54 protein-coding genes and 1 riboswitch (2 of these 55 only partly in view) are annotated in these 57,671 nt (G+C 42.2%); of the genes, 34 read left to right on the top strand and 20 right to left on the bottom strand.

The features are described 5' to 3' along the window. The 5 genes in view from addB to IEE86_RS08840 are tightly spaced (at most 26 nt apart) and all read left to right on the top strand, a layout consistent with a single transcriptional unit that may run on beyond the window. Window positions 1–2,060: the 3' portion of a helicase-exonuclease AddAB subunit AddB gene (gene addB / locus IEE86_RS08860; RefSeq protein WP_191096872.1), read on the top strand. 1,450 nt of this gene lie to the left of the window's left edge; the window shows 2,060 of its 3,510 coding nt (coding positions 1,451–3,510); its start codon lies beyond the left edge, outside the window; the stop codon is at window positions 2,058–2,060. After that, window positions 2,038–5,742 (top strand): helicase-exonuclease AddAB subunit AddA, encoded by a 3,705-nt coding sequence (gene addA, locus IEE86_RS08855; protein ID WP_191096871.1) that lies wholly within the window; start codon window positions 2,038–2,040, stop codon window positions 5,740–5,742. The genes addB and addA overlap by 23 nt, the downstream gene beginning before the upstream one ends. A gap of 26 nt (window positions 5,743–5,768) precedes the next feature. Continuing rightward, window positions 5,769–6,944: an exonuclease subunit SbcD gene (sbcD, locus tag IEE86_RS08850; protein WP_191096870.1), complete on the top strand. Its 1,176-nt coding sequence runs from the start codon at window positions 5,769–5,771 to the stop codon at window positions 6,942–6,944. Continuing rightward, entirely contained in the window at window positions 6,941–10,336 is a 3,396-nt protein-coding gene (gene sbcC / locus IEE86_RS08845; protein ID WP_191096869.1) for an exonuclease subunit SbcC, read from the top strand. The genes sbcD and sbcC overlap by 4 nt, the downstream gene beginning before the upstream one ends. Before the next feature lie 19 nt (window positions 10,337–10,355). Beyond that, window positions 10,356–10,655 (top strand): HNH endonuclease, encoded by a 300-nt coding sequence (locus tag IEE86_RS08840; RefSeq protein ID WP_191096868.1) that lies wholly within the window; start codon window positions 10,356–10,358, stop codon window positions 10,653–10,655. Window positions 10,656–10,702: 47 nt separating this feature from the next. Here the strand turns inward: IEE86_RS08840 and IEE86_RS08835 are convergent, their stop codons facing one another. The 8 genes from IEE86_RS08835 to IEE86_RS08800 form a co-directional block, all read right to left on the bottom strand. After that, window positions 10,703–10,921: a spore germination protein gene (locus IEE86_RS08835; RefSeq protein ID WP_003211468.1), complete on the bottom strand. Its 219-nt coding sequence runs from the start codon at window positions 10,919–10,921 to the stop codon at window positions 10,703–10,705. 22 nt (window positions 10,922–10,943) lie between these two features. Further along, entirely contained in the window at window positions 10,944–11,375 is a 432-nt protein-coding gene (locus IEE86_RS08830; RefSeq protein ID WP_191096867.1) for a spore germination protein GerPE, read from the bottom strand. Continuing rightward, window positions 11,375–11,551, bottom strand: coding sequence for a germination protein GerPD (locus tag IEE86_RS08825; RefSeq protein ID WP_003210893.1), 177 nt, complete (start codon window positions 11,549–11,551; stop codon window positions 11,375–11,377). The genes IEE86_RS08830 and IEE86_RS08825 overlap by 1 nt, the downstream gene beginning before the upstream one ends. After that, window positions 11,548–12,162: a spore germination protein GerPC gene (gene gerPC, locus IEE86_RS08820; RefSeq protein ID WP_191096866.1), complete on the bottom strand. Its 615-nt coding sequence runs from the start codon at window positions 12,160–12,162 to the stop codon at window positions 11,548–11,550. The genes IEE86_RS08825 and gerPC overlap by 4 nt, the downstream gene beginning before the upstream one ends. Before the next feature lie 30 nt (window positions 12,163–12,192). Continuing rightward, window positions 12,193–12,426 carry a spore germination protein GerPB gene (locus IEE86_RS08815; protein ID WP_191096865.1) on the bottom strand — a complete coding sequence of 78 codons (234 nt, stop codon included), beginning with the start codon at window positions 12,424–12,426 and terminating at the stop codon, window positions 12,193–12,195. 14 nt (window positions 12,427–12,440) lie between these two features. Next, on the bottom strand, window positions 12,441–12,662 hold the full coding sequence (locus IEE86_RS08810; RefSeq protein WP_003211745.1) for a spore germination protein: 222 nt from the start codon (window positions 12,660–12,662) through the stop codon (window positions 12,441–12,443). A 127-nt stretch (window positions 12,663–12,789) separates the two neighbouring features. Further along, the gene (locus tag IEE86_RS08805; protein WP_191096864.1) at window positions 12,790–12,951 is read right to left on the bottom strand and encodes an aspartyl-phosphate phosphatase Spo0E family protein; all 162 of its coding nucleotides are present in this window, start codon (window positions 12,949–12,951) and stop codon (window positions 12,790–12,792) included. A gap of 122 nt (window positions 12,952–13,073) precedes the next feature. Continuing rightward, a complete protein-coding gene (locus IEE86_RS08800; protein WP_191096863.1) occupies window positions 13,074–14,168 on the bottom strand; it encodes a CotH kinase family protein in 1,095 nt (364 codons plus the stop codon). A gap of 204 nt (window positions 14,169–14,372) precedes the next feature. On the opposite strand from IEE86_RS08800, the gene IEE86_RS19660 reads away from it, so the two are divergent. The 3 genes from IEE86_RS19660 to IEE86_RS08790 all read left to right on the top strand — a co-directional run bounded on the left by IEE86_RS19660 (window position 14,373) and on the right by IEE86_RS08790 (window position 16,431). Then, window positions 14,373–14,939, top strand: a complete 567-nt coding sequence (locus tag IEE86_RS19660; RefSeq protein ID WP_411955687.1) for a CotG/ExsB N-terminal domain-containing protein — start codon at window positions 14,373–14,375, stop codon at window positions 14,937–14,939. A gap of 125 nt (window positions 14,940–15,064) precedes the next feature. Continuing rightward, a complete protein-coding gene (locus tag IEE86_RS08795) occupies window positions 15,065–15,970 on the top strand; it encodes a fumarylacetoacetate hydrolase family protein (protein ID WP_191096862.1) in 906 nt (301 codons plus the stop codon). A 92-nt stretch (window positions 15,971–16,062) separates the two neighbouring features. Continuing rightward, on the top strand, window positions 16,063–16,431 hold the full coding sequence (locus tag IEE86_RS08790; RefSeq protein WP_191096861.1) for a YisL family protein: 369 nt from the start codon (window positions 16,063–16,065) through the stop codon (window positions 16,429–16,431). Between the two features lie 39 nt (window positions 16,432–16,470). On the opposite strand, the gene IEE86_RS08785 is transcribed toward IEE86_RS08790, so the two are convergent. Then, the gene (locus tag IEE86_RS08785) at window positions 16,471–16,998 is read right to left on the bottom strand and encodes a DUF2777 family protein (RefSeq protein WP_191096860.1); all 528 of its coding nucleotides are present in this window, start codon (window positions 16,996–16,998) and stop codon (window positions 16,471–16,473) included. Window positions 16,999–17,152: 154 nt separating this feature from the next. Here IEE86_RS08785 and asnB point away from each other — a divergent pair, with 154 nt between their 5' ends. The 4 genes from asnB (at window position 17,153) to IEE86_RS08765 (ending at window position 22,966) form a co-directional block, all read left to right on the top strand. After that, window positions 17,153–18,994: an asparagine synthase (glutamine-hydrolyzing) gene (asnB, locus tag IEE86_RS08780; RefSeq protein WP_191096928.1), complete on the top strand. Its 1,842-nt coding sequence runs from the start codon at window positions 17,153–17,155 to the stop codon at window positions 18,992–18,994. A 147-nt stretch (window positions 18,995–19,141) separates the two neighbouring features. After that, complete coding sequence (locus tag IEE86_RS08775) at window positions 19,142–20,659, top strand: phytoene desaturase family protein (RefSeq protein ID WP_191096859.1); 1,518 nt, start codon at window positions 19,142–19,144, stop codon at window positions 20,657–20,659. Continuing rightward, window positions 20,656–22,131, top strand: coding sequence for a phytoene desaturase family protein (locus tag IEE86_RS08770; protein WP_191096858.1), 1,476 nt, complete (start codon window positions 20,656–20,658; stop codon window positions 22,129–22,131). The genes IEE86_RS08775 and IEE86_RS08770 overlap by 4 nt, the downstream gene beginning before the upstream one ends. Then, the gene (locus IEE86_RS08765) at window positions 22,124–22,966 is read left to right on the top strand and encodes a phytoene/squalene synthase family protein (RefSeq protein WP_191096857.1); all 843 of its coding nucleotides are present in this window, start codon (window positions 22,124–22,126) and stop codon (window positions 22,964–22,966) included. The genes IEE86_RS08770 and IEE86_RS08765 overlap by 8 nt, the downstream gene beginning before the upstream one ends. 76 nt (window positions 22,967–23,042) lie before the next feature. On the opposite strand, the gene IEE86_RS08760 is transcribed toward IEE86_RS08765, so the two are convergent. Then, window positions 23,043–24,419, bottom strand: a complete 1,377-nt coding sequence (locus tag IEE86_RS08760; protein WP_191096856.1) for an MATE family efflux transporter — start codon at window positions 24,417–24,419, stop codon at window positions 23,043–23,045. Window positions 24,420–24,534: 115 nt separating this feature from the next. Here IEE86_RS08760 and IEE86_RS08755 point away from each other — a divergent pair, with 115 nt between their 5' ends. The 4 genes from IEE86_RS08755 (at window position 24,535) to IEE86_RS08740 (ending at window position 26,604) form a co-directional block, all read left to right on the top strand. Further along, window positions 24,535–25,401, top strand: a complete 867-nt coding sequence (locus tag IEE86_RS08755; RefSeq protein WP_191096855.1) for an AraC family transcriptional regulator — start codon at window positions 24,535–24,537, stop codon at window positions 25,399–25,401. Between the two features lie 14 nt (window positions 25,402–25,415). Beyond that, a complete protein-coding gene (locus IEE86_RS08750) occupies window positions 25,416–25,973 on the top strand; it encodes a GNAT family N-acetyltransferase (protein WP_191096854.1) in 558 nt (185 codons plus the stop codon). A 63-nt stretch (window positions 25,974–26,036) separates the two neighbouring features. Then, a complete protein-coding gene (locus tag IEE86_RS08745) occupies window positions 26,037–26,312 on the top strand; it encodes a hypothetical protein (protein WP_191096853.1) in 276 nt (91 codons plus the stop codon). 31 nt (window positions 26,313–26,343) lie between these two features. Next, a complete protein-coding gene (locus IEE86_RS08740) occupies window positions 26,344–26,604 on the top strand; it encodes a hypothetical protein (protein ID WP_411955686.1) in 261 nt (86 codons plus the stop codon). Here the strand turns inward: IEE86_RS08740 and IEE86_RS08735 are convergent. Further along, window positions 26,599–27,135, bottom strand: a complete 537-nt coding sequence (locus tag IEE86_RS08735) for a serine O-acetyltransferase (protein WP_191096852.1) — start codon at window positions 27,133–27,135, stop codon at window positions 26,599–26,601. The genes IEE86_RS08740 and IEE86_RS08735 overlap by 6 nt on opposite strands. A gap of 376 nt (window positions 27,136–27,511) precedes the next feature. Here IEE86_RS08735 and IEE86_RS08730 point away from each other — a divergent pair, with 376 nt between their 5' ends. From IEE86_RS08730 to IEE86_RS08705, 6 genes are read left to right on the top strand one after another with little or no spacing between them, the layout of a single operon-like run. Next, window positions 27,512–28,858, top strand: a complete 1,347-nt coding sequence (locus tag IEE86_RS08730; protein ID WP_191096851.1) for an aspartate aminotransferase family protein — start codon at window positions 27,512–27,514, stop codon at window positions 28,856–28,858. Continuing rightward, on the top strand, window positions 28,845–30,341 hold the full coding sequence (locus IEE86_RS08725; protein WP_191096850.1) for a pyridoxal phosphate-dependent decarboxylase family protein: 1,497 nt from the start codon (window positions 28,845–28,847) through the stop codon (window positions 30,339–30,341). The genes IEE86_RS08730 and IEE86_RS08725 overlap by 14 nt, the downstream gene beginning before the upstream one ends. Continuing rightward, a complete protein-coding gene (locus tag IEE86_RS08720; protein ID WP_191096849.1) occupies window positions 30,338–32,119 on the top strand; it encodes an IucA/IucC family protein in 1,782 nt (593 codons plus the stop codon). The genes IEE86_RS08725 and IEE86_RS08720 overlap by 4 nt, the downstream gene beginning before the upstream one ends. Then, window positions 32,116–32,670 (top strand): GNAT family N-acetyltransferase, encoded by a 555-nt coding sequence (locus tag IEE86_RS08715; protein WP_191096848.1) that lies wholly within the window; start codon window positions 32,116–32,118, stop codon window positions 32,668–32,670. The genes IEE86_RS08720 and IEE86_RS08715 overlap by 4 nt, the downstream gene beginning before the upstream one ends. Then, the gene (locus IEE86_RS08710; RefSeq protein WP_191096847.1) at window positions 32,645–33,994 is read left to right on the top strand and encodes a lysine N(6)-hydroxylase/L-ornithine N(5)-oxygenase family protein; all 1,350 of its coding nucleotides are present in this window, start codon (window positions 32,645–32,647) and stop codon (window positions 33,992–33,994) included. Before IEE86_RS08715 ends, IEE86_RS08710 begins: the two co-directional genes overlap by 26 nt. A gap of 13 nt (window positions 33,995–34,007) precedes the next feature. Then, window positions 34,008–35,822, top strand: a complete 1,815-nt coding sequence (locus tag IEE86_RS08705) for an IucA/IucC family protein (protein WP_191096846.1) — start codon at window positions 34,008–34,010, stop codon at window positions 35,820–35,822. Between the two features lie 43 nt (window positions 35,823–35,865). On the opposite strand, the gene IEE86_RS08700 is transcribed toward IEE86_RS08705, so the two are convergent. The 5 genes from IEE86_RS08700 to IEE86_RS08680 all read right to left on the bottom strand — a co-directional run bounded on the left by IEE86_RS08700 (window position 35,866) and on the right by IEE86_RS08680 (window position 43,897). Further along, a complete protein-coding gene (locus tag IEE86_RS08700; protein WP_191096845.1) occupies window positions 35,866–36,723 on the bottom strand; it encodes a GNAT family N-acetyltransferase in 858 nt (285 codons plus the stop codon). A 97-nt stretch (window positions 36,724–36,820) separates the two neighbouring features. Beyond that, the gene (locus tag IEE86_RS08695; protein WP_191096844.1) at window positions 36,821–37,756 is read right to left on the bottom strand and encodes an anti protein; all 936 of its coding nucleotides are present in this window, start codon (window positions 37,754–37,756) and stop codon (window positions 36,821–36,823) included. Between the two features lie 118 nt (window positions 37,757–37,874). Continuing rightward, window positions 37,875–41,303 carry a methionine synthase gene (gene metH / locus IEE86_RS08690; RefSeq protein ID WP_191096843.1) on the bottom strand — a complete coding sequence of 1,143 codons (3,429 nt, stop codon included), beginning with the start codon at window positions 41,301–41,303 and terminating at the stop codon, window positions 37,875–37,877. Next, a complete protein-coding gene (locus IEE86_RS08685) occupies window positions 41,287–43,128 on the bottom strand; it encodes a bifunctional homocysteine S-methyltransferase/methylenetetrahydrofolate reductase (RefSeq protein WP_191096842.1) in 1,842 nt (613 codons plus the stop codon). Before IEE86_RS08685 ends, metH begins: the two co-directional genes overlap by 17 nt. 77 nt (window positions 43,129–43,205) lie before the next feature. Next, window positions 43,206–43,324: riboswitch (SAM riboswitch) on the bottom strand. Between the two features lie 81 nt (window positions 43,325–43,405). Next, on the bottom strand, window positions 43,406–43,897 hold the full coding sequence (locus tag IEE86_RS08680) for a YajQ family cyclic di-GMP-binding protein (protein WP_012009527.1): 492 nt from the start codon (window positions 43,895–43,897) through the stop codon (window positions 43,406–43,408). Between the two features lie 236 nt (window positions 43,898–44,133). Here IEE86_RS08680 and IEE86_RS08675 point away from each other — a divergent pair, with 236 nt between their 5' ends. From IEE86_RS08675 to IEE86_RS08665, 3 genes are all read left to right on the top strand, one after another. After that, window positions 44,134–44,982 (top strand): CvfB family protein, encoded by an 849-nt coding sequence (locus IEE86_RS08675; RefSeq protein ID WP_191096841.1) that lies wholly within the window; start codon window positions 44,134–44,136, stop codon window positions 44,980–44,982. 155 nt (window positions 44,983–45,137) lie between these two features. After that, the gene (locus tag IEE86_RS08670; RefSeq protein WP_191096840.1) at window positions 45,138–46,115 is read left to right on the top strand and encodes a BMP family lipoprotein; all 978 of its coding nucleotides are present in this window, start codon (window positions 45,138–45,140) and stop codon (window positions 46,113–46,115) included. After that, window positions 46,112–47,761, top strand: coding sequence for a methyl-accepting chemotaxis protein (locus IEE86_RS08665; protein ID WP_191096839.1), 1,650 nt, complete (start codon window positions 46,112–46,114; stop codon window positions 47,759–47,761). The genes IEE86_RS08670 and IEE86_RS08665 overlap by 4 nt, the downstream gene beginning before the upstream one ends. A gap of 41 nt (window positions 47,762–47,802) precedes the next feature. Here IEE86_RS08665 and IEE86_RS08660 read toward each other — a convergent pair whose 3' ends face one another. Further along, on the bottom strand, window positions 47,803–48,660 hold the full coding sequence (locus IEE86_RS08660) for a DegV family protein (RefSeq protein WP_191096838.1): 858 nt from the start codon (window positions 48,658–48,660) through the stop codon (window positions 47,803–47,805). A gap of 140 nt (window positions 48,661–48,800) precedes the next feature. On the opposite strand from IEE86_RS08660, the gene IEE86_RS08655 reads away from it, so the two are divergent. Then, window positions 48,801–49,643, top strand: coding sequence for a YitT family protein (locus IEE86_RS08655; RefSeq protein ID WP_191096837.1), 843 nt, complete (start codon window positions 48,801–48,803; stop codon window positions 49,641–49,643). 14 nt (window positions 49,644–49,657) lie between these two features. After that, complete coding sequence (locus IEE86_RS08650) at window positions 49,658–50,113, top strand: BsuPI-related putative proteinase inhibitor (RefSeq protein ID WP_224740874.1); 456 nt, start codon at window positions 49,658–49,660, stop codon at window positions 50,111–50,113. 239 nt (window positions 50,114–50,352) lie between these two features. Here the strand turns inward: IEE86_RS08650 and IEE86_RS08645 are convergent, their stop codons facing one another. From IEE86_RS08645 to IEE86_RS08635, 3 genes are all read right to left on the bottom strand, one after another. Continuing rightward, window positions 50,353–50,544 carry a DUF3813 domain-containing protein gene (locus IEE86_RS08645; protein WP_024425070.1) on the bottom strand — a complete coding sequence of 64 codons (192 nt, stop codon included), beginning with the start codon at window positions 50,542–50,544 and terminating at the stop codon, window positions 50,353–50,355. Further along, window positions 50,541–50,693, bottom strand: coding sequence for a hypothetical protein (locus IEE86_RS08640; protein ID WP_008348539.1), 153 nt, complete (start codon window positions 50,691–50,693; stop codon window positions 50,541–50,543). Before IEE86_RS08640 ends, IEE86_RS08645 begins: the two co-directional genes overlap by 4 nt. An 88-nt stretch (window positions 50,694–50,781) precedes the next feature. Continuing rightward, on the bottom strand, window positions 50,782–51,594 hold the full coding sequence (locus IEE86_RS08635; protein WP_191096836.1) for a Cof-type HAD-IIB family hydrolase: 813 nt from the start codon (window positions 51,592–51,594) through the stop codon (window positions 50,782–50,784). 136 nt (window positions 51,595–51,730) lie between these two features. Between IEE86_RS08635 and IEE86_RS08630 the strand changes: the two genes are divergently transcribed. From IEE86_RS08630 to argB, 7 genes are all read left to right on the top strand, one after another. Then, entirely contained in the window at window positions 51,731–52,516 is a 786-nt protein-coding gene (locus IEE86_RS08630) for an alpha/beta fold hydrolase (protein ID WP_191096835.1), read from the top strand. A gap of 46 nt (window positions 52,517–52,562) precedes the next feature. Then, window positions 52,563–52,871: a metal-sulfur cluster assembly factor gene (locus tag IEE86_RS08625; RefSeq protein ID WP_024425066.1), complete on the top strand. Its 309-nt coding sequence runs from the start codon at window positions 52,563–52,565 to the stop codon at window positions 52,869–52,871. Window positions 52,872–52,993: 122 nt separating this feature from the next. Then, window positions 52,994–54,439, top strand: coding sequence for an FAD-binding oxidoreductase (locus IEE86_RS08620; RefSeq protein ID WP_191096834.1), 1,446 nt, complete (start codon window positions 52,994–52,996; stop codon window positions 54,437–54,439). Next, the gene (locus tag IEE86_RS08615; protein ID WP_191096833.1) at window positions 54,436–54,984 is read left to right on the top strand and encodes an MFS transporter; all 549 of its coding nucleotides are present in this window, start codon (window positions 54,436–54,438) and stop codon (window positions 54,982–54,984) included. Before IEE86_RS08620 ends, IEE86_RS08615 begins: the two co-directional genes overlap by 4 nt. Window positions 54,985–55,121: 137 nt before the next feature. Further along, window positions 55,122–56,159, top strand: coding sequence for an N-acetyl-gamma-glutamyl-phosphate reductase (argC, locus tag IEE86_RS08610; protein WP_191096832.1), 1,038 nt, complete (start codon window positions 55,122–55,124; stop codon window positions 56,157–56,159). 21 nt (window positions 56,160–56,180) lie between these two features. Next, window positions 56,181–57,401 (top strand): bifunctional ornithine acetyltransferase/N-acetylglutamate synthase, encoded by a 1,221-nt coding sequence (gene argJ / locus IEE86_RS08605; RefSeq protein ID WP_191096831.1) that lies wholly within the window; start codon window positions 56,181–56,183, stop codon window positions 57,399–57,401. Window positions 57,402–57,415: 14 nt separating this feature from the next. Further along, window positions 57,416–57,671, top strand: the beginning of a protein-coding gene (gene argB / locus IEE86_RS08600) for an acetylglutamate kinase (RefSeq protein ID WP_191096830.1). Its footprint extends 521 nt past the window's final position; 256 of the gene's 777 nt are visible here — the first part of the coding sequence; its start codon is at window positions 57,416–57,418; its stop codon lies beyond the right edge, outside the window.

Genomic DNA, 57,671 nt, shown 5'->3' with positions numbered 1-57,671 from the left:
CTCTTTTTCAATTACAAAAAAGATTGAAAAAAGCACAAAAAGTGAGGGACATGGTGGAGGCTGTCTATCTCTTCCTAGAGGAAATACAAGTGCCGGATAAGCTTGAAAAGGCAAGGATTGAGGCTGAAGAAGCAGGTAGATTAACTGAAGCGATGCAGCATGGACAAGTATGGGATGCTGTTATTCAATTAATGGATGAATTTGTTGAAATGCTAGGTGAAGAAGAGCTTTCATTTCCTTTATTCCAACAGATGATGGATACAGGTCTAGCCTCTCTAAAGTTCGCTTTGATTCCACCTTCACTGGATCAAGTATTTATCGGAAGTATGGATTTATCCAGAATGTATCAAGTGAAGTGCATGTTTATCATTGGTGTAAATGATGGCGTTATTCCTGCACGCCCCTCTGATGAAAGTGTATTGTCTGAGGATGACCGGGAGTGGTTAAAACGAGCAGGAGCAGAGCTGGCAGAGACAGGAAAGGAACGGCTGCTAGATGAGCAATTTTTAATTTACCAAGCGTTATCAAGTCCATCGCGCCATTTGTATTTATCTTATTCGATTTCAGATGCAGAAGGCCGTTCTTTATTGCCTTCGACACTTATCAAGTATTGTCAGGAGCTTATGCCAAATCATCAGCATGCTCTTTATGTGTTAGACCCGGAACAGCTGGATAACGAGGAGCAATTAAAATTTGTAGCGAATGAGCATGTCGCATTATCGTATACCGTCTCGCAGCTGCAACAATGGCTCAACCAATATCCCATCAGCGGTGTATGGTGGAGTGTCTATAACTATTTAATGACATCCCCTAATCGGGATGTATCCAAAAATATCATGTCGAGCTTGTTTTTTACAAATAGAGCGAGACGTTTAAATCCAAATGTTACAAAAGAGCTTTACGGTGATCATATTCAAGGTAGCGTTTCAAGAATGGAGAAATTCAATGCGTGTGCATTTTCTCATTTTGCTTCCCACGGGCTAAAGCTAAAGGATCGACAATTTTACAAATTGGAAGCACCCGATATCGGTCAGTTGTTTCATTCAGCTTTAAAACATATTTCAGATACGCTCATTGAACAAAAAAAGGATTGGAAAAACTTAACGAAGGAAGATTGTGTCACTTACTCAAGGCATGCAATTGAACAGCTTGCCCCGCGTTTGCAAAAGGAAATTTTATTAAGCTCTAATCGGCATGCTTATATCAAAGAAAAGCTTCAGAAGATCCTGATTCGCGTCTCTTCTATATTAAGTGAACATGCCAAAGTGAGTGGATTTTCTCCAGTTGGGCTTGAGTTAGGCTTTGGAGGTCAAGGGCCTCTGCCGCCGTTTACTTTTCAATTGAAAAATGGCTGTACGATGGAGCTTGTCGGAAGAATTGACCGTGTGGATAAAGCAGAAGGTTCAAAAGGGCTGCTTTTAAGAATTGTTGACTACAAGTCCAGTGAGAAAGGGCTTGATTTAGCAGAGGTATACTATGGCTTGGCCTTGCAAATGCTCACTTACTTAGACCTGACCATTACTTATTCTAAAGAGTGGCTAGGCATGGAGGCGACTCCTGCTGGAATTTTATATTTCCATATTCACGATCCTCTCATTCAAGCGCCTATTCCGCTAGCAGAGGATGAAATTGAGCAGGAAATATTCAAGAGATTTAAAATGAAGGGTCTATTGCTTGAAGATGTAGAAGCAGTGAAACTAATGGATCAAACACTTGAATCAGGAAAATCTCAAGTCATTCAAGCTGGCTTGAAAAAGGATGGGTCTTTCCGTTCCGATTCTGCTGTTTTAAGTGAAGATCACTTCCACATACTCACACAACACGTTCGGCGCACATTTGAAGAGGCAGGCGAAAGAATTACGAACGGTGAGGTAGAGATTAATCCATATAAATTAAAGGATCAAACACCTTGCCGCTTTTGTTCATTCAAGTCTATTTGCCAATTTGATGAATCGATAGAGGATAACGAATTTAGGGTGCTCACATCAGAGAAAGATGATGTCGTGATAGACCGGATCAAAAAAGAAGGGGATCAGTATGCAAATACCAAAACCGAATAACAGTACTTGGACGGATGACCAATGGGAAGCCATCGTTTCAGAAGGACAAGATATCCTTGTGGCGGCGGCGGCGGGGTCTGGTAAAACAGCTGTTTTGGTTGAACGGCTGATTCGCAAAATGACCCGACCTGAGAATCCAGTTGACGTAGACCGTCTGCTCGTTGTGACTTTTACAAATGCATCCGCAGCAGAAATGAAGCATCGGATCACTGAAGCACTTGAAAAGGAACTAGCCAAAAACCCAGGGTCACTTCATATGAGAAGACAGCTGTCACTCATGAACCGTGCTAACATCTCTACCTTGCACTCATTTTGTTTGCAGGTTCTGCGCACCTTTTATTATGAAATTGACCTTGATCCAGGCTTTCGTTTGGCTGATCAAACAGAAGGAGAATTATTAGGAGATGAAGTGTTAGATGAACTGTTTGAGGATGAATATAAGGCTGGAAAGCCGTCATTCTTTGAACTGGTTGATCGGTACACATCAGACCGTCATGATTTAGATTTGCAATGGCTTGTGAAAAGAATCTATGATTTTTCTAGGTCTCATCCTTCTCCGGAGCAATGGATGCGGGCATTTCTTTCTCTTTATGATGTGGATGCTCAAACAAAAGTAGAAGACTTACCGTTTTATCCATATATCAAAGAGGATCTTTCTCTCGTTTTACGGAGCTGCCAGGAGCTACTTGAACAAGCACTCGCTCTATCAAAAGAGCCGGGGGGCCCAGCACCGAGAGCAGAGAATTTTATAGATGATGTAGAGCAAATCAATGAATTAATCAGGCATCAAGATGATTTTGAGAAGCTTTACGAGCTCTTACCGAGCATCAATTTTAAAAGGCTAAAGACGTGCAAAGGGGACGAATACGATCCTGTTCTGTTAGAAAAAGCCACAGATGCACGCAATCAGGCAAAAAAACAAGTAGAAAAGCTAAAAGATGAATACTTTATGCGCAGTCCTCGTCAGCATTTAAAGAGCTTGGCTGAAATGAAGCCAGTTGTGGAGACCCTTGTGGAGCTTGTCATCCAATTTGGAGAACGTTTCGAGCGAGCAAAGCAAGAAAAGTCGATCGTAGACTTTTCAGATTTAGAGCATTATTGCTTACGTATTTTAGCGAAGCAGGATGAGGAAGGACATTTGATCGAAACAGAAGCAGCTAAATACTATCAACAGCAATTTGAAGAAGTGCTCGTTGATGAATACCAGGATACAAACCTTGTGCAAGAAACGATTTTAAAGCTTGTGTCTAAAGGAAAACATCCTGCAGAAGGCAACCGCTTTATGGTTGGTGATGTAAAGCAGTCCATCTACCGGTTTAGACTGGCTGAGCCAATGCTCTTTTTAAATAAATATAAACAATTTAAAACAGACGGCAACGAAACAGGTAAAAGAATTGATTTAAATAAAAATTTCCGCAGCCGTTCTGATGTTTTAGACAGTACGAACTTTTTGTTCAAACAGCTGATGGGGGAAACAGTTGGAGAAATTGAATATGATGAACAAGCTGAATTAAAGCTTGGAGCGAGTTATCCGCAAAGCGATGATACAACGACAGAAATGCTCCTTGTCCATCTAGATCAACATGAAGCAGACAGCGACGAAGAAAGAGTAGAGCTAGAGACCGTACAATTTGAGGCGAGGGTCATTGCAAAGAAAATAAAGGAATTGGTTGAACAGCCTTTTCAAGTGTACGATGCAAAACAGCAAATGACCCGCAACCTGCAATATCGAGATATCGTGATTTTGCTTCGGTCCATGCCGTGGGCTCCGCAAATGATGGAGGAATTGAAGAAGCAGGGAATCCCTGTTTATGCGAATCTTTCCTCGGGTTATTTCGAAGCTACAGAGGTATCTGTCGTTCTTTCTCTGTTAAAAGTCATTGATAATCCGTATCAGGATATCCCACTTGCAGCTGTTTTAAGATCACCAATTGTTCATTTAGATGAAAATGAGATGGCACTGATTAGAACGAGTGATAAAAAAGGCACTTATTATGATGCTGTAAAAGCGTTCATGAGTGTAACCCATTCTGATCACCCTACATGCAAAAAACTAGAGAGATTCTTTCAATTGCTACGTAAGTGGCGTGATTTCTCTATGAATCATTCGGTAGCAGAATTGATTTGGGAAGTGTACCGTGATACCCAGTATGTGGATTATGTTGGCGGGATGCCTGGCGGGAAGCAGAGACAGGCGAATCTCCGTGCGCTTTATGATCGAGCAAAGCAGTATGAGAAGGCTGCCTTTAGAGGACTGTTTCGATTCCTTCGTTTTATTGAAAGAATGCAAGAGCGTGGAGATGATCTTGGAGCAGCGAAAACGTTCAGTGAAACAGAGGACGTTGTCCGCATGATGACAATACACAGCAGTAAAGGCTTAGAATTTCCAGTTGTCTTTACCGCAGGACTCGGCAGGAACTTTAATATGATGGATTTAAACCAGTCCTACTTGCTCGATAAAGAACTAGGTTTTGGAAGCAAATATATTCATCCAGAGCTAAGAATTAGTTACGCGACATTACCACTTGTGGCGATGAAAAAAAAGATGAGAAAAGAGTTATTATCTGAAGAGCTGAGGGTGTTATACGTGGCACTTACAAGGGCCAAGGAAAAATTATTTCTTGTCGGCTCCGTCAAAAATCAGGTGAAAGCATTAAGTAAATGGCAAAGTGTTGCAAATGGAGAAGAGTGGCTCCTTCCTGATTTTGAACGATACCAAGCCAAAACGTACTTAGATTTTATTGGACCTGCTCTTATCCGTCATCAAGCGATGTCATCCATTTTAGAAGAAGCAGGCGATATTGTACTCTCGCACCCATCATCATTTACCATCTCATTTACTCAAGCCTCCGATCTTTTAAAAGAAGATGTGTCACTTGAAAAGAAACAGCACGACGAAGTGATGCAAGCATTAATGGAAGGTCTTCCTGTGAAAGGATATGGTGATTGTGAAGAGGAGATTGCAAAGAGACTCTCATGGAAATACCCATATGTAGCAGCCTCGAAGGTCGGTACAAAGCAGTCTGTTTCAGAGATAAAAAGGATGAAAGAAATACAGGATGAGTACAGCATTCCTTCTTCTATTCGAAAAGCACGTGCAACATTGTATGATCGGCCGGCTTTTATGAAGAAAAAAACACTTACTGCCGCAGAACAAGGTACTGCGATGCATACAGTCATGCAGCACATCCCGCTTCCTTCAGAGGAGCCCTATGATGAATCTCGTATAGAGCAGCTTCTCGATTCCTTACAGCAGCGAGACTTACTATCAGATGAGCAAATCCAGTCTATTGATCGAGAAGGGATTATGGCCTTCTTTTCTACTTCTATTGGTCAAAAGCTCCGGAAAGCGGACTGGGTGAAACGAGAAGTGTCATTTAGTATGATTGTCCCTGTCAAAGAGGTGTACAGCCATATTGATGCAGAGGATGAACCTGTGCTTATTCAAGGAATGATTGATTGTTTGTTTGAAGCAGATGGAAAGCTTTATTTACTGGATTATAAAACAGATAGAGTGCAAGGCAGATATTCAGGTGGACTAGAGGCTGCTGAACCCATTTTGAAAAAGCGCTATGAAACCCAAATCGCGTTATATGCGGCGGCAGTCGAACGTTTAACAAACAGATCATTAGAGGGGAAGATTCTCTATTTCTTTGATGGAAATGTAGAAATTTCTTTATAAATGTATCGGAATGAGAGGTGAATCCTATGAGGATTCTGCATACAGCGGATTGGCATTTAGGGAAAACCCTTGAAGGCCGAAGCCGTCTTGACGAACAAGCTCAGTTTTTAGATGAACTGTATCAAATCGTCAAAGACGAACAAATTGATGTCATTGTGATGGCTGGTGATGCCTTTGATACAGTGAACCCGCCTGCTAGAGCAGAACAGCTTTTTTATGAAAGTTTGTCTGCTTTATCTGATAAAGGAAAGCGTCAGGTTGTGGTCATCTCAGGTAACCATGATAATCCAGATCGCTTATCAGCCGCATCACCTTTAACAAATGATCAGGGGATTCATTTAATTGGCTATCCGACAAATGACATAATCCGCGTTGATGTTCCTTCTGCAAGTGAACGTCTATCGATTGCAGCACTTGCTTATCCGTCCGAAGCGAGGCTAAACGAAGTGCTGTCTGAAACATTTGAAGAGAAACTGCTTCGTGATCATTACAATTTAAAAATACAACAAGCGTTTCAACATTTAAGTGCTCAATTCCAAGCTGATACGGTCAATATCGCAACAAGTCATATTTATGTGGCTGGAGGAAGTCAAACAGATTCAGAAAGACCGATTGAAGTGGGAGGTGCATATACCGTTGCGGCTGAAAGCCTGCCAGAAGCCGCTTGTTATGTCGCGCTTGGTCATTTGCATCGTCCGCAAACAATCAAACGTGCCAAAACGATTGCCCGCTATTCTGGATCACCGCTTGCTTATAGCTTTTCAGAATCAGGCTATGCCAAATCAGTCACGATTGTAGATGCAAAGCCTAATGAAAAAGCCAGCTGGAAAGAAGTGCTTTTATCAAGCGGCAAACCACTTGTAAAGTGGAAGGCGACTGAGGGACTGAGTCAAGTACACGAGTGGCTAGATGAGAAACGTGATCTTCATGCCTGGATTGATTTAGAGATTCATTTAACAGATCAGCTATCCATTGAAGAGATTCATCAGCTCCGAAAGCAGCATAGTGGTTTTGTCCATATTAGACCAAAATTTAAAGAATTGCAGAAAATAGAAGAACAAAAACAAGTGCAAAAGCTCTCAATCGAAGAGCGGTTCGTTAAATTTTATGAACGCCAGACAGGTGGCGGTCTTCCTGATGAAAAAACAGTCAAGCTGTTTTTAGAGCTTGCCAATGAAATGCAAGAGGAGGAAGCGACTTGAAGCCGATCACGCTAACCATTAAAGGACTTCATAGCTTCAGAGAAGAACAAACCATTGACTTTAGCTCTTTATGTGATGCAGGGGTGTTTGGTATTTTTGGACCGACAGGAAGCGGAAAGTCATCCATATTAGATGCCATGACTCTTGCACTCTACGGCAAAGTCGAACGTGCGTTAAATAATACACACGGTATTTTGAACCAAGCTGAAGAAAAATTGTCAGTTTCCTTTACGTTCGCTTTGCAAAAGGAGCATCACATTTCTTATAAAGTCGAACGTGCTTTCAAACGGGCAGATGAAATGAAAGTCAGAACGACATTATGTCGACTGATTGAAATCAGTGATACGCAGACAGTTCTTGCAGATAAAGCGAGTGAGGTCAATCGTAAAATAGAAGAATTACTTGGATTAACAATTGATGATTTTACGAGAGCGGTTGTCTTACCACAAGGGAAGTTTGCAGAGTTCCTTTCCTTGAAAGGAGCCGACAGACGCCAAATGCTTCAGCGTTTGTTTAACCTAGAAAAATATGGTGATCAGCTCGTCAAGCGTTTGCGGGCGACCGCTCAGAACCAGTATGGCCAGAAAAATGAACTGCTGGCTGAACTGAATGGTTTAGGAGAAGCTGGCCCAGAGGCATTAGCACAAGCGAAGAAAACCGCTGAGCAGGCAAAGGCTATTTTTCATGAAAAAAAACAGATGCGGGACGAAGCGTTAACTGCTTTTACAAAGGCGCAAACGATTTGGCAGTATCAAAAAGAACAAGAGGCATATGAAACGGAAAAAAACAAGCTCAACCTGTTGCTTCCAGCCATGGAAGAGAAAAAAACTCAACTCAACATCGCGGAGCAAGCAGAGACATTAAAACCCTATGCAGATGCATTAACAAAGGCTGAAAAGCAGCTTTCTCAAGCGTCAAAAGAGAAGCAGGAAGCAGAAAAACAGCTAATTCATCAACGAACGATCTATGATCAAAGGACGCAGGAGTATGAACGGGCCCGGCAGAAAAAAATAGAGACTGAGCCAGCGCTGCTTCAAAAGAAAGAACAGCTGATTCAATTAAAGGAAATTGAACGAAAAAAAGAAGCGGTCCTTCATGAAAAGACGACACTCGAGCAGCAAAAAAATGAAAAAGCGCAGCAATTGATACACAAAAAAGCAGAAGCAGAGAATCTTCAATCACTATTAGAGCGTGCACTGACGAAACAAACACAGCTAAAGCGCGAGCTGGAGTCATTACAAGTCTCTGTAAAAGAGCGAAAAAGTGTACAAGAGGCTTTGCGTTTAAGTGAAAATGTTCAAAGAATCAAGCAGAGCATTCAAAAGGAAGAACAAAAGATTGGGGAGCTGAAAAAGCGATCCTCACAGGCTGCAGAAGCATATGAAAAGCTTCAAAAACAGCAAAAAGACCATCATGAAAAAATAGACCAGTCGTTTCAAGCAATTGAACAACTCTATTTTTATGTATGTGAATTTGAACGAGCTCTTACTGAATGGAGTAAGAGAGAACAAAATCACAAGCGCGAAAAATTAAAACAGCGTGATGCTGTAAGGGCAGCAGAATTGAGAAAAGAATTAGCGGCAGAGCTAGTAGATGGTGAGCCATGTCCAGTTTGTGGATCAATTCATCATGATCCAAAGGCAGCGGTAACCAATGACCATGATGAAACCGTTGCTCAAATCGATGAAGTCATTCAAAGAATAGACAAAGAGCTCAAGCAAGCAGAGGAATATGCAAGAGATATGTATGCAGCAAAGCAGCTGCTAGAAACGCATGCCAATCAATTAGTGAAGCAGTTCGCCTTTTTATCTCAAAAAGCCCCCGGTGCGGAAGTAGCTGCAGCAGTAGAGTCAGTGCAACACCCGCAGTCCTTGCATCATCTGATTCAAGAATGGAAAGGCATGAAACAAGATATTCAAGAAGTTGAACGTAAACGTGCTCGTTTAATGGATGAAACCCATGATCAAGCAGCAGAGATGAGCAAAATGGAAGATCAATTGACATTTGAACAGCAGCGTACCCAAGATTTAGAAGTGCTGATCAAGGAGCTTCAATCTGATCTTTCAGAGCAAATAACTCAATTTGAGCAGTCCTTCCCGCACTTTACATTGAGCCAGGTGCAAGAGATGCAAAAGCAAATCGATGAAAAGGACCAACAAGCAGAAGGCTATAAAGAGCGTATTGAGAAAAGTATTTCGTTTTTGGAAGAAAAACAGCAAGCGAAAGAGCAGCTGCAAACAACCATATACGACCTAGAGAGGGAGCTTGATAAACTAGCACATCAGCTAGAAAGTCAGCAGCAACTCATTCATCAATATGAAACAGATATAGGGAGATATCCATTAAACGCTGCCTCTATTTCTGATGAACTCATTGAGGTTGAACAGTCTCTTGCGCATCTAAATAAGACAGAACAGCAATCGTACCAGCAATTTAAGCACGCGCAGGAGCTGTTTAGTGAGGCGCAAAGCCATTTTTCAAGCAGTGAGCGTCAACTCCTAGAGGTTAAACGGCGAAAACAAGAAGCTGAAGCAGCATGGCAAAAAGAAACAGAGTCCTCTCCTTTTCATCAGCCGCAGGAGATTGAGGCTGCTTTTATGGATCAAGCAGAACGTCAGACCGTCAAACAGAAAATTGAGGAATTTGAGGATAAAAGAAAACAATGTGCAGCAAACTTAAAGCGAATTTCTGAACTGCTGAAAGATGAGTCGCTAGATGAAGAGCAGTGGGCAGATATTCAATTAAGAAAAGAAGCGGCAGAAAAAGCACTGGAAGAAGCGACAGTGATGAGCGGGTCTGCACATGAACACCTACGAGTGATTGAAGAAAATCATCAGCGTTTTGCAAGTATTCATGAACGCTTGGCAGAACTGCAGCAAGAAATTGATCGGCTTGATAAGCTACAAACCGTTTTTAAAGGGAATACGTTTGTTGAGTTCTTAGCAGAAGAACAGTTAGAAAGTGTCAGCCGTGATGCATCAGCCCGTCTTGGCATTTTGACAAGACAAAGGTATGCGATTGAAGTCGATTCAGAAGGCGGCTTTGTGATGCGTGATGATGCCAATGGAGGCGTCAGACGCCCGGTGTCTAGCTTATCCGGCGGAGAAACCTTCCTGACGTCACTTGCGCTTGCGCTTGCTCTTTCAGCACAAATTCAGCTGAGAGGTGAGTTCCCGCTGCAATTCTTTTTCCTTGATGAAGGATTCGGTACACTTGATCAAGATTTACTTGACACGGTGATTACTGCCCTGGAGAAGCTACAGTCTCAAAATTTAGCAGTTGGTGTGATCAGCCATGTGGAAGAATTGAAGATGAGACTGCCGAAGAAATTGATAGTCCACCCAGCAGACCCAAGCGGGAAAGGGACAACGGTATCAATGGAATTAATGTAAATGTTGAGGTGATGACAGGGTGGCAAAGCAAACGATTGGATTATGTGAGCTATGCGGAAGACAAGATGTCCTGCTCACGGAACATTATTTAACGCCAAGAGAAGAAGGTGGGGCATTTTTACCGACTGCCTTCCTTTGCATCCCTTGCCATAAACAAGTACATGCTCTTTATACAAACCAGGAGCTTGCCGCACGTTTGAACACCCTTGATGCGCTAAGACAAGACGAAAAGCTTGTTCCATACATCAAATGGATTCGAAAACAGCCGGCAAGCAAGCTGGTCAAAACAAAAAAATCAAGACAACGCAGAAAGAAATAAGCATAAAAAAGCGCTCCTCTAAATGAAATGGGTGTAGAGGAGCCGTTTTATGCATTGCCTACCATATTCTGATCATTTAAGTCAGGATCCACATAGTTGGTGGCGCTAATGCCATTATTTAATATCAAGAAATCTCCGGTATTCCCCGCTCCAGAGCCTAAAGCAGATTTTGACGAACTTTTAGGCGAAAGGTAAAATGAGTCACCGACGTTTACGACGCCTCCAGAAATCGAGTTAATGTAAATGGGTCCGACAATTGCTGGCATAATCGACATCCTTTATTCGAAGTCATATCACCATCATATGCGCAGGTAGGTCCACTTGTGAGTTTGGCGGACTTTCGTCGTTGCTAAATAACTCCCTGATATGCTTCACTCGCGCAACGGCATCCATTCTACACGTAGAGCCGATTTGCAAAACAGAGGAGGATGACACCCCTTCTACATGTATCGAAGAAACTTTAATGACAGGCTTTTCATGGTAAAATGCCGTTCTAACTTTTCGTTCTGGCAGCATTAATGGAATTGGCTCATAATACACTTCAAATTCTTTTGCTTCTAAATTTTCTGCTTCATTGCCATAAAACAAACTAACCGTCCGTTGAACTGCTAACACCTTGACCTTCGGGCATAGCTCCTGTGTATCACCAATTTGAACCACACTCGAAATCCCGACAGAATTCACCTTCGCGAACTTCACTTGAGATGTGCGCTTTATCATTATCGAGGGGCTAGAGGAACAAACGGGCCAATAATAAGAGATTCTGGCGGTGTATCGAAAATCGAGGATAACTGTACATGGTCTGTGTCCCCGATGATAAATAGGGAAGAGGACGATACCCCAACTACTTTAATGCTTCCGGTCTCGATGTTGCGGTTGACAACTGTGAAATTCATCCGTTTTCCTCTCCTTTCGTTTCATTTGGAATATGGGCTAAAAAATGCTCAATTGCCCGTTTTACATCATGTTTCACATATTCAGCGATTTGTTCTGAACGCTGAAGCGGGGTCATATCTTCCCGTTGGGGCAGCTGTCCCGCATAGTATTTAATTCTGCTGTCAATTTGTTTTCGAATGTCCTCAATGATATGGTGTTTATTGCTTTCATCAAGAGAGCCTTCATATCGCTGCTCTAGTTCTTCAAGAAGTTCTGGTGCTTCTTCATTTAAGAATGCATCGACAAGCTGGCGTGTTTGATTAAAAAATTGATCAGCCATTTCTTGCTGCATCATTCCAATTCCCGGGGTTGTTGTTTGGCCCACTTCAAAATTTTGAACACTGTTTGGATCAGATGGATTGAGGCCGATATTCAATGTACCTTCCAGCCGCTCGATTTTCAGTTGATCAAATTGATAATCAATCCGTTCAATATTCGTCGTCGGTTTATCTTTGATCATTTGTATTTCCTGCTGAAGCTCGTTAAGCCTTTTTTCAAGCATCATGATTTGTTGTGTTTGCTTTTGAATGATGCCATACATTTGCGAAGCGTTGCCTTGATAGTCATACATGTCATACACCTCCGGGGATTGCAGATGAACTTAAGATGTTGGTGACTGAAGCGGTACAAAAGGTGCTGTGCTTGCGCCTTGAGATTCTTCAATTCCTTGTGAGCCTGCTGCGGCAGGTGCTGATTCTACGTAGCTGCCTGTGTTATACAGGTTGGAAAGCGCCTTGATTGAACCAGCACTCCCAATTTGCAGAACAGATGAGTTACTCACAGACTCTACACGTAAATAATTAATTTGTATCGCTTGATTAATATAGAAGTTCAACGGATTCTCACTCCTTACAAGTTACCAACAAGCGGTTGATCAATGACATCACTGTCGTACGTATTTGTCACACTTTTATAGTTGCTAATGCGTAATTGATCACCAGTGTTAAAACTGCCTGCGCCAGCAAACGTTTTAACCTGACTATTTGGAGAAATGGTGATGCAGTCTCCAACATGAACGACTCCGCTCGTTCCGACGGCATTTACTTTAAAGGCTCCAACAATAGCCGGCATAGCGGTGCACATCCTTTATAAAATTAGGGCGCTTTGTTTTTGGGCGTTTCACCATAGCTTATGATGGGTCTTTTAATGTGTGATTGTCTTTTTGAAAGCTTTTGATGAGAGGATTTTGGTGTATGGCTTACCCTTTTTTCGAGCAATCTATAGCGGTGTATTTGATGCCTTTATTTAAGAGTGTGTCGAGCTCTTGACTGCACCTGATGGTTTCTTCAGCATTCATACCGAATTTTTTTGCAGTCTCAATTAAATGTAGTCTTTTTTGTTCAATTTCATAATTGATCATAACGGACGCCAACTCTCACATTTTTTATCAAATAGCAGGATATGGTTAGTATACCCTATTTTTCTATAAAAAAAGCTGTTTCGTCAATATGAGTAATAATGTGACAAAATTCGTAATCTTGCTTACGTTTCAAATGTCTCTTTTCTAATCTCAGCCTGTAAATAACGTCGTCTTTTGTTGATATACCCACGGATTAATTCTCGCTCTGATTGCAGTATTTCCTGTCGATCCTTCGTATATGGATCGTCCCCGATTCGTTGCTCAATAGAGCCATGCCATTTCTCGATGATTGGGCAGAGACGTTCCTGTGAAAAATGTGTATTTAGCACATGCTGAAAAAGATCATAATAGTCTCTCTTAAACGAAGGAATATCTAGTAATCTAGCGGTTAATGTATTAAATCCGCTTACCGGGATGTAATCAAACGCCATTTCTTCTCCATGAATGTCACGGCCCCATGTCGCATCATAATCCCAAGGAAGCACTTGAAACCTCCCTTGTTCATTCACATATAGTGCGTAGTTATGAACAAAACCATCAAAATTTTGGGTGCACACCACACCGATGAGCCAGCGGAAATATTGTGTCACATCAAGGTATTGTTCAATTTTTTCTGCAAATGTGTCGTCTCGTGCTGTGTTGAGAAAATAAATAAATTCGCTCAGTTGCTCGTCATGTCTTGATGTACCCATTTTTTTCTCGTATCCGAGAAGAAGATGTTTTTTAGGCTTTTTATCAAATGAACTCAAAAGGGAGAAATTAGCATCGTCATCTACTGCATAATAAATACCGCCTGCTGATAGCTGCCGTTTTTGAAGAAAGAGCTCATCGACGGATTCTAATTTTAAATAAATGCCTTCTTTCCTTCCATTTATGGTCAGGAATACGTGAGAGGCGGCAGGGCTTAGCACCCCCATTTGTTCGAAAAAATAAAAGGACAGCCTGTTTCGAATAAAAGAAGGGTCATTGTATTCTGCATTTAAATGAAAGATGGCCTCGCCTTGTCTTTGCTTTGGTTTTCTATATTCAATTTGATAGGACTTTTTTTTGAGCTTTCTAATGTGTGATCCACGGTATGAAGCATAAATATGTGATTTCGTCTGGCCGGTTTTCAGAATGGCCTCGACAGGTTCGTCGTTCCATATGTCTTTTCTCAATTCAATAAGATCTTTTGGGTGAATCCAAATATCAAGTTGTTTTAAAGGTTCTGTTGTCATACATTCATCAGCCTCCTATGCTCTTTTTTACTATATGAAAATGAAGGAATGTCCTGTACCCGATGGTAGGTATTCATGGAATTTTGAAAGAAAGAGGCATTCGCCAAGAACACTTGTCTACCGAGTCTCGTAACATAAAGCAGAGAAGATAAACAGTTTTGTCTGTTTGTTTTGTCAAAGCATAGACTGGGAGGGGAATTGTTCGTGAGTACATTTGATCATTCACACATTGAACATGCAGTGGATTCACTTCGAAGTGAGGGACGTGATCATCACTTAGATCGTGAACCAGAATCGAGACGTTCGCACAAGTCAGCTCGTTCTCGTCATTCACGTCGTGGTCATTGGTTCTTTGGCGGTGGCGGACGCCGTAAATCACGCCGCAGTAAAAAAAGCTACAGAAGCTATCGCTCAAAAAAATGTTATCGCTCGAAGAAAAGCGTGAAGAGCAAGAAACCATGTAAAAGCAAAAAATCGTACAAAAGTAAAAAATCATACAAAAGTAAAAAATCATACAAAAGTAAAAAATCGTACAAAAGCAAAAAATCATACAAAAGCAAGAAGTCGTATAAAAGTAAAAAATCATACAAAAGCAAACACAGATCCCATCATAAGAAAAGCTGCCGCAAGTCACATCGTAAACGATCTCATCACAGACGAAGTCATTCTTGTCGAAGATGCGGAAAGAAAAAGCATCATTCTCGAAGCAGAGGAAACGTTGATCGTAAATGGGATCAAGGGAATATGTGGGAGTATCGACGCTACCGCTAAACATGAGGTCATCATTTTGAAACCCTTTTTAAAAGAGAGTATGATAAAAAAGGGTTTTTTTTATTTCGTAGAGAAATAAAATGAGACATCATAACTTAGCGAAATGAAGATTGTGAGGGGAAGACATGAAGTTTTTGACAGGTGAAATACACAGCAGAATGTTTACTGGGGTAGTCATTGATGATGAATGGGTGATGGACGTCAAAAAGGCAGAGGCGAAATTATTTGAGCTGGAGACACTGCCAAACTCTTTAGCTGAATGCATCAACATGGGGGACAAGTTTGTTGAACACGTCAGACAGCTCCTTGATTGGGCTGAGAAAAAAGAAGAAGACCGCGGCTCTTATGTATATCCGCTTTCGGACGTCAAACTCCATGCACCAATACCAAAGCCGGCTAAAAACATCATGTGTGTTGGGAAAAATTATCAAGATCATGTCATGGAGATGGGAAGTGCGGCAGATATTCCTAAAGACGTCATGATTTTTACAAAGGCACCTACTTCAGTGGTTGGACACGAAGCGGACATTCTCCTTCATGAAGATGTGACAAGTGAATTGGATTACGAAGGGGAGCTTGCCATCGTGATGGGCAAAACAGGGAGGAATATTGCGCCTGAAGAGGTCCGTGATTATCTATTCGGTTACACCATTTTAAATGACGTGACGGCAAGAGATTTGCAGAAAAAACATAAACAATTTTTCATAGGAAAAAGCTTAGATACATCCTGTCCGGTGGGGCCTTATATCGTTCATAAGTCAGTCATCGAGGATCATGGAGCGCTCCATGTGGAAACAAAGGTAAACGGAGAAGTTCGTCAGTCTGCCAGTACGGAACTAATGATCTTTCCGATTGAGGACATTGTTTCAACTCTATCAAAAGGGATGACACTAGAAGCAGGTGACATCATTGCAACGGGTACACCTTCTGGGGTTGGAAAAGGCTTTGAACCGCCTAAGTTTTTAGCTTCAGGAGATCGTATTGACATCACGATTGAACCGATTGGCACGCTCTCGAATCGCGTTAAATAAAGGGCATGCTGACACAGGATTGTCGTTTTGTGTTCGACTTATTTCGTGGTACGATGTGAAGGTACTTGTTCTGATAAAGGGGGAAATAACAAATGGGAACACATTTACATATTACAGCGTGGGTGTTAGGGATTATTTTATTCTTCGTGGCCTTTGCTCTAGCAGGTAAAAACGACAAAGGTGCTAAAATTGTGCACATGATCGTCAGACTATTCTACTTGCTCATTATTGCAACGGGCGTAGAGCTGTATGTTCGCACAGGAATGAAAATTCCAGGTTTCGGGGGCGAGTATATTGGAAAAATGGTCCTCGGTATCCTTGTGATCGGTTTCATGGAAATGGTTCTTGTCCGCAAGAAAAAAGGAAAATCAGTGACGGGTGTGTTGATTGGTTTTATCGTGTTTGCGATTGTGACCATTCTTCTCGGCTTACGCCTGCCGATCGGTTTTCATATTTTTTAAACGAAAAAGGGCATTGCTTATTCGAAGCAGTGCCCTTTTTTATTTGGCATCAAACTGTGAAACAGATCTTTGACCGTCAGAAGTGGTCCATTCCAAACGTATGTGATCTGCGGCAGGCTCATGATGACATTGGAGTGCAAGTGATTGTGTATCTGCCGAAAACTGAAAGAAAGAGACGCGTTGAAAAGAATGAAAGGAGGAGAAAACACAATCGTAGACGGAAAAGCCAAGCTGTTCTACTTGTTCAATGATTTGATAAAAGACGTTTTCAGGTACGAACATGAGGAAGTCAAGCCATCCCTTGGCAAGAGACGCTGTATACTGAATCATTTCACCGCCTTGTACCTCCAGCAACTGTCCGTTTTCATGGAGAATCATAGACCCAAGCAATTCTCCTTTTGTCCATCGGTCATTTTCTTTCAAATAGATCATCGTGCTTTGAAGACTTTCTGGCAGCATGATCTCTCCTTCTTCATCTTCGATCAGACAATGCCCATTTTCAATTAGTAAATACCCGTTACACCATCTTCGGCTAGAGCGCTCAAGATGTTTCATTCGTTTCTCCATGTGCAAAAGCTCCTTTCCTCTTTCCTTTCTTACCAAAAGATGCTTGTCCTATACGCCGGGAAAAAAGGACAAATCAACTATCAAGGTGACGATGCATAAACTAAGAAAGGCTGAATGAGAACACTTGATGAAAAACGGATGGGAGCTGATGATGATGTGTGGAATAACAGGCTGGGCAGACTTTAAAAAGCAGCTCATCCAACAGGATCATGTAATCAATCAAATGACAGATACATTATCTAAAAGAGGGCCAGATGATACAAATACGTGGAAAAGTGAGCACGTTCTTTTCGGGCATAAAAGGTTAGCGGTTGTAGATGTAGAAGGCGGAAAGCAGCCGATGACATATACACATCAAAACCATGCTTATACGGTTGTATACAATGGAGAGCTATATAACACGGAGGATATTAGAAAAGAGTTATTAAAAAGGGGGCACCGGTTTCTAGGGCATTCTGATACAGAGGTTCTTCTTCACGCCTACACAGAATGGAAGGAAGAGTGTGTCACCCATTTTAATGGTATTTTTGCATTTGTGATCTGGGATAGTGAGCGTGAATTATTATTTGCAGGGAGAGACCGGCTCGGCGTCAAGCCATTTTTCTATACAGAACGTCATCATTCCTTTTTATTTGGTTCAGAAATTAAAGCACTCCTTGCTCACCCTGAGATAAAAGCAAAAGTTGATCATGAGGGGTTATCGGAGATCTTTGGCTTAGGACCGTCTAGAACACCGGGGCAAGGGGTTTTTAAAGGTGTAAAAGAGCTGAGACCTGCACATGCTTTGACTTTTTCAAAAGATGGTCTGCGTGTGTGGAGGTACTGGAATGTCAAAAGCGAGCGGCATACAGACTCACTTGATGACACCGCCCAGCACGTTAAACATCTCTTTACAGATGCTGTCACAAGACAGCTCGTCTCTGATGTGCCTGTTTGTACATTCTTATCTGGCGGCGTCGATTCTAGTGCCATTACGGCCATCGCTGCTAAGCACTTTGAGCAAATAGGAAAAGCGCCGCTTCATACGTATTCCGTTGACTACGAAGGGAATGATCAATTCTTTGAGGCAAGTCAATTCCAGCCGAATGCTGACGGTCCTTGGATTGATCAAATGACCAAAGCCTTTCAAACGAATCACCACAGCTGTGTTATTGGGCAAAAAGAGCTGGCTTCTTATTTGAAGGAAGCGGTTGAAGTTCGAGATTTACCTGGTATGGCAGATATTGATTCGTCGTTACTGTGGTTCTGCCGAGAAATTAAAAAGGATTTCGTTGTCGGATTATCAGGTGAATGTGCTGATGAAATTTTTGGAGGCTATCCGTGGTTTCATATGGCAAATGAAACGAATGGTTTTCCATGGATGAGATCGACTGAAGCTAGAACGCAGCTTCTTCAAGACTCGTGGCAAAAGAAACTATCACTGAAGGAATACGCACAAAGCAAATATGAAGAAACCGTGGCAGAAACACCTCTTTTAGATGGAGAAACTGGAGTGCAAAAAGCCAGGAGAGAACTTTTTTACTTAAATATGGTCTGGTTCATGACCACACTGCTAGATCGAAAAGATCGAATGAGTATGGGCGCAAGTCTTGAGGTGCGTGTGCCATTTGCAGACCATCGCCTTGTTGAATATGTGTGGAATATTCCTTGGGAAATGAAAATGCATGGAAATCGTGAAAAAGGGGTTTTGCGAAAAGCATTAGAGGGAATTTTACCGAATGAAGTGCTTTATCGCAAGAAGAGTCCTTACCCCAAAACGCATCATCCAGCCTACACCCAGGCTGTGAAAGAGATGCTAACAGATTGCCTTCTGCAAAAGGATTCTGTGCTTCATGAATTTTTAGATCCCCACCAATTGAAACAGCTAATTGAAACCGAAGGGGCTTCCTTTCAAGTGCCTTGGTATGGCCAGCTTATGAAGGGCCCGCAGCTAATCGCGCACCTGGCGCAGATTCATCATTGGTTTGAAACCTATCGTATTGATATAGACACGTAAATAAAGGTCGGCTTTCTTGCACTTGTTGAAAGGAAGCCGGCTTTTTTGATACATAACATGAGACTTTTAGAGCACATCGAAAGTTGATCTAATCTTTCTAAATTGTATAATTAACTTAAAGTGAATTAATTTGGAGGAAAAAGGATAATGAAAATCATTGTGATCGGAGCAGGACCAGGGGGACTTGCGGCAGCGATGATGCTGCAAAGCAAAGGACATGACGTTCATGTATACGAAAAACAGTCCTTTGTGGGCGGACGTAACTCTAAGTTTCAACTTGGTGATTTCACGTTTGATACAGGTCCTACCTTTCTCAGCATGATTCATATTGCAGAGGAGCTGTTCACCTTTGCTGGCAAAAATCTTTATGACTATATCGATGTCATTGAATTAAAAGAAATGTATAGATTAATCTTTCAAGACGATCAGCTTGATATGATTCGAGATCGCGATGAAATGTACAAACGCCTAGAAGCCTTTGCACCTGGTGAGGGCGAAGGGTATATACGCTTTATGAAGGATACAAAGTGCAAATTGGACCGTCTTACGCCAATTCTGCAAAGTAAAATGGATCGTTTTCATCATTACCTGCGTCCGAAGGTGATCAAAGCACTTCCGCAGCTTTCGTTAAATAAAAGTTTATATGATGTGCTGTCAGACTATTTCTCGAATGAATCAGTGAAATATGCCTTCACATTTCAATCAAAGTACTTAGGGATGTCCCCGTGGGAATGCCCTGGTGCGTTCTCGATCCTTTCGTTTATGGAGCATGATACAGGCGTTTTCCATCCGAAGGGCGGCGTGAATCAGCTGTCAGAAGCGATGGCAAAGGCGGCAGTTGAAGCTGGAGCAACGATCCATCTGTCATCTGGCGCCGAAAAGCTGCTGACAGAAGGCAGGAAAGTAAAAGGCATTCGCTTAGAATCTGGGGAAGAAGTACAGGCAGATGAGGTTGTCGTAAATGGAGACTTTGCACATGTGATGACAAAGCTAGTAGAGCCAGGTCTCTTAAAGAAATATAGTGAGAAAAAATTAAAAAAGAAAAAATTCTCATGCTCCACCTTTATGCTTTATTTAGGATTAGATACAATGTATGATGAGCCGCATCATACCATTGTTTTTTCCGATGATTACGCTAAATTCGTTAAAGGGATTACGAAAACGTATGAACTGCCAGATGATCCATCCATTTATATTCAAAATGCAAGCGTCACAGATGACTCGCTTGCGCCAAAAGGAAAGTCAGCTCTTTATGTGCTCGCACCAGTTGCCAATAATCAAAGCGGTATTGACTGGGAAGTGCATCAAGATGAATTTAGGGAACTTGTGCTGGACACACTGGAGCGGAAAACGGGCTTTAAGAATGTGAGGCAGCACATAGAAGTCGAGCGGATGATCACTCCGAAGCATTGGGAGGAAGATCTTTACGTATATGAAGGAGCTACATTTAACCTTGGCCACCAGCTGACGCAAATGATGGTGCTAAGGCCACACAATGAATTTGATGAATTGAAGCACTGCTGGCTCGTTGGAGGAGGAACACATCCAGGCAGCGGATTGCCGACCATTTTAGAATCAGCACGCATTACGACAAATGCGATTCTTTCAAAAGAGAAACATACCCACAAAACGATGCCACATCACGAAAAGGGGAGCGCCTCATGAAGAATCATATATTGATTGCAGGTGGCGGGATAGGCGGAATGATCTCAGCGCTCTATTTAAAAAAAGCTGGACATGATGTCACCCTTGTCGAAAAAAATGAACGGCTTGGCGGGCGACTTGCTTTTGTACGTGAGAAAGGATATAAAGTAGATGAAGGTCCGACCATTGTCCTACTTCCTGACATGTTAAAAGGCATTTTGCATGAAGTAGGAATCGACGAAACCTCTCTTGATCTTTTGCAGCTTGATCCGCTGTACACGATCCAATATCAGGATGGGACCTCCTATACGAAATACTCTGACTCACTGCGACAGTTAGATGAAATCAGACGTGTATTTCCAAAGGAAGATCAAGGGTTTTTAAAATTTATGGAAGAAATGACGGATCGTTTTCAAGAAGGGCAGCAAGCCTTTCTAGAAAAATCATTTCATGAAAAACGTACATTTTTTACAAAAGCAAACATGAAGATTCTAATGAAATTAAAAGCGTACCGTACGGTTCAAAGCGCTCTGAAAAAATATTTCTCAGATGAACGACTGCGAGATGCATACGCACTTCAAACCCTCTATGTCGGAGGAAATCCGTATGAGGCATCCGCTATTTATTCGCTTGTTTCATATAGTGAGCATGCACACGGTATCTACTATTTAAAAGGCGGATATGCCAGTTTAGTAGATATATTGGAGAGACGACTCTTAGAGGTGGGTGTGCATGTAAGACGAAATGAAGAAGTGATGCAATTGGAGTTTGAGGGGAAACGGGCGGTCAAGGCAAAAGTAAAGGATGAAAGCATAGCCGCTGATGCCTTTGTGATCAACGGGGATTATCCAGCGGCGTTAAACAAGCTCGGTTTAGATGAACAAGACCGGCGTAAATACGTTCCATCCTCTGGCTGCGTGATGGTATATCTCGGTTTAAATAAGGTATACCACGAAGCACCTGTGCATCAATTTTTTATGGGAAAACACTTTGATCAGCATATGAAAGAGGTCTTTCAAACGAAAACAGTCCCTCAAGATCCGTCATTTTATACATTTAATCCATCAATCATTGATTCATCTCTTGCCCCAGAAGGCTGCAGTGTCCTATATATGCTCATTCCTGTTCCTTCAGGGGATCATATCGACTGGGAAGAGGAGACAGATTTTGTAGAGGAAATGGTGAATCGTCTTGAGAAAAGAGGCTTTCCGCAATTGCGAGAGTCGATTGTATGGAAAAAGGTCAGAACACCAAATGATTCATTGCGAGAAGGATTGTTTGAAGGGGGCAGCTTTGGACTTGCGCCTAATTTGTTTCAATCAGGCGTCTTTCGCCCGCAAGTGAAGGTAGCAGAAACAGACAATCTATATGCGGTAGGTGCCTCCGTCCATCCTGGCGGCGGGGTACCGATCGTCATGCAAAGTGCGAAGCTCATGGCTTCTGTGCTACTAAAAGATTTGAATGACAGAAAGGAAGTGAAACTAAGTGGTTGATGTGCAAACAGCATTGAAAGTATGTGAAGAGACCATTCAAACCCATTCAAAAACGTTTTATGGCGCCTTTTCTATGCTGCCTAAAAAGAAAAGACAGGCAGTCTGGGCCGTATATTCCTTTTGCCGGAGAGCGGATGACATTGTAGATGAGTCCCCTTCACCAAAAGAGGAGTTAGCATCCTTTCGGGAGGCGTTTGATCAATTCTTGCATGGCGAGGTAGATCGGAATGATCCGATGTGGGTGGCGCTAGAGCATACATTTCAAGAGTTTCGTATGGATGAAACCCCGTTCCGTGATCTCCTCCAAGGACAGGAGATGGATTTAGAGCAGCATCGTTATGAAACGTTAGATGAACTGCTTATTTATTCCTATCATGTAGCGAGTACAGTTGGACTCATGCTGCTGCCGATTATTGCTCCGCGTAAAAAGGAACAACTAAAAGAAGCAGCCATTTCATTAGGGATTGGCATGCAGCTAACCAACATTCTTCGTGACATTGGCGAGGATAAGGCTGAAAGAGATCGCATTTATTTGCCAAAGCAAGTGATGGATCAATTTGGATATACAGAGCAAGAATTGCAAGAAGGAATTGTCAATCAAGCATTCCAGCACGTATGGGAGTACATTGCCTTTGAGGCAGAGGCGTACTACGAGGAATTTTTTGACCATCTTCATGAATTTCCGCTTTATTCACGTTTGCCGGTGAAAGCAGCAGCTCACTTTTATAAAGCCATTTTAGATAAAACAAGAGAAAATGAATACCGGGTCTTTACGCAGCGATCGTTTATTACAAATCAGGAAAAAGCACTTATTTTAGAAGATATGAAGCCATGAAATAAAGACAAAGGGCTAAAATGAAAAGCATGTAGCCCTTTGTCAACATTCTGCAAAGACTGCACCCGCAGTCTTTTTATGTGGAAGAAAAACGATACTCCGTCCATACCCTCGAACGCCACCGCCTATACATGAAAATGCCTCTTACCCACTCATCCACGATAAAAGAAATCCAAACACCAATCAGGCCCATTTCAAGCTGAATGCCCAGTATATAAGCGATTGGAAGCCCGATTCCCCACATTGAAATCATCGCCATATACACTGGGAATTTCGCGTCACCAGCAGCCCGCAAGGAATTAATGATGACCATATTAAAAGAACGTCCAGGTTCTAAAATGATCGTCAATAAGAGCAGTGTGGCGGCGATTTGAATGATCTCACTGTTGCTAGTAAAAAAAGCAAGCAAATGCGTCGATGATAAAGATAAAGCAATGGAAGAAAGAAGGGAGATGGCAATGGCCCAGTATAAGCTTTTCATGCATCTCTGATAGGCAGCATCAAATTCTTTCGCCCCGATATGGCGGCCGATTAAAATTTGAGTCCCTTGGCTAATGGCTGCACCAAACAGCATAATGAACATCATCAAGTTCTGAGTATATACTTTTGCTGCTAATGCCTGGGTTCCCATAAATGTAATAAACAGCGTAATGACCATTTGAGAGCCGTTATAAGAAAGCTGTTCTCCAGCAGAAGGAATCCCGATTTTTAGCAGCTTTTTTAAATGCGTCCGCTGAATGTGAAACATGTTCTTCAGTGAAAAGCGCAATCCTATTCGGCGGCGTACAATGAGGATCATCGCCATTAATCCGATCAACCGAGCAAATGAAGTAGAAAAGGCGACACCCATCACACCTAACACGGGGAAGCCAAACGGGCCGAAAATGACCAAATAATTGCCGGCAACGTTTAGCAAGTTCATTCCGATGGTGACATACATCGTATCTCTTGTATATCCGTAGCTTTTTAAAATCGCACTATACGTCATAATGAGTGCTTGAATAAAAGAAAGTAGCCCGACAACTTGTAAAAACACCGTCGCATCAGGCATGAGCTCACTTGACAAGCCCATCATGTGCAGGATTGGAACAGCTAACACAAACATGAGAAGACTCATGACAAAGCTAATCAAGAAGTTGGTTCCTAGTGACACATAGGCGACCTGAGTCGCTTCCTGCTTGCGGCTCGCTCCTAAAAGCTGCGCAATCACAATTGTCGTCCCTGTTGTAATAAAACTAAACATGACAATCAATAAATTCAGCAGCTGGTTGCTTACACCTACTGCCGCAACACTGTTATCGGAATATTGACTGAGCATGAGTGTATCCGCGCTTCCCATGAGCATATATAAAGAGATTTCAATAAAAATTGGCCAAGTTAACGTAAATAATGAAGGATGGGTTCTTTCACTTTTGGCTTGAACCTTTTGCAATGGAAGTGTTTGAGGTTTCATCACACATAGCCCCCTTTCGGATGAATCCGATTTATAGTGTACCTTGCATCGACTATAATAAGAAGAGATGAAACCGAAACTTATTGGAGAAATCCGACTTCATAAGGGGATGAATATGGATCAATTTATTACATTTACTGTGCCGCCGTTTCCGGTTTATATTGCTTCAGGCAAAGGAGTATTTCATCAAGGAGAAAGACATATCTCTAGAACCTTCACCGTATTTGATCTTCTCTATGTCACAAAAGGTGAACTATGGATAACAGAGGACGAGACCGCTTATCACGTAAAAGAAGGAGAATATATCATTTTGTCACCAGGTTTGTCTCACGGCGGACATTTACCATGCGAAGAGGAAACCCATTATGATTGGCTGCATTTCTCAATGGATCTATTTAAGCTGACGAACCGGCCAAGAGAACACTGGTTTGATATGAAACAAAATCAAGCCACCTTTGAAAAGCCCGCAAATTATGAGTTTAGCCTGCCCTGTCAAGGAAAAGTGAAAGGAAGAAGTGTGTTAGAGAAGCACCTTTCAGCGATGAGGGCATTGAATGATGACGCATCCGAACTTCCGCTAAAAAAACAGCTTCAATTTGAGGAGCTGCTCATTCATTTACAAAAAGAAGCGTTTCACATTCCAAGTGCAAAGGAGGCCGTCGCATCAGAAGTGGTTCGCTATCTTGAGCGTCATTTTATGGAAAAATTACAAATGGAGCAACTGTCAGAGATGCTTCATTATCATCCTGATTACATCACAAGATGCATGCAAACGGTGTATGGACTGACTCCAAACCAATACATCAATCGTCTCAAAATCGAAAAAGCCAAAAGTATGCTTGCCTCAACGAATGAAAAAATAGCGGCCATTGCAGAACGTGTAGGTATTGACGACCCTACTTATTTTTCTAAGCTGTTTCGGCAAAATGAAGGCATGACGCCTATCCAATATCGTCATCTAGCTAGAAGGACGACAAAGTAAAGGAACGTGAAATGATGAAAGGGAAAAAAGAGGCGCTTGTGAGCATACGCCCATTAGACGAGAATGATTTAGAGATCGTGTGGCATTTAAAATTTAAAGCACCAGACCAGTCCTATCGAAAGTGGAATGCCCCTTATTTTTATGAACACGAGATCCCGCTTGCTGCATTTAAGAAACGATACATTCAGGATGAAGCCATTCCGCCAAAGCTATTTGGCATTGTCATAGATGGCGAAATAAAAGGCACTGTTTCTTATTATTGGGAAAATGAACGCACACGCTGGCTAGAATGCGGGATTCTTATTTATGACTCACGTTTTTGGAATGGAGGAGTTGGAACAAAGGCGTTAAATCTTTGGATAGATGAGCTATTTTCACACATTGATATCCCGCGAATCGGTCTCACCACCTGGTCTGGGAATGAACGCATGATGCGGTGCGCAGAGAAATGCGGGTTTACTCTTGAGGGGAGGCTGCGAAAGGTCCGTTACTACCAAGATGAGTATTATGACTCTATGCGCTATGGGATGCTGAGAGAGGAATGGCAAAGCCTCCCACGCAATACCCTCTGAATCATTATTTTTTCAGGACAAAAGTATCATATAATGGAATAAACTGAAGAAGAAGGGTGGCAGATGAATGTGGGCTGGATAACTGGATGGTTTGTTTCTATTTTAGTCGCAATCTATCTATTTATAGATGCACCAAAACATGGGAAAAATAAATGGCTATGGTCTATTTTAGGTCTTTTATTCGGGCTCTTTGCATTTGGGATATACCTCATCAAAACAGGAAGAAAAGGATTGGGCTGGACAGTTCTGATCGTGTCCATCATCATCTATTCTATTGTTATGCTAGTCTATGTCTTTTACTTCCTGTTACTGATCATCGGATATTCAAACGCATCATAGAGAGCGCGTATACATAAGGAGGAGTTTAATCTTGAGAATGACGGGTTTATTCGTTTCACTTGCTGTTGCCATCTATTTATGGATGGATGCGCCAAAGCATAACAAAGACAAATGGCTGTGGGCGATCCTAGGCATGCTTTTTAGTACAATCGTACTTGGTATTTATTTGATCAAAACAGAGAGAAAGGGGCTCGGTTGGACGATTCTCATTTTAACTATTTTGTTTTATCTCATGCTCCTGATCTCTGTTTTGATCGGTGTGATTCTTTTTTATCAGGTAGGTCCTTCATGAAGAAGGGCTTTTTTCTTTTACCCTTTGAGCAGGAACACCTGCAATGATCAGCTGCTCTTCATAAAAGGAGCGATTCACCACTGCATTTGCTCCGATTGAAATATGATTTGCAATATAGATGTTTCCAAACAGCTTAGCACCAGGACCAATCCATACGTGATCTCCGATTGTTGGCACATCCTTTTCATGATGGTTTTGACCGATATTCACCCCTTGATGAATATCACAAAATGCCCCGATTTTTGCATGCTTGTTCACAATCAAGAGACCAGTGTGATTGATTCTGAGCCCAGGACCAAAGACGCCAATCGGGATATCAAAGCCAAGCTGCATGCCTTTCTTTTTATGTAAATAGCGGTAAAACCATTTGCGTAACGTGGCGTCGCTATTTGTATAGTATTCATATTTTCGTAAATATCTTTGGAATTTCCATATATCATCACCAAACCACTTAGGTCTTCTGCGCGTGATGGCTAATGCTTTCTTATCCTGTGCTAAGTAGTGGTGAAGATCAGCCTTCGTTACAATCATCAGAGCTCCCTCGATTCCCTTTCATTTAAGAGAAATTATACCATTACAACCATTTATATCAATATTTATAATGACGTATTTCTTTATTTTTCTTCATCTATTTCCTATATAAAATAAGCTCTTCGTGATGAGTAGAACAAAAGAACTAGGAAGAATGATTTGTAATTTTTTTCAACATGATTCATGGTGAAGCGTTTCATCTCCTTACAGCAGTATATGTTTGTAAAAGATACACGAAATTACTCGTAAAAAAGAAAATATTGCATTCATATGATTTTCGAATCATCTTTTTGAATACAATTGACTTTCATATCGTACATCCTCTAGTCTAGTAAATGAAAATGATAATCTTTATCAATTGGAGGAGTGTTTTATTATGTCCATCAAAACCGTTTCTAAAAATCAACAGTTTTTAGAGCAGCAAAGTCAAAGAGAATCTAATGCAAGGTCTTACCCGAGACGGTTCCCATTAGCCATGCAAAAAGCCGAAGGTATGATTGTGACAGATGCGGATGGCAGAGAGTTTTATGACTGCCTGGCAGGCGCAGGAACACTTGCACTTGGTCACAATCATCCGGTTGTTATAGAAGCTATTGAACGTATGCTACGTGAAAAAAGACCGTTGCATACGTTGGACATAACCTCAGAAATTAAAGAAGAATTTGTGAATGAGATTTTTTCTCACTTGCCAGAGGAGTTTGCAAAAAGAGCGAAAATCCAATTTTGTGGACCAACCGGCGGTGATGCGATAGAAGCAGCCATTAAATTAGTGAAGACAGCGACAGGAAATCGTTCAATCCTCTCCTTCCATGGGGCTTATCATGGTGCGACACATGGGACGATGTCATTAAGCGGCAACCTATCTCCAAAGGAAAGAGTGCAAGGTTTAATGCCAGATGTCCATTTCCTTCCTTATCCATATGAATATCGCTGCCCATTTGGGATTGGCGGGAAGGATTCGCACCGCATTTCCAGCTCTTATATTGAGCGTGTATTAAACGATCCTGAGAGCGGCATCCTTCCGCCAGCAGGCATGATTTTTGAAGCCGTGCAAGGTGAGGGAGGCTCAATTCCAGCATCTATTGAATGGATAAAAGAAATGAGACGAATCACAAAAGAAAAAGGCATTCCGCTCATTATCGATGAGGTTCAATCTGGCATTGGCCGAACAGGAAAGATGTTTGCCTTTGAACATGCAGGAATAGTGCCTGATGTCATTGTATTATCAAAAGCAATTGGTGGAAGCCTGCCGCTTTCAGTTGTGATTTATGATAAAGACTTGGATCAATGGAATCCGGGTGCACATATTGGTACATTTAGAGGAAATCAAATGGCGATGGCTGCTGGAACCGCTACGCTGAAATTTATAAAAGAATCCAATCTGCTTGATCATGTAGACCAATTAGGTGATCGTATGCAGGCTCATCTAAAAGACATCCAAAAACAAGCACCTGCCCTCGGTGATGTGCGTGGAAGAGGTTTAATGATTGGCGTAGAAATAGTCAATCCAAATGAGAAACAGGATATGGACGGAAGCTATCCGGCGAATCCAGAGCTAGCCAGTCTCATTCAAAAGAATTGCTTCGATAGAGGCTTAATTGTGGAGACAGGAGGCCGTTTCGGAAGTGTGATTCGATTCTTACCGCCATTGATCATGACAGAAGAACAGCTTGAAAAAGTCATCGCTATTTTTAAAGAGGCCGTGTACGATGCAATCAACTAAGGCTTCTGTTGATTCATTATTTATTAATCAAAGCCAGCTTGGAAGAGAATCCTTCCAAGCGGCTCTCCATACAGCAATCGACAGCTTACTGGCTCAGTGGCAAAAAGACAAAGGACCGTACAGCGGAATATTGCCTGGGAAATTAGCCACTAGTGTCGAATCGTTATTCCGATTTCAACCGTCTGGCGAATCAATTGATTCTGTCTTTCAAGATATAAAAGAACACCTTTTGCCACATTTGATTGATGTGTCACATCCTAAATGCTTGGCACATCTACATTGCCCGCCCCTCATTCCTGCACTTGCAGCAGAGGTGATGGTAAGTTCCTTTAACCAATCCATGGATTCCTTCGACCAAAGCGGCATTGCTTCTTTGGTTGAGGAGGAAATCCTAAAGTGGCTATGTGCGAAGTTTTCTTATGGAAATCTAGCAGATGGAACATTTACGAGCGGCGGAACCCAGTCTAACTATATGGGATTACTGCTTGCGAGAGATGCCTTTTGCGAAAGCACGTGGCAATGGAATGTTCAGCAGAAAGGTTTACCGAGTGAGGCTCACCGCATGAGGATTCTCTGCTCTAAGAATGCTCATTTTACTGTGAAAAAGTCTGCATCCCAGCTAGGTTTAGGGGAACAGGCAGTCGTGCTTGTAGAGACGGATGAGCGTCACCGAATGGACCTCAATGACTTGAAAAAGAAGCTCGTTGCTTTAAAAGAAGAGGACCTGCTGCCCTTTGCGGTAGTGGCGACCTGCGGGACAACTGACTTTGGCAGCATTGACCCGGTTCAAGATGTGTATGACATCGCCAAACCATATGGTCTGTGGATTCATGCAGATGCTGCATACGGCGGAGCGCTTGTGTTAAGCAACACCTTCCGAAATAAATTAGCCGGTATTGAGCTTGCTGATTCAATCACGATCGACTTTCATAAACAATTTTATCAGCCGATCTCCTGTGGGGCATTTTTGCTGAAGGATAAAAGGCATTTTGGTTTGATTGATTATCATGCAGATTATCTTAATCCAAAGGAAGACGAGCTGGAGGGAATTTTACATCTCGTTCATAAATCTGTTCAAACGACACGCCGCTTTGATGCACTAAAATTACTGCTCTCACTTCGACTGATTGGAGAAGAAGGGTTTGGCGACATCATTGACTATACCATTCATTTCGCGAAGGATGTAGCTGGGCTTATTGAGCAAAACGAATACCTTGAAGTCATCAATCCGGAGCCGGAAATCAATGCGGTTGTGTTTCGATTTATAGATGATCATCAAGTGAATGACATCAATAAGGTCATTCATCGGTCTTTATTCCAATCAGGAACTGCTGTCGTTGCAAAAACAGTAGTTGATGGACAAACATGCTTAAAATTCACTTTGTTAAATCCGAGAACGACAATCACACATATCGAGGAAATCCTTTCTGACATCGTTGATATCGGGATCGCTCATATTCAATCCGGGAGGGTACTACGTTGAGTCAATATAAACAAATGGCTGAAAATGCAACTATGCAAAGCTTTTTAAACTGTTTTTTACGTGAAACAGGAATCGATCGATCTGCCAAAAAAGAGACCAAAGCAGATGGTTCACTTGTATTCGTAGCAAAACTAGCAAAACAAGATCTTGAGCTTGTCATTCCGATTCGATATTTTTCGCCTGTAGGCCGTCATCTATTTGATTTTCCCGTTCGCTTTCGCCCGCAAGGCAGTGAGCAGCAGGGAACGATTGCCGACTACACGACACTTGTTGCTTTATGTTCAAAGGAGCTTCTCATTGAATATGGCCGGACAGATGCAGAGGATGAGTTCATGCTTCGCATCATTTTAAGCTGCCGGAATATTGAACGATTTTTAAAGGAGAGAGAAAGTGATCGAGCGGCTCTTTCTCAAGCTGATTTTGAATACATCGAGGCGGAGCAGTCACTTCTCCTTGGACATTTAACGCATCCGACACCAAAAAGCAGACAAGGAATGACCGAAGAGGAGGAAGCGGTTTATTCTCCTGAGCTGAAAGGCTCTTTCCAGCTTCATTACTTTAAAGCGCATCCGTCGATTGTGCTTCAGGATTCTTCTATTTCACAGTCTGCTGCAAATCTCATGTTTGAGGAGCTCTTGCGCCAGATGCCAGAAGAAAAAGAGAGACTGAATACGTTAACAGAAGGCGGTGAATATGTCCTCATTCCGATTCACCCGCTGCAAGTCAAAGTGGTCATGGAGAAAGCATTCGTCAAGCGTTATATAGAGGAAGGGAAACTGATGTATTTAGGGCCGCTGGGGTCTGAATATACAGCGACCTCATCCTTTAGAACTGTCTATCAAAAGGATTCTGCTTACATGCTCAAATTCTCTGTTCCTGTGAAAATTACAAACTCCTTGCGCGTCAACAAACAAAAGGAACTTGACCGCGGAGTTGAGATGTCTCGTATTTTAAAAACTGAATTAGGCGTATCTTTATATAATAAATTCTCAGGATTTAGGGTGATTGAAGACCCTGCGTATCTATCCATTCAAGGAGATGAGGCTGAATCTGGCTTTGAAGTGGTCATTCGTCAAAATCCATTTTTGCATCGTGAAAAAGGGGCAAGCTTAATTGCTGGATTATGTCAGGATCATGCGTATGGTGGAAAATCGCGATTAGCAGGGATCATACATGCACTTGCAGAAGCAGAGGGCCGGTCAACGGAGGCTGTCAGCCAAGATTGGTTTAAACAATATTTAACCATTTCGTTAGAGCCGATGCTCTGGCTGTTTGAAACGTATGGTCTTGCACTGGAAGCCCATCAGCAAAATGCTGTCGTGCAAATGAAGGCTGGTTATCCAGACACCTTCTATTATCGTGATAACCAAGGCTACTATTATAGCGAATCGAAAAAGGATAAACTCGCAAATCTCGTCCAAAATTTGAGCGTCAGAAGTGAAACCATCTGTGCAGATGCTGTAGCCGTTGAGAGACTCCGTTATTATTTCTTCTTTAATCATTTATTTGGTCTCATTAATGGCTTTGGGACAGAAGGATTGGCAAAGGAAGAAGACCTGCTGGCACTTGTGAGAGACACATTGCTCGCTCATGAGGAGACATACGGGGCATCTGATTTGACAAACAGCCTTCTCCGCTCAAAGGAACTGCCTTCAAAAGCGAATTTGCTGACAAGGTTTGAAGATATGGATGAGCTGACAGGTTCATTGGAAACACAGTCTCGTTACACATCTGTCTTAAATCCGCTCTTTTTACATAAGGAGGCGCTGATTGGATGAGGCATCGTATTAGGTTTATTCGCGCTGAATATGAAAGGGACGTCCAGCTTGTCCACAAGTGGATGCAAGAAGAGTACGTTTACCCATTTTGGCATTTGAATATTCCGTTTCCTGCTTTTGAAAAACATTTTTATCAAGCGATTCATGATCCGCATCAGACCCTTTATTTAGGAACGATTGACGGGACACCGATGAGTTATTTTGAGGCATACAACGTCAAAGGGGATGTCATTGAATCCTACTATCAGCCATCTCCGCATGATCAAGGAATTCACCTGTTAATAGGGGAGCCAGATTATGTGGGAAAAGGATTTGCTGCGCCGCTCCTTCAGGCGATGACAGCATTTCAATTTGAGCAGAACAAACGAACAGAAAAAATTGTTGCGGAGCCGGATATTCGCAATGAAAAAATGATTCATGTATTTGAAAAATGCGGCTTTGAACGTGTAAAACCAGTTAGTTTACCAGATAAAACAGGGCTTTTGATGTTTTGTGATCGAGAACGATTCGAAAGGAAGTATAACCATGACGCGGTCCAACAAGCAAAATAATGTAGTAGATGTCATTGGGATTGGCATTGGTCCATTTAATCTAGGGCTTGCTGCACTATCTGAAGAAGTAAAGGAAATCGACGCTTTGTTTTTTGAAAGAAGTGAAGCCTTTCACTGGCATCCAGGCATGCTCATCGAAGGGACGACACTGCAAGTCCCATTTTTAGCGGACCTTGTCAGCATGGCAGATGTGAAAAGTAAATATAGCTTTCTCAACTATTTGCAGGAGCAAAACCGTTTGTATTCATTTTACTTTCTCGAGGACTTCCATATCCCGCGCAAGGAATACAGTCATTATTGCCGCTGGGTCGCTGACCAGTTAGACTCTTGCCGATTTGGCATGAATGTCGAATCTGTCTCATTGATCGAAAAGGCAGGAGAAAAGCGATATGAAGTGCATGTCCGTCATGCGGGGGATCAAACCGTAGAGGTGTTTGAAAGTAAGCATCTCGTCTTAGGAATTGGCACGCAGCCGGCGGTTCCAGCATCGCTCCAGCCAGCCTTAGGAGATAAGGTCTTTCATTCTGCTGACTATTTAAAACGAAAGAAAGAAGGCTGTTTCAAAGGAAAATCTGTGACGGTCATCGGATCTGGTCAAAGTGCGGCAGAAGTGTTCTATGACATTTTATCAGATGATGAGGCGAAGGATATTCACTGGTTCACACGGTCTAAAGGGTTTTTCCCAATGGAATATTCAAACCTCGGTCTTGAGTATTTCTCACCAGACTATATTGATTTCTTTTATGAGCTTCCGCAAACAAAAAAGGATGCGTTACTAAAGCAGCAAGACTTGCTGTATAAAGGCATCAGCTCTGCGATGATCCGTGATATTTATCACTTGCTTTATGAACGTTCTGCCTGCGGAAAGCAGTTGAATACGGTGCTGCAAGCGATGACGGAGGTCAACTTGATTGAGGAAACAGCGGATGGCTTGTCGCTTTCCTGTTCTCAATGGGTAAAAGAGGAATCCTTTACACATGAGACGGATATTGTCGTTTTGGCGACTGGCTACCAATCGGTATTGCCGCCATTTATCAATCCCATTTCGCATCATATTCAATGGGACGATCAAGGAAGGTTCCAAGTGGAACGTGAATATCGCTTGAAAACAAATACAATGGGTGAAAATGATATTTTTGTACAAAATGCTGAGCTTCATACACATGGGGTCGGCGCACCAGATTTAGGACTTGGGGCTTACCGAAACAGTGTCATTATCAATGAACTTGCTCGTCAAACCGTGTATCCACTTTATCAAAAACACGTCTTCCAGACATTTGGTACACATAAAAACGTCAATACATTTGAAGAAATCAAAGGTTAAGGAGGATGAAGCGATGAGTGTACAAGATGAATTGAAAAAAGCAGTGAATCCTGCTGCTTGGAAAAAGGCAAACCAGCGAATGGTGGCAAAAATGCTGTCTGAATACATGTATGAGGATATGCTTCATCCTGTTCAGCTAGATCGTAAGGATGGCATCGCTCAATATGAACTAATCATTCATGAACATAAGAAATATCGCTATCTGGCAAAACCTCGTTTGTTTGATAGCTTTGATACCATCGCTGAATCGATTGAGTGCTGTCAAGATGGAAAATGGTCAAAGGATGTCAGTGCCATTGTGTTTTTACTAGATATCCAGCCGATCATTCCAATGTCTTCTGACACAACAGGCCATCTGATCAAAGAGCTGCACCATACCCTGTTAGCAGATGTTCACTTGCTGTCAAAAAAAGCACTTCGTGCGGATGAACTGACAGATACAGATTACGCCTGGATTGAAGGAGAAATGACAGGGCATCCTTGGATTGTATATAACAAAGGGCGCATTGGATTCAGTTACGATGATTATTTAGCCTATGCACCTGAAAGGCAAGAAAGTGTGCAGCTGTCTTGGATTGCAGTTCACAAAGAGCTTGCGACATTCCATGCGGTTGAACATGAAAATTATGAACAGGTGATCGCAAAAGAATTAGATGAAGTAACGATTCGTCAATTTCACCGCGTCTTAAAGGATGAAGGGTTGAATGAGGCTGATTATTATTTGATGCCTGTTCATAAGTGGCAGTGGACGCATATGATTATTCAGCATTTCCCAGAAGATTTGGCCATGCGCCGCATTGTGTATGTAGGAGAGGGGCTTGATCAATATATTCCGCAGCAGTCGATCAGAACCTTTACAAACATCTCAAATAAAGGCAAGCATCATATTAAACTGCCAATGAGTATTTTAAATACACTTGTATACCGAGGACTCCCGTCAGAACGAACCGTTATCGCCCCTCGCATTACAGCGCATATTAAAGGGATTGCCGATCAAGACGCATTTTTATCTGACGTATGCCGCGTCATTTTACCAGGTGAAAATGCAAGTATTAATGTCGATCATCCCTATTACAGCAAACTGCCTGGTGCACCGTATCAATATCTTGAAATGCTTGGTGTGATTTTTAGAGAAAGCATTTATACGTACTTAGATGAAGGTGAAAACCCTGTTACCCTGGCAGCACTCACCTATGAGGATCATGAAGGTGAGCCGTATATAAAACAGCTGATTGAAAAATCGGGTCTCTCAGCAAAAGAATGGATGGCGAAATTTTTCCATGTTGTCATGCCGCCTCTGCTGCACTTTATGTATCAATACGGGACAGTCTTTTCACCGCACGGGCAAAATACGATTCTTGTGTTAAAAGATCACAAGCCGCATCGTTTGGCGATCAAGGATTTCGTTGATGATGTGAATATTAGTGATCAGCCGCTGCCTGAATTAGCTTCATTAGAAGAAGATTTAAAAGAAGTGTTGCGCAGTGAGCCACCGGAGGGTCTAGTCCAATTTATCTTTACCGGCCTATTTATTTGTAACCTGCGTTACGTATCAAATGTGTTAGACAATCATCAGCTGTTAGATGAAACGACTCTTTGGCGCTTGCTTGCAGAAGAAATTCAGCATTATCAAGAGCAATTCCCGCAGCTAAAGGACCGTTTTGCATTATTTGATCTATTCCAGCCAAAGCTGACAAAGCTTTGCTTAAACCGTAATCGAATGATTGATTATGGCTATGGAGATGGAGATGACAGGCCGCATGCGTCAGAGCATGGGAAGGTCTCAAATGCACTCGCTCATGTTCTTTCGTCCGTTGGCGAGAAGTAATAGAAAAGCTGTAGACATCAAGCGTCTACAGCTTTTTGTTTTTTTAAGAAAATGCTTGAGAGGCAAGGAAATAGAGAAGTGCTGGATCGTTCTGCTTTTCTTGTCCGCGAATCATCATAAAATGTGCTTTGTTTGTTTTCGTAAATCCTGCTTCTATAAGTGATGCATGCAGACGCTCAGCTGTTTCCTCCTGCATATCTAAACGAATCGCGCCTGAATAAGACGAGATAAGCGAACGGATGAGCGAGAGAGCCGTAAGTTCATCGTTTGCTACAAGAGGTCCAATCATCAGATTAGCTGGCGTTTCAACGCCAAACGCAAAGCCGATTGTTTCGTGACATTCATTCTTTGCGATAAAACGGAAGGCTGCCCGGCTCATCCGGTTTTTTAAAAAGCTTGATCGATTGGTGCCTGCACCTTTTTCGTCAAGTGCCTCAATGGATGAAAGGTGCGTTTCATCAGCAGGAGAAAGCTGAATCTCATCTGACACGCGAAGAGCTAAGGGATTCGTTTTCTGTGCTTTGTATGTATGAATGTAACCGGCTGTGTGAAACCCGATCTTTTCGTAAACTGGCTGCCCCTGTGCAGTAGCAGTTAAAACGACAGGAATGCTCTGATCACTTTGATGAAGCAAGGTGTCAATCATTTTCCGTGCAAGACCTAAGCCGCGATGTGTCTCAGATACAATGACAGCACCAATTGATGCGATCCTGTCATATTGGAAAAGACCTGCACATGAGATCACTTGTCCATCAGTTGTTGTAAAACCTGTAAAATATCCGTTTGTTAAAAGAGATGAGAGCTCTTCCGCATGATAATCAGGCCAGTCTACCTCTTTTGACAATGCGATCAAATCTGGTATGTCATCAAGTGTTAATGTTCGTTGAACAACGTTAGCCAATACACGCAACTCCTTCTTAGCTGAATTCATCTATATGTATCGTACCATAAGAAGGCATATGAAAAAGGAAAAGGGAGATCCTTTTCCTTTTGTCATCTTAATAATTCAGGTCACGGTTGTATTCATAGTCAAAGGTGAGCTGCAAGTTTTTAATCGACACTACGCCTACTTTGATTAGTCGTCCACCGACAAGCTGAGGGACCTCTGTTGCATTGAAAGACACAAAAAAGCGGTCTTTTGCTGGAACCTGACTTGTTTTATAGGAAGAGATGTCCACTTTTTGTCCGTTCCAAGGTACGTTCACTGATCCGCCTTTTAAGGAAGAAACGGTGAAGACATGATTGTATGCGTTTGTACTGCCTTTATCAGCTTCTAATGAAACGCCAGTTACGACGGCATCCTGCGGTAAGCTGGTTAAATCAAAAGAAGAATTTGGAGAACCGGCTTCATTGAAGCTGTTGAGAGTGGCAGGAGATCCGTATCGTTTAAGGGTTCCTTTTTCAATGCTTTTGTCAAAGACAATACGGTACATTTTATCTTCTTCATTTAGTAATTGTTTAGGCTTAACCGCTAAGTAATAATCCGTACTGGCGGCAATTTTCGGCATATGAATGATCTCGTTTTGATTGTATGTCCGCACAGAGGAAGACACTAGTGTTCCGTTCTTATTGTAAAGATAGAGGTCAAAATCATTTCCAGATTTCACATTCACAAGTTTAATAGAAAAGCGGCCATCTGCTCCATCAAATTTGGAGCTGGTGAAACGGTAAAAATCAATGTCATCCATAGAAGAAATACTACCCTCATGATATAAATACGTTTTATTCAGATGAAGGGAATGCTGTAAGAATTGAGCTTTTTCCATCGTATCATTGTTGGCATAATCACTGTCTGGATACAGGTGCTCCAATTCTTCTGTATAATATTTTGTTTGTTTCGTAGATGCTTCACTTGCTTGTGCAGGTGATTGGAAGAGAGGGGTAGCAATGAAGAGGCCGGTAAGCAGTAAAATCCCCATTTTCTTTTTGAACATGACAAACATCTCCTTTTAAATAAATAGCTTTCATTTGTAATATCGGTAAAAATGAGTAAAAGTTTTCTATTTTTCCCAATTTTATTAAAAAAGAACCTCCAATCACGGAGGTTCTGCATCAATGAACATTAAAATATCGAGCTTCAGGATGAGAAACGACGATTGCTGAAACAGATGCTTCAGGTTCCATCATGTACCCTTCTGTCAGATGGATGCCGATTTTTTCAGGCTGAAGCAGCTTGAATAGCTTTTCTTGGTCTTCAAGATTTGGACACGCTGGGTAACCAAAGGAATAGCGCTGCCCTTGATATTTCGCTTGGAATCGTTTTTCCATTGTGAAATCGACTGGGTCAGGGAAGCCCCATTTGTCACGAATCACTTGGTGAGTTCTTTCAGCTAATCCTTCTGCAAGCTCAAGCGCCAGAGCCTGGACAGCATGCATTTTTAAATAATCACCTTCTTGCTTAAATTGCTGCGCCACTTCACGTATACGCGCACCGGCTGTAACGGCAAATAAGGCAATATAATCTGTCTCCTTCTCGTCGCTTTTTCGCACATAATCAGAAATGGATCGGTACGGAAGCTTTTCCTGTCTTGGGAATTGGAACGTTTCAATGATGCGGTCAGGTGCTTCTGGATCATAAATATGCAGATCATTTCCGTTTGAACTGGCAGGAAAGAATTGATACACAAAGGCAGGCGCAAACCATTTTTTCTCTTTGCCTTCCTGTAGAAGGTCTGTGACAAGCTGTTTTAACTCCAGTGCTTTTGGATGCTGTTCACCTAATAATGCTTTGACCTTTCCTTTTAAGCCGAGATGATGACCAATGAGCATTTGTTCATTCACATAAGGCATAATATGATGCAAGTCAATGTCCCTTACATAATGGCGTGCTGTATTTTCTGGCGTAAACACCGGAGCCTGCGGGAGTGTCGCACGTTTTTCTAGTAATTCAATGACAGCTTTTGGCTGCTTCACTTCTTTCTCCTTTTTAAGTCCTGCTTGCTCTTCTGCGGGCTTTGTTTGAAATTGAAGTGGGTTCGCTTTTAACTCATTAGCTAATGACAAGCCGTCCATGGCATCCTTGGCATAAAGAACAGGCCCATCATAGTGAGGCGAAATTTTCGTTTTCGTAAATTTTCGAGAAAGTGCCGCACCGCCGACCAAAATGGGAACGGAAATATTCGCTTTTTGTAAATCTTGAGCGGTTAGTACCATTTGCTGTGCGGACTTCACAAGTAATCCTGATAATCCAATCATATCTGGTTTTTCCTTTTGCACAGCCTCGATCAATGTTTGAGGTGTCACCTTGATACCGAGGTCAACTACCTGAAAGCCATTATTGCTCAAAATGATGTCGACAAGGTTTTTCCCGATATCATGGACATCTCCTTTTACGGTCGCAAGTAGAATTTTTCCTTTCCCGCTTGCATGCTGTTTTTCCATATATTGCTCAAGATACGAAACAGATGCTTTCATCACCTCGGCTGATTGAAGCACTTCAGCCACAATCAGTTCGTTTTGGTTAAAAAGCCGTCCAACCTCAGCCATTCCCTGCATTAATGGACCATTGATGATATGAAGCGGCGATTCAAATTGCTCTAAAGCAAGGGATAGATCGTCGATGAGACCTTCTTTTGTTCCTTCGACGACGTAGAGCGCCAGTCTTTCATCTAGTGATAAGGAGACCTTTGGTTTTTTCTCCGTTTTCTTTTTGCCGCGGTAAAATTGGGTGAATTCGGCAAGTGTTTGATCATTTGTTTCATAGAGCAAGGTTTCAGCTAGCTTGATTTCTTCCTTTGGAATAGAGGCGAAGCGTTCAAGCTTTTCCGTATTCACGATGGCGTAGTCAAGTCCTGCTTGGACGCAGTGATACAAATAGACGGCATTTAAGATTTCTCTGCCAACAGGCGGAAGTCCGAAGGATACGTTGCTGATGCCTAAAATGGTGAGGCATTCAGGTAGAGTTTCCTTGATCATTTTGATGCCTTTGATCGTTTCTTCGGCGGCGCCAATATATTGCTCGTCCCCAGTGCCTACTGGGAAGACAAGTGGGTCGAAAATAATGTCACTTGCGGGAATTCCATATTTCTTTGTCAATAGATCATGAGACCGTACGGCAATGTCGAGCTTTCGTTCTGCTGTCACGGCCATCCCTATTTCATCAATCGTGCCAACAACAAGTGCGCCGCCATATAGCTTTACCAGCGGGAGAATCTCTTCAAACCGCTCTTCTCCATCCTCGAGGTTAATAGAATTGATGATGGCTTTCCCTTGAGAATACGTGAGCGCCTTTTCAATCACGTGTTTATCCGTTGAATCAATGACAAAAGGGGCTTTGACCTTTTTCGTGGCTTCTTGTAAAAAGCCTTCCATGTCCGCTGTCTCGTCACGGTCTGGATCGGCTAGACACACATCAATCACGTGAGCGCCATTTTTCACCTGAGCACGAGCTACTTCTGCGGCCTCTTCAAACTTTTGTTCCGCAATGAGTCGTTTGAATTTGCGAGAACCAATGACATTGGTTCGTTCGCCTACAAAAAGAGGACGCATTGATTCCTCATATATAAGAGGCTCAATTCCAGATACGGTATGCTGCGACGATTCGTGAGCGAATTGACGCGGCTGAAGTGAGCGCATTTCATCAGACAATGCCTGAATATGCGCAGGTGTTGTCCCGCAGCAGCCCCCGACGATATTTACCCAGCCTTCCTTGGCAAAGGCGGCAATTTTTTTAGCAAGTGAAGCAGGGGATTCATGATATTGACCTTCTTCATCTGGGAGACCAGCATTCGGGTAGCAGCTAACCGCTGACTTTGCGATGGAGGAGAGCGTGCGGATATGGTCTGTCATAAATTCTGGACCAGTGGCACAGTTAAGGCCGACACTGATTGGTTTCATATGCTCAAGAGAGATATAAAAGGCTTCAATATCCTGACCAGCAAGGGTGGTGCCCATCGGTTCAATCGTACCTGAGACCATCAGTGGTAATTGGGTGCCGGTTGCGATAAAGGCTTCCTGAATGCCTTTGAACCCAGCTTTTACATTCAGCATATCCTGGCTTGTTTCTAAAAGAAGGGCATCACATTTTCCATCAATGAGTGCGCGGGCCTGCTCTTCATAGTTTCTGACGAGCTCTTCAAAGGTTGTGCCGCCTGTTACAGATAATGTTTTTGTTGTAGGCCCCATCGCGCCTACAACAAACCTAGGCCACTCAGGTGTTGAGAAACGGTCAGCCGCGTCCTTTGCTAGCTGTGCAGCTCGTACATTGAGTTCATAGGCAAGGTGGCCAAGCCCGTATTCATCCAGGACGAGCTTTGTAGCCCCGAACGTATTCGTTTCAATGAGATCGGCACTTGCCTCAAGATATTCTCTGTGGATCGCGGAGATGATGTGAGGGGCTGTCACATTCAAATACTCGTTACAGCCCTCGTACTCTTCTCCCCCAAAGTCCTCTGCTGTGAGATTGGCATTTTGTATCATTGTACCCATCGCGCCATCAAGGACGAGGATGCGTTTCTTAAGTTGTTCAGTGATAGTTGACATGGATGTTTGACTCCTTTTCTTTCTGATGGATGTAGGTGGTCAGCTCTGCTGTTAAATCTGATCGAAGGAAAGGGGTAATTAAATAAATGCCATTAAACAATTCACAGGCTGTATCTAATAAAGAGCGGGCAATGGCTAAGCCTTCTGCTCGCTGCTTTTCCTTATCCTCGCCAGCCTTGGCCATAATGTCACGAATGGAATCAGATAATTTGATGCCTGGAATTTCATGATGAATAAACTCTGCATTTCGGCTGCTTGTCAGCGGCATAATACCGATATAAATCGGTTTATCCAAATGACGGCTTTCCTCATGAATTTTCACAAGCTGTTCCTCTGAATAAACAGGCTGCGAGATGAAATAATCAGCGCCGTATTCTATTTTTTTCTCAAGACGTTTGACCGCTTTATCAATATGACGCACATTTGGATTAAACGCGCCAGCCACTGAAAAATTGGTCTTTTTGCCAAGTGGCTTCCCGGAGAAAGAAAGGCCTTCGTTAAACTGTTTGATGAGACGGATCAAATCAAAGGAGGTTAAATCATACACAGACGTTGCACCTGGGAAGTCCCCAATTTTAGACGGATCGCCTGTGATCGCTAAAATATCGGTTAACCCGAGTGTATCGAGCCCCATCAAATGGGATTGCAGCCCAATCAAATTACGATCGCGGCATGTGATATGGACGAGTGAACGCATATCAAGCTGCTGTTTCAATAATGCGCCGCAAGCCACATTGCTAATGCGCGGGGTCGCAAGAGAATTATCGGCTAACGTTAAGGCATCAATGCCTGCACTTTTTAATTCATTCGCAGCGACGAGAAATTTTTCAAAGTTCAGCTTCTTCGGAGGATCAAGCTCTACGATAATCGTACGTTTTTTCGCAGCCAGCTCGTCAAGTCCCGGTTCAGTACGCTGATCTTGGATCGACATCATTTCCTCTTTTAAAACTTTCACTTCTTTTTCAGTAATCGGTGCTAATCCTTTCACAGCTTCAGCCATTGCGCTAATATGCTGAGGCGTCGTTCCGCAGCAGCCGCCGATAATGCGTGCACCTTGATTTCTAAACTCTAGCGCACTTTTTCGAAAATAATCATTATCTGTATCATAGACGAGCCTGCCTTCTTCAAGAGAGGGGAGACTGCTGTTAGGGTAGACAGATAAATAAGAATTTTCTAAAATCGGTACACCTTCGAGTGCCTGAATCATATGATAAGGGCCCAGCCTGCAGTTGATTCCAACGACATCAGCGCCAAGAGAGGATAATTCAGATAAACTGTCCTTCAGCGGTGTACCATCCTGCAGAACCCCTTGCTCGTGCATGGAGACGTTCAAGACAATCGGGAGAGCTGTTTCTTTGCGTGCAATGTCGAGAACGGCCTTCGCCTCTTCCATGTCATAATACGTTTCAAGCAATAATCCGTCAGGCTCTTCATTTAATAGAATGTACAGCTGCTCTCTAAAGCTTCGTTTGATCTCGTCAATAGAGTAGGCATTTTTGTTAAACGTTCGAATGCCACCAATCGTTCCGAGTACATAAGCTGAGCCAGCGGCTGCTTTTGCAATTTGTACTGCTTTTGTATTGATGCGTTTCGTTTCTTCCTCTAAGCCGTAGCGTGATAGTTTGATATAATTCGCGCCGTACGTGTTCGTCTGGATGATGTCCGCTCCAGCCTGCACATATGCCTCGTGCACTCGTTTCACTTCATCTTCTTTCGATAAATTTAATTCTTCAAAGCAGCGGTCAATGCCGTAAGAGTATAAAAGTGTTCCCATTGCTCCGTCAGCAATCAGTACGCGGTTTTGTAAGTCTTGTAATAGGCCCATTGGTTTCCTCCTTCTTTTTATGTAACAAAAAAAGCCTTCTGATAAGAAGAAGACTTTTTGGTGTATCGTAATTCTTCTCCTTATCTTCCAAGCAGTTGCTTGCTGGATTTAGCACCTTGGTCATAGAAAATACATTTCTACTACACCGGTTGCTGAGGCTTCACAGGGCCAGTCCCTCTGCCTCTCTTGATAAGAAAGCGATATGAACATGTCAATGAATTGAACTTCCATCAACTGTATCGAAAAAATCGGAAATAATCAATGGAAAATTTGAAATTTATCGAAAATTGATAAATTGGACATCAATCGGTAAATCAGCCTTGCGCATAAGAGAAATGACCTCTTGTAAATCATCTTTATTTTTCCCTGTTACACGCACTTGGTCATCCTGGAACTGTGACTTCACTTTGATGCCGGATTGCTTAATGAGTGCGTTGATCTTTTTGGCATTGTCTTGATCAATCCCGCTGATCAGCTTCGCACGCTGGCGCACTGTACCACCTAGGGCATGTTCGGTTTTTCCGTAATCGATGTTTTTAGTTGGAACATTTCTTTTAATCAGCTTTGTCACAAGCACATCTTTTAGCTGTTCAAGCTTGAAGTCATCATCTGAGATGAGAACGAGCTCTTCTTTTTCAAGAGAAATATCACTTTTACTTCCTTTAAAATCATAACGGTTTTTAATTTCTTTCAGCGCTGCTTGAACGGCGTTTTGTACCTCTGGCAGTTCCACCTTTGATACAATATCAAATGAGCTTTCTTTTGCCATAACACATGACCTCCATGTATAGATATTGCGTCTATTTTATCATGCAAACAGGTGGAGAAGAAACTTTATCGAGTAGACAATCAAAGAGTTCAGCCGTTTGCAGTATAATTCGAATGCAGTTTGTCCACTTTAGCTAACAGAACTAGAGATGTTCATGCGAGGAGAAGTATAGTAGAATAAAGTGAATCAAAAGATGAACGAACGCTCTTTTATGGGCAGATAGGAAGGAAGAGAACATGGGACCAGGTGAGCAATTGACCTTGCAAATAGAGAACGAGATGGAGTACGGCTACTTTTTAACAGATGGTGAAGATTCTGTCCTGTTGCATCGCAGTGAGATGACAGAGGATATTGATGACAGGGATGAAGTAGAGGTCTATTTATATGTAGATCATGAAGAAAGACTAGCAGCTACGATGAAAATACCTACAATTAATGCACATACATATGGCTGGGTAGAAGTCGTAGACGTTGTGGAAGACATGGGCGCATTTGTCGATGTCGGGCTATCAAAGGATGCACTTGTTGCAACAGAACACCTCCCGCCTTTTGAGGAAGCATGGCCGAAAAAAGGAGACAAACTCTACTGTATGCTGAAAGTCACAAGCTATGGCAGAATGTTCGCAAAGCCAGCTACTGAGGATGTCATCAGTGAATTATTCACTGAGGCGCCAGAAACCTTAATGAACAAAGAAATCACTGGGACAATTTATCGCTTAATTGCGACAGGCTCCTTTATGCTGACAGATACAGGGGTGAGAGGATTTATCCACCGCACAGAACGAAAGGAAGAACCAAGATTAGGGTCGGAAGTGACAGGCCGCGTCATTGCGGTGAAAGAGGATGGAACCGTGAACGTTTCATTGCTTCCTAGAAAACAGGATGCGTTATCTGTCGATGCAGAAGAAATATTAACCTATATGAGAACTAGAAATGGCGCTATGCCATACTGGGACAAAAGTGACCCAGAAGATATCCGTGAACGATTTCAAATGAGCAAGGCAGCCTTTAAACGCGCATTAGGTCATCTGATGAAAAATGATCTAGTCTACCAAGAAGAAGGCTGGACGTATGAGAAAAAGTGAGCATTTGCTCGCTTTTTTATTTTTGTCATAAATTATGGGTTTTTTCAGTGAAAAAAGTCATGAAAAAAGCTGAAAACCTTCACTTTAACCATTGAAACAATACCTCTCAAATCCGATAAAAAAGGAGTAAGGATGATAAAAGGAGTGTGTTTTGGATGAAAGTGAAGATGTCAATACTTCTGATGGCAGCCATGCTCATGGTACTCACCGCATGTAGCAATCAACAGGAAGGACCACCGAAAACGAATGTGAAGCATATTGGCGTGATGCTGACAGACGATGGTCTTGGTGATCAATCATTTAACGATTCATCATTTAAAGGTTTAGAAAAAGCGCGTGACGGGCTTGGCATTGAATTTGATTATAGAGAAATTGCAGAAACCGATACATATGAAAAAGGGCTGACAGAGCTCGTAAAAGATGGCAACGACCTCATCATCGGTGTAGGCTTCAGTATGCAAGAAGACTTAGAAAAAGTCGCGAAAAAATATCCGAAGAAGCAGTTCTTGCTCATCGATGCTGTATCTGAGCTGAAAAATGTGACCTCTGTGACGTTTAAAGAAGAGCAAGGCAGCTATTTAGCGGGAGCACTTGCTGCCATGACAACGAAAAGTGATGTCATTGGATTTGTTGGTGGTGTCGATGCAGATGTCATCCATCGCTTTGAAAAAGGATTTCAAAAAGGCGCCAAATCAGTGAATCCGAAAATCAAGATTTTATCCACCTATGCAGGTACGTTTAGTGACGCAGGCAAAGGCGGTAAAATAGCGAAAGAAATGATCAAAAAGAAAGCAGATGTTTTATATGCCGCAGCTGGCTATACGGGTGTCGGTGTATTAAAAGAAGCGCAATCGCAGGGCAAATATGCCATTGGTGTAGACAGCGATCAATACTATACAGCTGAAAAAGCAGTGATTTCGTCCATGGTCAAAAAAGTCGATGAAGTGGTCTATCAATTTAGCGAACAGCTCGTCAAAAGCAACCAAATCAAAAGCGGGCATGTTGTCTATGACCTAAGCAATGACGGAATCGATATGGCTAGAATACGGGTACTCAAGAATGCTGAGACCTTGACCAAAAAATTAAATGGACTGAAGCAGACGCTTCTGAAAGAAGAGGGGGCAGCATCATGAGCTTACGCGTCAAAATTTTGCTCAACTCACTCATCTCACTTCTTTTAGCGGTTGGCGTGATTGCCTTTATCATTGTCAGCATGACAAAGATCCAATCATCAAGCGAAACAGAAGTTCAAACGTTACTCAATGTACAAAAAACAAAGGCAAGCTTTGAAAGTGTCGAACAAGCCATGACCAATTATTCCATGACCCTTTCAGATGAACAGCAAGAGGTCGTTCAAAACGATATCTCTACAGCAAAAAAACAGCTGCAAACGTTAAACAAAAACGCAGGCTATATGAACAAAGAAGCATTAACAAGGTTAAACTCAAAGTTTGACACGTGGACCAAGGAAGCGAACATTGCCATTGGTGAAAAAAACGCATCTGATGCAAGACGTGTGGCAGCAAGAATTGATGGGGTCTTAAACGACGTGCATACGATGAATAAAAGAGCACAAGAAGCGTATGAATACCATCTGGAGGAGGCAGCAGACAATGTGCAGTGGATCATCACAAGTGCACTCGTCGCAGCCCTCACACTGATTGTCATCGCCATCTTTTTAAATATTGGTTTAACGAGATCCATCGTGACACCTATCAAATCAATGTCCTACCGGGCAAAGCAGATTGCAGAAGGAAACCTTGCTGTGGAGCGAATGGACATCAAGCGTAAGGATGAGATCGGCGGCTTAAATGAATCCTTCAATCAAATGACAGATCAGCTGATTAGTCTAATTAAAGAAATCAGCCATGTCTCAAGCCAAGTAGAGACATTCTCGATCCAGTTAGATGATGAAAACAAAAAGCTGATGGAATCTGCGAATCAAGTATCTGTTTCAACAGACGAAATGGCAAATGGATCACAAGCGATTTCAGAAGACCTCCAGCATGGCGTTAGTTTGATTGAAAAAATGGATCAGCATGGACGTAAAAATTCCGAACGATCACAAACGGTTATCCGCAGTACCGAGGATGCCATTGAAGCAGTGGAGAGCGGAAAGCACACGTTAACAGAAACAAAAGCAGCGATCGAAAAAAATACACATGCAACAAGACAAATCGAGCAGTCAGCAGGAGAATTCACGCAATACGCCAGCGGAATCTCGGCCATGGCCAAAACGGTGTCTGACATTGCGGACCAGACAAACCTGCTTTCATTAAATGCGGCAATCGAGGCTGCAAGAGCAGGGGAAGCTGGAAAAGGCTTTGCCGTTGTAGCAGATGAAATTCGTAAGCTTGCAGATGAATCATCTAACGCAACAAGACAAATCTTTGATATGGTCAGTCATATTGAAAGAGGCATTCAGTCCATTAGTCAAACTGTTCAAGAAGGGGTCAAGCTTTCACTTCAGCAACAGGATGCGATGGATAAAACCTCACACTCCTTTGAAGATATAGAAACAAAAGCGCAGCATATTAAGCAAGAGATGGCCCTCTTAAATGACCAAATTATTCAATCGACAGAGCTTGGCGGACAAGTGCTGCACTCGATTGAAAATATAAGTGCGGTTGTAGAAGAAACAGCAGCAGGCAGCGAAGAAATTTCTGCCTCGGCGAACGAACAGCTGCAATCGTTCCATCAAATGAACAAACAGGTAGAAGAGCTGATGAGTATGACGGCAAGGCTAAACGAAACCGTCCACCGATTTAAACTTTCATAAGAAAAGCACCCTTCCCGTGATGTGTCAGGGAAGGGTGCTTTTTATGATGGTTTGCCTGTAAAGAAGATCGCAAGTGTACTAGGGCCTGAATGGGACCCAACAGCAGCACCGATGATATGAATATCGATTTCTTTTGGGTGAAATTCGGCTTCGATCAGCTGTCTCATGTCTTCTGCAAGTGCAGGATCATCACCGTGACTAATGCCAACCGTTTGGTTCGACCAGTCCGTTCCGCGCTCTTTCATCAGCTCTATAATACGTTTTAGCAGCTTTTTACGTCCGCGGATTTTTTCAAGCGGTATGAGTTTTCCATCCTCGACGTGTAAAATGGGTTTAATGCTTAATAAACCGCCGACAAATGCGGATGCTTTACTGATTCTTCCGCCTCTTGCTAAATACGATAAATCGTCTACAGTAAAAATATGTTGTAAAGATTCACAAAAACGCTTTACAGACGTTTCAATTTCTTGTATTGTATTTCCGTCAATGGCAAGTGATTGTGCGTGTTTGACAGCAAGCCCGTAGCCGAGTGAAGCACTTTTAGAATCAATGATTCGTAAATCGAACTCAGGGTATTCTTCCTTCACTTCGTTTGCCATCATCACAGCTGTTTGGTATGTACCCGAAAGCTCTGATGAGAAGGCAACATAGATCGCGGATGTATGGGTTTGTGCGGCAGAAACAAAGGCTTCCTTGATTCGGTTTGGTGAAGCTTGTGACGTTTTTGGACTTGCGCCTTGTCTCATCGCATCAAATACTTGTTTTGGTTCAATGGTGATCAAATCCTCAAATTCCTGCTCGCCAAGTAACACACGCAGCGGAATGAGTGTGATATGTTGTTCATCGTAATAAGAAAGAGGCAGATCAGCAGCACTGTCTGCTATGATATGAACAGTCATCAAAATCCCTTCTTTCTAAAAAAATCAGCCATATTTTACAACTTTTTAGCCTAACTATAACATAGAAATCATCTTTTCGTGTTCAAATTCTAAATTTTAGGGAAAACCATAGAGAGAATGGTAAGTGGAGGAATGACAACATGTTCATCGGAGAAGCAAAAAAACTCATTGTCGTCGTCATTGGTGCATTACTCAATGCGATTGGACTGAATTTATTTTTAATCCCAGCTGACGTATATGCGAGCGGCTTTACAGGGGTAGCCCAGCTGTTATCCAGCTTAATCGATCAATATGCGCCATTTTATTTATCAACAGGGATTCTATTATTTATTTTAAACATTCCAGTCGGCATTTTAGGCTGGATGAAGGTTGGCCGTTCCTTTACTTTGTATAGCATCATCAGTGTGGCACTGACGACCATTTTCCTTGGCATTTTACCAGAGACGAGCGTTTCTGAGGATATCTTATTAAATGCTGTGTTTGGCGGTGTAATTTCTGCACTTGGGATTGGGATTACGCTGAAATACGGGGCATCAACAGGCGGTCTAGACATCCTTGCAATGATATTAGCGAAGTGGAAGGATAAGCCAGTCGGCACGTATTTCTTCATTTTAAATGGAATCATTATTTTTACAGCAGGATTATTACAAGGTTGGGAGAAAGCATTATATACCCTTGTCACATTATATGTGACCACCAGGGTCATTGATGCCATCCATACAAGACATGAGAAGCTGACAGCGATGATTGTGACGAAGAAAGCGGATGAAATCAAAGAAGCCATTTATGGAAAAATGGTCAGAGGCATTACGACTGTACCTGCGAAAGGCGCATTTACCAATGAGCAAAAAGAAATGATGGTGATTGTCATTACAAGGTATGAGTTGTATGAACTTGAACAAATTATTAACGAAGTCGATCCAAAAGCCTTTACGAATATTGTTCAAACAACCAATATTCTTGGATTTTTCAGACGAGACTAAAAGGTGGGTAGTCAATGAAAAAAGGTTTGGTGCTTCTTCTCGTTCTATTGGTTTTAGCCGCTTGTGGACAACAAAAAAAGGATGAACCAGACAAGGAGGTATCCGGTCAAATGGGAGAAAAAACAGTTGTACTCACAGTCGACCCCGTCCAAAAAGGTTCTACGGTTCAATTTAATATGTCACTGAAAAATGAATCAGATCGAGATATTGAATTTACATTTAACACAAGCCAGAAATTTGAACTAACTGTGTTTGACGAAAACGGGAATGAACAATACCGCTATTCGAAAGACCGTATGTTCACACAGGCTATCCAATCCTTTGTGCTGAAGAAAGATGAGGCGTATGATTTTCAAGATACGTGGTCAAACGGTGTAAAGCCGGGAACGTACGAAGCGGTCGTAACGTTTAAAGGAAAGGCAGAAGGGCTGAAGCAAATCACGGAAAAGAAAACGTTTCAAGTGAAATAAGCAAAGCTGTCCAAAAAATGGACAGCTTCAGCGTGTAGACAAACCCTCGCATTCTTTGTCAGTCCTGCGTTCCGGTGCTCACGAATGTCCAATTCGCTCCGCTCCGGTACTCGTCCTTCCTAGACTTCAAGGGCTTTCTATCACGCTGAAAAGAAGACAAAGGGCTAAAATCAAGATCATTTTAGCCCTTTGTCAACAATCTGAAGAAGCTGTCCAAAAAATGGACAGCTTTTTTTACGTTAAAGATCGTCAAGCAGGTCTTGGAAGGTATGCAGCTGGTTTCTCTCTGCATCTGTCGAGTTGGCAAATGCAGATGATACGGCATTTTTAGCTCGCTTGACCGCCTGTTGACGCTCTAACCCAGATGAAAATGAAGAAGTAAGGGCTTCTTCAGTAAATGATTTGGCTTGATCAAAAAGTTCGTTTCTCACAATGAACCTCCAGAAGCATCAGTCTTCATATTTCCCCTGTCCTCCGCCGCTTCTTCAAGTGTGGAACGATACGGAAAACGTGCGTCATGCAGACTGACTGAATCTTTACCTTGTTGTATAAAGCGTTTCGATTTGCTTCTTTTACCCATTCGGAATCCGCCCCTTTACACAAGCTGACAGGTCAACCTGTCTAACGGTATTATGCCCGCTTCCACCTGCTATGTATGAATGGAAAAATTAAAGCGAGAAGTAATTCGTTAGGAATTTTGCAATCCCATCTTGTTCATTCGTATCTGTGACTTCATTTGAGATGCGTTTCACGGCATCAATTCCATTGCCCATTGCAACGCCGCATCCAGCAAATTCAAGCATTTCTAAATCATTATCTTCATCTCCAAATGCCACGATTCGCTCCTTAGGAACGCCGTAATAATCACTGATCTTTTGCAGTCCCACGGCTTTGTTCATGCCTGTTTTAATGATTTCAATCACGTGCCACGGGGCAGCCCAGCGCCTGTGATCAATCACTTCTGCATGTACATCTGATAAATAGCTTCGAATGGCTCCGACGTCCTCTTCTTTTGCATGAATTAATACGCTTGTCACATTCTCTCCAAGGTTGTCCCTAAGGTCTCCCACGGTGACTTTGTTTGCATTCATATTAAATATATCAATGAGCTTTTCATCATGATAATGGAAATACAAATCGTCGAGCACTTCAGCTAACACATTGTGCACTTGATACTCCTCACATATGTCCACAAGCTGTTTCACGACTTGAAGATCAAGTGATGTGTGAAACCTGCCCCATTTTTCATCAAGAGGATGATGGACAAACGCTCCATTAAAGTTCACAATCGGTGAATCAAGCTGTAATTGCTGGTAATAAGGAGAACTGGAACGAAATGGCCGGCCTGTTGAAATACATACATGATGCCCGCTGTCTTTCACTTTTTGAATGACATCAAGTGTGTGCGAAGAAATCGTTTTATCATCTTTTAATAACGTGCCATCCAGGTCAAGTGCGATTAGATAAGGTTTAGTCTCCATAAAATCTCCTTTGATCTGTAAGTGATAGGAGGCAATTGATGCGGTGCCTCTATCTATAGTGTATCTTTATCACATCTTTATTGTCTACATGTTAAAATAAACAAAGACGGGAATGATAAAGGAGGATTCATAGGCTGTGATCACCATTGATGAGCAAATTACGCGCGATATTCCATTTTTACATATCGTAAAAGCTGAAAATAAAGATAAACCGCTGCCGCTTGTATTTTTTATACACGGATTTACAAGTGCACGCGAGCACAACTTACACTTCGCCTTTCATTTGGCGGAAAAAGGCATGAGAGTCATTTTGCCAGACTGTGCTTATCATGGTGTAAGGTCAGAAAACCTCAGCTTAGAGGAACTGGCATCAAAGTTCTGGGAAATTGTCCTGAACGAAATTCGTGAAATCGACATACTCAAAACATATTTTCAAGAAAAACAATTGATTGAAGCCGATCTGATAGGCGTTGCGGGCACATCCATGGGAGGCATTACCACCTTTGGCGCACTCGCTAAGCATGATTGGATCAAAGCGGCGGTCAGCTTGATGGGTAGTCCGAAATATACGACGTTTCTAAAAGCACAAATCATGGACATGCGTCACAAAGGATTGATGAAAGACATCTCAGACGAAGAGGTCAATCAGCAATTAGACATGTTGCGCCCTTATGATTTAACGTTGCAAATGGATCGATTGAATAAAAGGCCGCTGTTATTCTGGCATGCAGAAAACGACCCTGTTGTCCCTTATCGCCACGCAAAGGCACTATATGACGAGCTAGCGGCAACCCAATATAAGCAGGATCCTCACCTGATTCGTTTTATCACAGATGAACAAGCAGGCCACAAGGTCTCAAGACAAGCGATGTTTGAAACGATTGACTGGTTTGTGACACATCTAAAAAGCACAAACGTTTAGTCAAAAGAAAAAGTACGTTATACTAGTTGAAAAAGGAGTGGATATCATGGATGAAGCATTGAAAGAAAATATTTTAGGCGCCCTAGAACAGGTGATTGACCCTGAGCTAAATGTCGACATCGTCAACCTTGGACTTGTCTATGATGTCGATCTTGATGAGAATGGAAAAGCGGATATCACCATGACCTTAACATCAATGGGTTGTCCTTTAGCACCAATAATCGTGGATGAAGTCAAAAAAGCATTAAGTGATCTTCCAGAAGTAAAAGAAACAGAAGTTCACATCGTATGGAATCCGCCGTGGACACGCGACAAAATGTCAAGATACGCAAAAATCGCCCTCGGTATTCAATAAGCATATTGTAAAAACGCCTGGTATGAGTTGAACTCGTACCAGATTTTTTTATGAAAAATTAAGGTGGGGGCAGAGAATGGCCTGATATAATGGATGTAATTTTATAGAACGGAGTACCTATAATGAAACGAAAGTGGATATGGATCGTTCTTTTCATAGGATATGCTGTTGCATTTTTTGCATCAATCACCATACGGGAGGGTCAAGCACACAAAAAACAAGATCTTGAGGCTTTTACAGATGTCAGTCATCTCATGCCTGTCAAAATAAAAAAAGTCGTTCAAGGAAAAGAAATAGACACTTTAAAAGAAATATTAAAAGAAGCAAAAGCAAAAAACCTGCCGATTTCAATTGCGGGCAAGCAGCATAGCATGGGCGGACACACGTATTATGAAAACGGGATCGTGCTCGATATGACGAAATTCCGCCAGATTTTAGCATTTGATGAAAACAAGCAAACCATTCGGGTCCAAAGCGGCGCTACATGGGATGATATACAAAAATATGTGAATCCATACGGTCTCGCAGTGAAGGTCATGCAATCTCAAAACATTTTTACGATTGGCGGATCTTTAAGTGCAAACGCACATGGACGAGACATTCGCTACGGATCACTCATTGACACAGTTCGTTCCTTCAGGCTATTAAAAGCAGATGGCGAGATGATCACAGTGAAGCCAGGTGATGACTTATTTACAGCTGTTATTGGAGGATACGGTTTGTTCGGCGTCATTTTAGATGTTGAGCTTTCGTTAACGAGAGATGAACTATACAAAATGGAGACGACCGCTCTTGATTATCGTGAATACACCGATTATTTTCAAAAGCATGTCAAACATCATAAAGAAGTACGCATGCATCTCGCAAGAATCTCAACAGCGAAAACAAATTTTTTGAAAGAGATGTATGTGACGAATTATTCCCTCTCTTCTGATCAAGAGATCGAATCATATCAAGAGCTAAAGGAAGATCAGCTTGTCATGCCCTTAAAATTTATGCTTGGTCTTTCGAGAAGATTTGATGTGGGGAAAGATTTGCTCTGGAATGTCCAAAAGAAATATTTCCAAAGCCAAAATGGACAGTTGATCACAAGAAACAATGTGATGCGTTCAGATTCTGCCTTTTTAGAATATGAAAATGAGTCAGACACAGATGTGCTGCAGGAATATTTCGTCCCAGTTGACCGCTTTCGTGCTTATATAGATGAAATGAGAGACTTTTTACAACAGGAAGAATTGAATGTAATGAACATCACGATACGCTACGTACAAAAAAATGAAAAAGCGGATCTCTCATATGCGAAGCAGGATATGTTTGCCCTTGTTCTTTTGGTGAATTATGGGTTTGAGAAAGAAGAGAAGGCAGAAGCAGAGAGGATCATCAGGCAAATGACAGATATCACCCTGCGGCATCATGGAAGCTATTACTTACCGTACATGCCTTATCAAACAAAGGCACAAATGAAGCGGGCGTATCCTAAAACCGATGTCTTCTTTCAAAAGAAAAAGCAAGCAGATCCAGATGAGAGGTTTATCAACTACTTTTATGAAAGGTATCATACACAATGAATGCAAAAGCAATGAAATGGTTCGTCTACTCACAAAGTCTGCTGTTTTTCGCAAGCAGTCTGATTTTCCCTTTTTATATTCTTTTTATTAAAAATGTTGGATCAAGCTATTCTCAGTTTGGTCTCGCTTATGGTCTGTTTGGTTTAAGCGGCGCTTTTATTCATTTACTGTTAGGGAAACTGCCTGAAACAACCGACAGGCGGCTCTTTTTAGTCATACATTCGTTCGGAATGGCTTTTCTTCTTCTGCTTTTTCCGCATATTACAGAAGTGGAGCAAGTGTATATGATTCAGCTTGCACTAGGTGCACTAGGCGGTTTTCAAAAGCACGGGGAGAAATTGCTCGTTACCGAACTGACAACTGAGAAGAAAAGAATGAAAGAAGTGGGGCACTATCATTTTTGGACAGCCCTTTTCTCATCGATTGCCATTATGCTTGGCGGCCTGTTTGCTGATTTCTTTACCGTTCATTTCATTTTTTATACAAGCTCCTTATTATATTTATGCAGTGCGCTCATGGTCATCAATATGAAAAACGAAAGATAAATCCGCATGTCTCAAGAAGATATGCGGTTTTTTTGTTGAAAAAAAATGAAAACAAATATTAAATATACAATTGAATTAATTTTTATACATGTTATAATGTTAAATAATTTCACAAAGATCAAGAGGGTGTATTGACGTTGAAAATAGGTATTATAGGTGCTACAGGGTACGGTGGTGCGGAATTGGTTCGTATCTTTAAGCACCATCCACATGTGGAGGAATGTATATTGTATTCATCAAGTGGTGATGGGCAATTATACAGTCAATCTTATCCGCATCTGACAAACATAGCAGACCACACATTAAAAGCGATTGATCCGGCTGCCATTGTGCAAGAAACAGATGCTGTGTTTTTAGCGACACCAGTAGGCGTATCAAGTGAACTGACGCCAAAGCTTATGAATCAAGGGGTGCCAATCATTGATTTATCAGGTGATTTGCGCATTGAAGATGGCGCAACCTATGAAGCTTGGTATAAACGAAGGGCAGCGGATGAAGCATCTGTTCAACAAGCGGTGTACGGTTTATCCGAACTGAATCGAGAAAAAATTCAGCAGGCTGAAGTGATTGCCAATCCGGGCTGCTTTCCTACCGCCGTTCTTCTCGGTTTAGCACCGCTGATGAAACAGAATCTAATGGATGAATCGATGATTATTATAGATGCGAAAACAGGGGTGTCCGGTGCCGGACGATCTGCCTCGCTTGGAACGCATTTTTCAGAACTAAATGACAACTTTAAAATTTATAAGGTGAATGAGCATCAGCATACACCTGAAATAGAACAAGTATTAAGAGAATGGAATCCGCAAACGGCGAACGTCACATTTTCAACGCATCTTGTCCCGATGACAAGAGGGATTATGGCGACGATGTATACACAATTGAAATCGGATGTCACAAAAGAAGAATTGATGAAGCGTATGAAAGGCTTTTATGAAGATTCCTATTTTGTCAGAGTGAGAGATCACGGGCTGTATCCGCAAACAAAAGAAGTATACGGCAGTAACTTCTGTGACATTGGCTTTCATTTAGATGAGCGAACAGGGAGACTCACGATCGTGTCGGTCATAGACAATCTCATGAAAGGCGCAGCCGGTCAAGCGGTTCAAAACTTCAACATCATCAAAGGCTTACATGAAGAGGCGGGCCTCACAATGACACCTCTTTATCCATAAGAGACAGGGGAGACAACAAACATGATCGAATTGAATGAAAAAAGCATTGTCAAAATAGACGGTGACGTATCATCACCAAAAGGCTTTGAAGCGAAGGGGATTCATATTGGATTGCGCTATTCAAAAAAAGACCTTGGACTGATTGTTAGTGAGGTGCCGGCTGCGAGTGCTGCGGTATACACACAAAGTCACTTTCAAGCTGCGCCTCTTAAAGTCACACAAAAAAGCTTAAAAAAGACAGGGCAATTAAAAGGTGTCATTGTCAATAGTGCCATCGCCAATGCATGTACTGGTGAGCAGGGCTTGAAAGATGCATATGACATGCAGGCAGCCTGCGCAGACATGTTAGGGGTAGCACCTGATTACATTGCCGTTTCTTCAACTGGGGTCATCGGAGAGTGTCTGGATATGGATAAAATCAAAAAAGGCATTACCGAGCTGAAAGCGGCAAAAGCAGAAAAAGGTCATTTTGAAGAAGCGATCTTAACGACAGATACAGTCATTAAAAATACAACATACACCCTGACGATAGACGGAAAAGAGATTCTCATTTCAGGCGCAGCGAAAGGCTCAGGCATGATTCATCCAAACATGGCAACAATGCTTGGCTTTGTCACAACAGATGCAAATGTCGAGCAGGAAGCTTTGCAACAAGCGCTTCGTGACATTACGGATGTGACCTTTAATCAAATTACCGTCGATGGAGAAACATCGACAAACGATATGGTACTAGTGATGGCAAATGGCATGGCAGAAAATGATGCACTGAATGAAGAACATCCAGAATGGCCATTGTTTAAAGAAGGCTTAAAACTAGCTTGTGAGGATTTAGCCAAAGAGATTGCAAGAGATGGAGAAGGCGCAACCAAATTAATCGAAGCGAAAGTCGCTGGTGCTAAAAATAATTTAGAAGCCGGCATTATTGCGAAAAAAATCGTTGGTTCAAGTCTTGTGAAAACAGCCGTATACGGCACGGATGCCAACTGGGGCCGGATTGTTGGAGCTATCGGTCATAGCGCAGCTTCCGTTACACCGGAAGAGGTTGAAGTCTATTTAGGCGGAAAATGTCTGTTCAAACACAATGAACCGCAGTCTTTCTCAGAAGAGGAAGCAAAAGCGTATCTAGAGCAGGATGAGATTACGATTTTCATTCAAATGAATGAAGGAAATGGTGAAGCGGCAGCATGGGGCTGTGACCTTACCTATGATTACGTGAAAATTAACGCGAGCTATCGCACATAATGAAGGGGATAGACATGGATAAAACAATCGTGTTCAAGTGTGGAGGCAGTGTCATTCGAGAACTTTCAGATACCTTTTATGAAAATGTCCGCTCACTTCAAGCTGCTGGATTTAAGCTGGCTATCGTACATGGCGGAGGGCCTGAAATCACTGACATGCTGCGAAAATTAGAAGTGAAAACAGAATTCGTTGACGGACAGCGTAAAACAACGAAGCCAGTGTTAGAGGTAGCCGAAATGGTTCTTTCGGGTACAGTGAATAAATACTTTG

This window comes from Bacillus crepusculi (assembly GCF_014764715.1).
In the GTDB taxonomy this organism is placed as follows: Bacteria; Bacillota; Bacilli; order Bacillales; family Bacillaceae; genus Bacillus.
This window is presented reverse-complemented; position numbering and strand designations above follow the sequence as displayed.

Bases quoted from the DNA above. Each gene is read 5' to 3' on its own strand.
- addA (WP_191096871.1), top strand. From the start codon at position 2,038: ATGCAAATACCAAAACCGAATAACAGTACTTGGACGGATGACCAATGG.
- sbcD (WP_191096870.1), top strand. From the start codon at position 5,769: ATGAGGATTCTGCATACAGCGGATTGGCATTTAGGGAAAACCCTTGAA.
- IEE86_RS08835 (WP_003211468.1), bottom strand. From the start codon at position 10,921: ATGCCAGCAATTGTCGGACCCATTTACATTAACTCGATTTCTGGAGGC.
- IEE86_RS08830 (WP_191096867.1), bottom strand. From the start codon at position 11,375: ATGATAAAGCGCACATCTCAAGTGAAGTTCGCGAAGGTGAATTCTGTC.
- IEE86_RS08825 (WP_003210893.1), bottom strand. From the start codon at position 11,551: ATGAATTTCACAGTTGTCAACCGCAACATCGAGACCGGAAGCATTAAA.
- gerPC (WP_191096866.1), bottom strand. From the start codon at position 12,162: ATGTATGACTATCAAGGCAACGCTTCGCAAATGTATGGCATCATTCAA.
- IEE86_RS08810 (WP_003211745.1), bottom strand. From the start codon at position 12,662: ATGCCGGCTATTGTTGGAGCCTTTAAAGTAAATGCCGTCGGAACGAGC.
- IEE86_RS08805 (WP_191096864.1), bottom strand. From the start codon at position 12,951: ATGATCAATTATGAAATTGAACAAAAAAGACTACATTTAATTGAGACT.
- IEE86_RS08800 (WP_191096863.1), bottom strand. From the start codon at position 14,168: ATGACAACAGAACCTTTAAAACAACTTGATATTTGGATTCACCCAAAA.
- IEE86_RS08795 (WP_191096862.1), top strand. From the start codon at position 15,065: ATGAAGTTTTTGACAGGTGAAATACACAGCAGAATGTTTACTGGGGTA.
- IEE86_RS08790 (WP_191096861.1), top strand. From the start codon at position 16,063: ATGGGAACACATTTACATATTACAGCGTGGGTGTTAGGGATTATTTTA.
- IEE86_RS08785 (WP_191096860.1), bottom strand. From the start codon at position 16,998: ATGGAGAAACGAATGAAACATCTTGAGCGCTCTAGCCGAAGATGGTGT.
- asnB (WP_191096928.1), top strand. From the start codon at position 17,153: ATGTGTGGAATAACAGGCTGGGCAGACTTTAAAAAGCAGCTCATCCAA.
- IEE86_RS08775 (WP_191096859.1), top strand. From the start codon at position 19,142: ATGAAAATCATTGTGATCGGAGCAGGACCAGGGGGACTTGCGGCAGCG.
- IEE86_RS08770 (WP_191096858.1), top strand. From the start codon at position 20,656: ATGAAGAATCATATATTGATTGCAGGTGGCGGGATAGGCGGAATGATC.
- IEE86_RS08760 (WP_191096856.1), bottom strand. From the start codon at position 24,419: ATGAAACCTCAAACACTTCCATTGCAAAAGGTTCAAGCCAAAAGTGAA.
- IEE86_RS08755 (WP_191096855.1), top strand. From the start codon at position 24,535: ATGGATCAATTTATTACATTTACTGTGCCGCCGTTTCCGGTTTATATT.
- IEE86_RS08750 (WP_191096854.1), top strand. From the start codon at position 25,416: ATGAAAGGGAAAAAAGAGGCGCTTGTGAGCATACGCCCATTAGACGAG.
- IEE86_RS08745 (WP_191096853.1), top strand. From the start codon at position 26,037: ATGAATGTGGGCTGGATAACTGGATGGTTTGTTTCTATTTTAGTCGCA.
- IEE86_RS08735 (WP_191096852.1), bottom strand. From the start codon at position 27,135: ATGATTGTAACGAAGGCTGATCTTCACCACTACTTAGCACAGGATAAG.
- IEE86_RS08730 (WP_191096851.1), top strand. From the start codon at position 27,512: ATGTCCATCAAAACCGTTTCTAAAAATCAACAGTTTTTAGAGCAGCAA.
- IEE86_RS08725 (WP_191096850.1), top strand. From the start codon at position 28,845: ATGCAATCAACTAAGGCTTCTGTTGATTCATTATTTATTAATCAAAGC.
- IEE86_RS08715 (WP_191096848.1), top strand. From the start codon at position 32,116: ATGAGGCATCGTATTAGGTTTATTCGCGCTGAATATGAAAGGGACGTC.
- IEE86_RS08710 (WP_191096847.1), top strand. From the start codon at position 32,645: ATGACGCGGTCCAACAAGCAAAATAATGTAGTAGATGTCATTGGGATT.
- IEE86_RS08705 (WP_191096846.1), top strand. From the start codon at position 34,008: ATGAGTGTACAAGATGAATTGAAAAAAGCAGTGAATCCTGCTGCTTGG.
- IEE86_RS08695 (WP_191096844.1), bottom strand. From the start codon at position 37,756: ATGTTCAAAAAGAAAATGGGGATTTTACTGCTTACCGGCCTCTTCATT.
- metH (WP_191096843.1), bottom strand. From the start codon at position 41,303: ATGTCAACTATCACTGAACAACTTAAGAAACGCATCCTCGTCCTTGAT.
- IEE86_RS08685 (WP_191096842.1), bottom strand. From the start codon at position 43,128: ATGGGCCTATTACAAGACTTACAAAACCGCGTACTGATTGCTGACGGA.
- IEE86_RS08680 (WP_012009527.1), bottom strand. From the start codon at position 43,897: ATGGCAAAAGAAAGCTCATTTGATATTGTATCAAAGGTGGAACTGCCA.
- IEE86_RS08675 (WP_191096841.1), top strand. From the start codon at position 44,134: ATGGGACCAGGTGAGCAATTGACCTTGCAAATAGAGAACGAGATGGAG.
- IEE86_RS08670 (WP_191096840.1), top strand. From the start codon at position 45,138: ATGAAAGTGAAGATGTCAATACTTCTGATGGCAGCCATGCTCATGGTA.
- IEE86_RS08665 (WP_191096839.1), top strand. From the start codon at position 46,112: ATGAGCTTACGCGTCAAAATTTTGCTCAACTCACTCATCTCACTTCTT.
- IEE86_RS08660 (WP_191096838.1), bottom strand. From the start codon at position 48,660: ATGACTGTTCATATCATAGCAGACAGTGCTGCTGATCTGCCTCTTTCT.
- IEE86_RS08655 (WP_191096837.1), top strand. From the start codon at position 48,801: ATGTTCATCGGAGAAGCAAAAAAACTCATTGTCGTCGTCATTGGTGCA.
- IEE86_RS08650 (WP_224740874.1), top strand. From the start codon at position 49,658: ATGAAAAAAGGTTTGGTGCTTCTTCTCGTTCTATTGGTTTTAGCCGCT.
- IEE86_RS08640 (WP_008348539.1), bottom strand. From the start codon at position 50,693: ATGGGTAAAAGAAGCAAATCGAAACGCTTTATACAACAAGGTAAAGAT.
- IEE86_RS08635 (WP_191096836.1), bottom strand. From the start codon at position 51,594: ATGGAGACTAAACCTTATCTAATCGCACTTGACCTGGATGGCACGTTA.
- IEE86_RS08625 (WP_024425066.1), top strand. From the start codon at position 52,563: ATGGATGAAGCATTGAAAGAAAATATTTTAGGCGCCCTAGAACAGGTG.
- IEE86_RS08620 (WP_191096834.1), top strand. From the start codon at position 52,994: ATGAAACGAAAGTGGATATGGATCGTTCTTTTCATAGGATATGCTGTT.
- IEE86_RS08615 (WP_191096833.1), top strand. From the start codon at position 54,436: ATGAATGCAAAAGCAATGAAATGGTTCGTCTACTCACAAAGTCTGCTG.
- argJ (WP_191096831.1), top strand. From the start codon at position 56,181: ATGATCGAATTGAATGAAAAAAGCATTGTCAAAATAGACGGTGACGTA.